A 57,671-nucleotide genomic window follows, 5' to 3' on the forward strand; every position below is an offset into this window, starting at 1 on the left:
CGCCATAGTCGTTTGTTATACGATTTTGAACAACGTCTCATACAATTCTTCTATTGTGTTCAAAATTGCGAATTTTGACTTTGACACAACCCTGATTGATGGCCTTTCATTTTTAGTACCTTCCGCATTTCCTTTTGTATGTTTCGCAATAGGAAAATCACTGATGTCAGGCAACTTTTTGTTTGGCTCACCACCAAAGAACAAGAATGGACCGAGCTCCATCGTTGTTTCATTAAAGTAAACCCAAACGACACAACCTGATGGTTTATTAGCTAAAGCGACATGGATTTTTTGACGTGCTGTGCTCGAACCAATATGAGAGGTTTTAAGTTGAACATGACGAAAAGCACCAAGGTCTTCCATGATTAGATCATAGCCTTGATTGTCTACCTCTGGTTTGGAAATTTCGATGGAACAACTGCCATTTTTCCATGACATTTTAAGTAGTTCGCTAATCAATGAGTGCTCGATTAGCTTCTCTCGAAAGGAAGAATTTAAGTAATGTTGTTCCATATTTTCCTCTTAATCGTATAACAGCTATATTAGACAGAATAATTCTGCATTTTGTCCCTGAAACAATTCTGTCTAGTAATCTAAACCGTTCAGGCCAAGTCTAATAACTCATTTAATAACATCATCTTACCTACTTATCTTTGCATCAAACATGACGAAAAGCAGAAATTTTTCATATAGTTTCGGCAAAATACAGAAAACTCCCCAATATGTGAGTAAGCCGCAGTTCAGGCAATGAAGGTTTTATCTTGAAAATCGCGTTCTCAAACAAAAACGCCGACACTCATGTCGGCGTTTACGCTATAGATATGGATGAGTGAGAGGTAGTCGGCTACTTCGCCAAGGCACTCAAAAACTCGGCTTCGAACTCTTCATCGGCTTCTCGAGTTAGGCATTCCACCAGCCAATCGATGCTTTGATGGTCAAGCTTACTGTTCACCACGAAGGCCTGCTTTACACCAGACTGACCCAACTTGGCAGAGCCGTAGTTCTTGAATGATTTATTGCCGTGGTAATGGAGTGATTTGATTGCCTCCGCGTTAGGTTCTGGTAATGCATCAAGGGTGTTGGCAAGCTGAATCACCAGTTCCATTGGGTTCTTAGATGATGAGATGCGATACAGAAAACCGCCCTCCACTCTTTGGCGTACCCAATAATCAAAGCCACTGCAATCCATCACCTTGTCGCTGACCAAGGCGGCTTCACTCCGATAACCACACGGTTCAACCATCACTGGGGTATGTTTAAACTCTGGCTGACCAGATGCGGCATCGGTATGAGGCAAGATCAAGTCACACGGTTTGCTGTCTTTGGCAGTCGGTGCATTCCAGTGGATAGGCATGAAGACTTGTTCGCGGCGCATCTCTTTGGTCACCACTAATCGTGCTTGGCATTCCCCTTGTGCGCTGCGCACTTTCACCACTGGATTAATAGTGGAGTGGTTGAAGGCATCTAGCCCAAATTCATCTAAGCCAAGCTCTGCAACGGTATCTGGATGCATAGCGACAAAGGGTTCTGGTGTGTGTTCTCCTAAACCTGCGGCCAAGCCCGTGCGGCTCATGGTGTGCCATTGGTCTCGGATTCGGCCTGTGTTCATGATAAGTGGGAATTCGACACTGGTATCAGCAATCGGCTTGTCGTGCTCAACTGCAATAAACTGCGCTTTTCCTGATTCAGTAAAGAACTCGCCAGTGGTGAACATACGCTGCTCAATGATCTCTGGTTGATACTCTAACACTGGCCATTGCTGCGGAGTGAGTTCGCCATAGCCTTTCTCATCCAGTTGCGTGAGTCCAATTAAACATAAATCACGTGCTTTGCCTGTTTCATTGTCGAGCGCGGTCATCTCGCAATACTCTTTGAAGATCTCACCTTCGTGGCGGAACTCGAATTGCTCTTTGAATCCCATTTTTTGTGCGACTTCTTTTAGAATCCACCAATCGGGTTTGGCTTCCCCTGGGCTTGGCAACACGCGGCGTTGACGTGAGATTCGGCGTTCAGAGTTGGTCACGGTGCCCGATTTCTCGCTCCACCCTTGCGCGGGCAGCACCACATCGGCCAAGCGAGTAGTTTCAGTATCGGCAATACAATCAGACACCACCACAAACGGGCACTTCTCTAATGCGGCTTTGATCTTTTCGCTGTCAGGCAGGCTCACAACTGGGTTAGTTGCCATGATCCACACCGCTTTGATTTTGCCTTCATTCATGGCATCAAACAGGTCAATCGCTTTTAAACCCGCATGTGTTGCTAGGTTGTCGGTCTGCCAAAATTCACTCACGGTTTGGTGTGATTGCGGGTCACCAAATTCAAAGTGCGCCGCTAAGGTATTGGCTAAACCGCCCACCTCACGTCCGCCCATCGCGTTCGGCTGGCCCGTTACAGAGAATGGCCCCATGCCCGGCTTGCCAATTTTCCCGGTGGCTAAATGGCAGTTAATAATGGCGTTTACCTTATCGCACCCTTGTGTCGATTGGTTCACGCCTTGAGAGTAAATGTTCAGCACCTTCTCGTTCGATGCAAACAAGCTGTAGAACTGTTTTAGCTGCTGCTCTGTTAACCCTGTAAGCTCAGGAACACTTTTGTCGCCCCAGCCTGATTCGGTATAACCTGACTCTGTATAACGGTAGTGAGTCGCAGATCGAATCGATTCAGTAAAGCCTTGGGTGTGGTTTTCTATGTAGTCTGCATCTAGCTTGTCGTTATCATCGAGGTAACCCAATAAACCATTGAACAATGCGACGTCTGAGCCTGATTCCAATGCCAAGTGAATGTCTGCGATTTCACAGGTGTCGGTATAACGCGGGTCGATGACGATAACTTTCAATTCAGGGTTGGCTTGTTTCGCGGCTCTTAATCTTTGGAAAAGTACCGGGTGACACCATGCTAAGTTGGAACCTGTAATCACGACGAGTTCGGCTTGCTCGAGATCTTCGTAGCACACCGGTACTGTGTCTGCGCCAAATGCTCGCTTATGCCCTACCACGGTTGAAGCCATACACAACCTAGAGTTACTGTCGATGTTGCCACTACCAATGAAGCCTTTCATCAGTTTATTGGCAACATAGTAGTCTTCGGTAAGCAGCTGACCAGATACATAGAACGCAACCGAATCGGCCCCATATTCTTCGATGGTTTGATTGAATTTGTCTGCGACCAACTGAGTGGCACTGTTCCAATCTAGCTCTTGTTTTTGCTCATTCTGAATATGAGCAGGCTGTGTAAGACGACCTAAAGGCGTGACGGTGTCGCCGAGCGCAATCCCTTTAGTGCATAGCTTTCCATAGTTTGATGGATGATCTTTATCACCACGCACTTCTAGTTTTCCTAACGATGTCGGTCTCGCTTCTATTCCACACCCTACACCACAATAAGCACAGGTCGATTTTATCCAGCCGCTGTTTGAATCGGTCATCCGTTTCTCACTCAATTATCCATAATTGTAATAACTAAAAATAAGCAAATAACACGCCACTTAATAGCAGCTGATGAATAGCAAATAATTTCATCTAAAAACAACAACTTAATAAAAACACAAATATCAACAACGAACCAAACAGAACTTAACCAAGATAGAAACTTAATTTTTGCACCATCTTGCAGAAAGTTGCACCACAAACGCTCATTTATATAAATATAACAAAAATTTTACATACCACTTTAGGGGTAATTACGTGCCACCTGCAATTTTTAAATCACTGAAATATATATATTAAATTTTATTTAAATGAACAAATCGCAATCTGGCATCCTCCTTGCTCCACTAAAAACCAAGACTTAGAAAAAACATTTTTGTTTTTCTTGATGATTATGAATTGAGTGGAATCTCAACCCGGTATTCATCTGCTAACGACTAGAAATTAGATGCTAGTGATGGTGACGCCGAGAATAAGGAATGGATTATGAGCAAGAAGAAAATCGTCGTTGTTGGTAACGGCATGGTAGGACACAAATTTATCGACAACATCCTGCAATCAGAGAGTGATGAGTTTGATGTGATTACTTTTAGTGAAGAACCAAGGCTAGCATACGACCGTGTTCAGCTAACGGCTTACTTTAATGGTAAAAGCGCTGATGACCTGTCATTGACCAGTGAAGAGTATTACCAAAGCAACGGCGTGAACTACTTGTTGAACCAGAAGGTTGCCAAGCTAGACACCGCCAATCAACAAGTCATCACTGAAAGTGGTCACGTTGAAAGTTACGACAAGCTAATCTTGGCGACGGGCTCTTTCCCTTTTGTTCCCCCTATTCCCGGTAACGACCAAGAACACTGTCACGTTTATCGCACCATCGAAGACTTAGACGCCATCGAGCTTTCAAGCAAAGGCAGCAAATCTGGCGTGGTGATTGGTGGTGGTCTGCTTGGCTTAGAGGCCGCAAACGCAGTCAAAAACCTTGGCTTAGAAACCCATGTGGTTGAATTTGCTCCACGCCTGATGGCCGTTCAGTTAGATGACGGTGGCGGCGCCCTACTGCGCAGAAAGGTTGAAGACCTTGGTGTGCAAGTTCATACCGAGAAAGCGACCTCTGAAATAGTCGACGGAGAAAACGCTCGCTACCGCATGAACTTCGCAGACGGCACCCACTTAGAAACCGATATGATCGTATTCTCTGCCGGTATTCGCCCTCAAGATGAGCTAGCAAGAAGCTCTGATGTCGAGATTGGCGAGCGTGGCGGTATTGTGATCAACAATCACTGTCAAACCAATATCGACAACGTTTACGCCATTGGAGAATGTGCGCTTTGGGATAACAAGATCTTCGGCTTAGTGGCTCCCGGTTATTCAATGGCGAAAATCGCGGCTTCGCATATTGTCTCTGACGGTACTGACGACGCTGCATTTACGGGCGCAGACATGAGCACCAAACTCAAACTGCTTGGCGTCGATGTGGCCAGTATTGGCGAAGTACACGGCAAGACGGAAGGCGCTCAATCGTATACCTACAACGATGAAATTGAACAAGTTTATAAGCGCCTGATCATCTCGGCAGACGGCACAAAGATTGTCGGTGCCGTATTGGTCGGTGATGCAGAAGCCTACGGTTCGCTACTGCAAATCAAGCAAAACGATATGCCCCTTCCTGAAAACCCATCGGTATTGATTTTACCTAACGTGGCCGATGATTCTGGCTCGGCAATGGGTGTTGAAGCTCTGCCAGACAGCGCAGTGATCTGTTCATGTTTTGATGTAACCAAAGGCGACATTAAAGAGGCGGTTTCTGCTGGCTGCACCACGATGGCTGCACTGAAAGAAACCACTAATGCTTCAACAGGTTGTGGCGGTTGTTCTGCCCTTGCGAAACAGGTTCTCGATAGCGAGCTAAGTAACCTAGGTGTAGAAGTCTCTAACGATATCTGTGAGCACTTTGCTTATTCTCGCCAAGAGCTTACCGACATCATCCGTGTCAACAAAATCAAGACCTTCGACGAGCTGTTAGATTCTCACGGCAACGGATTAGGCTGTACTGTGTGTAAACCGGCTGTCGGTTCGATTCTGGCTTCGTACTGGAACGATTACATCCTTGAAGATCAACATATCGAGCTGCAAGACACCAACGACATCTACCTTGGCAACATGCAAAAAGACGGCACTTACTCGGTGGTTCCGCGTATCGCTGGCGGTGAAATTACTCCAGATAAATTGATCGTGCTTGGTGAAGTCGCTAAAGAGTTCGACCTCTACACCAAAATCACGGGCGGTCAGCGTGTCGACTTGTTTGGCGCACAGCTTAACGAACTGCCTATCATCTGGAAAAAGCTGATTGATGCAGGTTTTGAAACTGGCCACGCCTACGGTAAATCGGTTCGTACCGTGAAATCTTGTGTAGGTAGCACTTGGTGTCGATACGGTGTCGACGACAGTGTTGGCTTAGCGATTCGACTTGAGAACCGCTACAAAGGCCTGCGTTCACCACACAAGATCAAGTTTGCGGTTTCAGGCTGTACTCGTGAATGTGCAGAAGCCCAATCAAAAGATTTTGGCATTATCGCCACCGACAAAGGTTGGAACCTCTACATCTGTGGTAACGGCGGTATGCGCCCTCGCCATGGTGACCTTTTCGCTACCGACCTTGATGAAACCACACTCCTTAAATACATCGACCGCGTTTTGATGTTCTACACACGTACCGCAGACCGCTTACAGCGTACATCGGTATGGATGGAGAACCTTGAAGGCGGCATCGAATACCTCAAGCAAGTCGTGATTGAAGACAAGCTCAACGTTGCTGAAGAACTTGAGGCCGATATCGCCCTCAACATCGAAAAATACCAGTGTGAGTGGAAAACCACCATCGAAAACCCTGAAAAGATGAAACGCTTCCAGCACTACATCAACAGCGAAGAAATGGACACTAGCCTGTCATTCATCAAAGAACGAGAGCAGCGTTTTCCTAAGCCGAGCTTGAGCTCTTCTTCCGATTCAAAACGCGATGAAAAGCTCGCTAAAGCAGACCAAATCGAAGTGACTGAGGTTTCATAAATTTCATCAGGTTCATCAGGTTCATCAATAAAAAAATAAAAACTCAATTTTAGACTAGGAGAAAGTCATGGAAAATTGGACAACCGTATGCAGCACCAGCGATCTAACCCCAAACGGGGGAATTTGCGCCAAAGTAGACGATAACCAAGTGGCTATTTTTTACTGCAAGCGCAGCGACACGCTTTATGGGCTCTCTAATTACGACCCTATCGGCAAGGCGAATGTGATGTCACGTGGTATAATTGGTTCATTAAGCGGAGAACCTTACGTGGCCTCACCCTTATACAAGCAGCATTACCACTTAGAAACTGGCGAATGTCTTGAACAGCCTGAGCTCAAGCTCGTGAAATTTGAAGTTCGCAAACAAGGAGAACAAGTTCAAGTTCTCGCACCACTTGCTATCGCCAGTTAACTAAACCGCCGACACCATCATGCAAACGCTTATTAGCGTGCGCAATTTCGGCACAGGGTTTATGCACATTAAAAGCGTTCTAAGTTCGGAAGTAACGCAGGTGCACAAACCGGGTAATTTTCCAGATTTAAAGGATTTAAAGGATTTAAACCATGGATAACACTAAATTTTCGCTGCTTTCATTTACGGGTAAGATGAAAACCTTACACCTAAGTTGGATGGCCTTTTTTATCACCTTTGTTGTGTGGTTCAACTTTGCCCCACTACTGCAAATGGTGAAAACCTCACTTGGTCTTTCTACTGAAGAGATCAAAACACTGCTTATTCTCAACGTTGCATTGACCATTCCGGCGCGTGTCGCCATTGGTATGTTAACCGACCGATACGGCCCAAGATTGGTCTACTCTTCGCTACTCGCGGTCTGTTCAATCCCTTGTTTTATGTTTGCTATGGCAGACTCTTTTATTCAAGCGGCGATTGCTCGTTTCCTATTAGGCTTCATCGGTGCAGGCTTCGTTGTCGGTATTCGTCTAGTGTCTGAGTGGTTCCCACACAATGAACTGGGTACGGCAGAAGGTATTTACGGCGGCTGGGGTAACTTCGGTTCAGCAGCGGCAGCATTCACGCTTCCAACTCTGGCTTTAGCGTTTGGTGGTGAAGACGGCTGGCGTTATGCGGTCGGTATTACCGGCGTAATGAGCTTAGCGTTCTCGTTTATCTTCTACAAAAACGTGTCAGATACACCAAAAGGTTCGACTTACTTCAAGCCTGCTCAAGTAACAGCAATGGAAGTGACATCAAAGGGTGACTTTTTCTTCCTACTTATTATGAAGATCCCTATGTATGCCGCTTTAGCGCTACTGACTTGGAAGCTATCACCAAGCAACATCAACATGCTGTCTGACATGGCGGTTTACTCTGTGTATGCAGGTTTGGCTGCGCTTTACGTGTACGAAGTGTCGCAAGTTTGGAAAGTAAACAAGAACGTATTTAAAGAAGAAGTACCAGAGATTCACCAATACAAGTTCAAGCAAGTTGCGGTACTTAACGTATTGTACTTCGCGACATTTGGTTCTGAACTGGCTGTGGTTTCTATGCTGCCACTGTTCTTCTCTGAAACCTTTGAATTAACACCGGTTCTTGCAGGTATGGTTGCATCGGCTTATGCCTTTATGAACCTAATGTCTCGCCCAGGTGGTGGTTGGATTTCAGATAAATTCGGTCGTAAACCAACACTGCTTATTCTAACGATTGGCCTTGCGGTGGGTTACTTCGCAATGGGTCAAGTCGACAGCACATGGCCTGTATGGCTAGCAGTTGTCGCGGCGATGGCGTGTTCTTTCTTCGTGCAAGCGGGTGAAGGTGCGGTATTCGCAACGGTTCCTCTAATCAAGCGTCGTATGACAGGTCAAATTGCTGGTATGACGGGTGCTTACGGCAACGTGGGTGCGGTAGTTTACCTAACTGTGTTGTCATTCGTGAGCTACCAAACCTTCTTCTTAGTGATTGCTGCAACAGCGGTACTTGGCTTTGTGACTCTGCTGTTCATGGAAGAGCCTAACGGTCAAATCGCCGAAGTAAACGACGACGGCAGTGTCACGCTGATTAATGTTTCAAGCTAGGGTCTGTACTAAGAAGCATTGATATTATTGAATCGGGAGAGGCACCTTAGCGGATACATCAATGCTAGGTGCTTCGTTCAAAGGCTCTAAGTTCACTAGGGCTTTTGTTCTTCCTAGGATGTTCTGTCAAGGAAGCGGGAAGAAGAGCAGTTAAGAAGAAGACAAGTTATGACAATTTCATTCAGCCAAGGGCAAGTCATCACGCCAGAATCCAACAACCAGTTAACGCTTAAGTTTGGTGGTTATTCGAATCAAGGCGTACGTGATGAAAACCAAGATGCCATCATTGTAAAACACCCTAAAACTCGCGCAGAGCAAGAGTTGAAAGGCAGTGTTGCCTGCATTGCAGACGGAGCAAGTTGTAGTGAACACGGCCAGAAAGCCAGTCACACCAGCGTGATGCAGTTTATCGACGACTATTACGCAACCCCCCAAAGCTGGAGCATTCAACGTTCGGCGCAAAAGGTCTTAACGTCCCTCAATTCTTGGCTCTTCAACACGTCTGTTTCTAATATTCATCCCGCACAACAAGTGAACCACAATGCCCTCGTTTCGACGTTCAGCAGCGTGATATTAAAATCAAACACCGCACATATATTCCACGTTGGCGACAGCCGCATTTACTTACTCAGAGATGGAGAATTACGCCAACTGACCCGCGACCACACCCGTAAAAATATGGGACAGAAGCATTATCTTACACGCGCCTTAGGCATGGACAACCAACTCAACGTTGACTATCAAACCCTGCCTATCAAGAAAAACGACTGCTTTATCCTGACATCTGATGGCGTGCACGAGTTTGTATCTCCCAACACCTTCAAAGAACACATCGATAAACCCGGAGCGGATTTCGAATACGCAGCGCAAACCATCTGTAACACCGCTTTAAGCCACAATAGCTCAGACAACGTGAGCTGCTTGATTGTGCAAGTCAGCCATCTGCCTAAACCTTCGCTGATTGAATTCCATGAGAAGCTGGCTAAACGGGCAATCCCACCCGCTTTAAAGCTCGGGCAAAGTATCGACAACTTCATGGTACTTGAGGTGTTGTATGCAGGTTCAAGAAGCCATGTGTATCGTGTGATGCAGAAAGAGACACAAACCGAGTTCGTGCTGAAAGTCCCTTCCGTTCAATATCACGATAGCCCTTCGCAACTCAGAGCTTTCTTTAATGAACAATGGGCGGGGATCTTGTTAAAAAACAAGAGAGTAATGAAGGTTTACCCGACGCCAGAGAACTCGCAATTCTTATACCAAATCTGCGAATGGGTAGAAGGTATCACCCTAAGACAATGGATGTACGACAACCCAAAACCGTCACTCAATGAAGTGCGCGACATATTAGAAAAGATCACTCAAGGCATTCGAGTATTACAACGTGCAGACATGGTGCACCGAGACTTAAAGCCCGAGAACATCATGATTCAACGTGATGGTGAGGTAAAAATCATCGACCTTGGTGCGGTATTAGTGAGAGGCCTTGAAGAGGGAGAGCTCACTGACAAGGACGACACACCATTAGGCGCGGTCAATTACATTGCACCCGAGACCATCAAGCACAACAGCGCGACCACCAGCTCTGATCTGTTCTCTATCGCTGTAATCGGCTATGAGATGCTAACCGGTGAATTACCCTACTCTGAAATGACCGTACAATCGCTTAAGCAATCTCGTCACCATCAATGGGAATACCAACCCATCACACAGAAACGAGCTGACTTACCAAGCTGGGTGGATTTGGTATTACAAAAAGCCTGCGCGGAATCACCAAGCGAACGTCATCAAGTGTTGGGGGATTTTGTAGCAGACCTTTACACACCAAACCAAAGCTTGGTGAAAAGCAAAGCCAAGCAACCTTTGATAAACCGAAACCCAATCCAGTTTTGGAAAGTGTTGGCTTTGTTGCTCGGCATTGTTGCCATTGTGGAAATGGGCTTATTGCTGAGTTCAAATTAATTACAGGTTCGAGCTAAGTGCCCAAGTCCAACCTAGCTTGTGTAAACTAACTGGAATTAGCCTCGTTTTACTAAGCTTCTTGGTACTAACTCGATACCCGCTTGGTAACGTTTAGCAGACGCGTTCAAAGCAAGTGCAAAGGCGCTGTCTGCAATCACTTCGAATTGCTGTGGCAATGAATGAACTTTAAAAGGTAAGAAGTCCAATAAACGGTTATCACCAAAGGTTGCCAGTTTCACTTGCTTGATCAGCTCTGGCTTTTCAACCATCACATCCAATACACCTTCTAGCAAAGTGTAAGACATAGTGACAATCGCATCGGGCACTGTGCCTTTGGCAATCCAACCCTCAAAAATCTCACGTCCTGATTCTCGGTCAAAGTGCTCGCCATAACCGACAACCATCGGCTTGTTTTCTGCTAGCCTTGTTTGTTGAGTATGTGCTTTATTCGCCGCTTCAAAACCCAGCTGACGTTCACGTGAAATGTTCAGGTCAGGTAACGCACCGATCAAGCCAACACTATGAATGCTGTCATCGAGAATCGAGTGGGTCAGTTCAAATGCAGCCTCGAAATCTTCACTGATCACGCAAGCAAAGTGCTCATCGTCTAACGGACGGTCAATCGCAATTACTGGGGTACCTGAGTTTTGCAGTTTCAAGTAGAACTCGTTGGCGTCTGGCATTGAGCTCGCCACCAGCAAAGCATCAATACGACGACTGACCAAAGCTTCAGCGACCTTTCGCTCGGTTTCAGCGTCATCATCTGAACAGCCAATCAAAATCTGATAGCCCACTTTACGTGAGTTCTGCTCTATCAGTTTTGCTAAACGCGCATAACTGCTGTTTTCCAAGTCAGGAATAATCAAACCAAATGAACGGCTATTACCAGCGCGCAACGACGAAGCAGCATGGTCTGGTCGGTAGTTATACTCTTCCACGACTGCCATTACTTTCTGCTGAGTCTTTTCACTGATTCTGTATTTCTGCGCCTTGCCATTAATAACATAGCTGGCTGTCGTTTTCGACACACCGGCTAGTTTGGCAATCTCATCTAGTGTCATATGGGTGACCTGTATTTTGTGCGTAGGATCATATAACCAATCTTCTGATCCTTGGATTAGTTGAATTATATGCTGAATCGATTCAGTATAAAAGCTGAAAGGATTCAGCAAAATCTGAAAAGTGACTTCAATCATCCTTTTGAATGGATTGAGCGTCATTTGTCGTGATTCAGCTTCTTGTTGTTAACGAAACTGAAATTACGACACGCAGCAAAACTATTTTGAAAACCAAAATCGGCTTTGCTGAATTTTTTCACACTGAATGCTGAACCGATTCAGCTAATATAAAACAAAGAGTTAAGCAACAAGTTAAGCTCCATGAATCTTGCTCTAGACTGAATCGTAGCGATACACAAATTCTCAAGCGATACGCTAAAGAGGCACCATGCTTAAATTATCAAAATCTGACATCACTCTAGGCCAAACTGCCGAAGACAAATTCAAAGCAATCCAAAACATTGCTGGCGACCTGACAGCTAAAGGTTTAGTTGACTCTGGTTACGTTGAAGGAATGCTGAACCGTGAAAACCAGAACTCTACGTTCCTAGGTAACGGCATCGCGATTCCTCACGGAACGACGGATACTCGTGGCCTAGTAAAAGAGACAGGCGTTGCAGTACACCACTTCCCTGAAGGTATTAATTGGGCAGACGGCAACCGTGTTTACGTTGCGATTGGTATTGCAGCTAAATCAGACGAGCACTTGGGCATTCTTAAGCAACTAACGAAAGTGCTAGCGGCTGACGGTGTTGAAGAGAAATTAAAGCAAGCGAAATCAGAAGACGAAATCATCGCCCTACTTAACGGCGAAGTTCAACTAGAAGCCGACCTAGACGCTTCTTTAGTTCAGCTACTGTTCCCTGCGAGCGACATGATTCAAATGTCTGCAGTTGCGGGTGGCCTACTTAAGAACACAGGTTGCACAGACAACGCATTCGTTGCTGACCTAGTAACAAAAACACCAACTCACCTAGGCCAAGGCCTGTGGTTGTTGGGCAGCGACAAAGGCGTAACACGCACTGGCGTATCTTTCGTTTCAACAGCGAACCATTGTGAATACGAAGGCACACCAGTTAAAGCATTGGTGGCATTCGCAGCTTGCAACAGCGCGCACCAATCTATTCTGGCAAACCTAAGCAAGATGGTTTTCGAAGGTAAACAGCAACAACTGTTAACCGCTGACGCAGCGCAAGTGATTGGTCTTCTGAAAGGTGAAGCGGTTTCTACAGCTTCTCAAGACGATGACAACTGCGCAGTATTCAAAATCAAAAACGCACACGGCCTACACGCTCGTCCGGGTGCAATGCTAGTCGCTGAAGCGAAGAAGTTTGAATCAACAATCCGCGTGTCAAACCTAGATGGCGACGGAAAAGAAGTGAACGCGAAGAGCTTGATGAAAGTGATCGCTCTTGGCGTTAAACACGGCCACCAACTTCAGTTTGTTGCTGAAGGTGATGACGCAGCACAAGCACTTGAATCGATTGGCAAAGCTATCGCTTCAGGCCTTGGCGAAGGTTAAGGAGTCGATATGTCTGATAAACAAATCAAAGCCGTTACTGTAACGCTTAACCCTGCTCTAGACCTGACAGGCGCTATCGACGCACTAAATGTAGGTTCAGTTAGCCTAGTAAACAAAGGCTCTCTGCATGCAGCGGGCAAAGGCGTAAACGTCGCAAAAGTTCTTTCAGAGCTTGGCGCGAAAGTGACCGTAACAGGTTTCCTTGGTCGCAATAACGAAGAAGCGTTCTGCCAACTGTTTGAACAGATGGGCGCAGCTGACCGCTTCATCCGTGTTGATGGCGCGACTCGTATCAACGTGAAGTTGGTTGAGAACTCAGGCCAAGTAAGCGACATCAACTTCCCAGGTGTGCCTGTTGATACTGACTCGATTAAAGCGTTCGAAGAAACCCTATTAGAACTTGCTGAAACGCACGATTACTTCGTAATTGCAGGCAGCTTGCCACAAGGTATCTCTCCTGAGCTTTGCGCTTCTTGGGTTCAACGCTTACACGATTTAGGTAAGAAGGTGCTATTTGATAGCAGCCGTGACGCACTTAAAGCCGGTATCAATGCACAACCATGGTTAATCAAACCAAACGATGAAGAGCTGTCTCAGCTGTTCAATGCAGAGCTGACAACTCGTGACCAATGCCAACACGCGGGCCAAGCCCTAAGTGAAAAAGGCATCGAGAATATCGTGGTATCACTTGGCGCTGAAGGCGTGATGTGGCTTAACCAAGGTGAATGGTTACATGCTCAACCACCGCGCATGCAAGTAGTAAGCACGGTAGGCGCAGGTGACACATTGGTTGCTGGTCTATGTTGGGGTCAAATGCAACAGATGCCAAAACCAGAACTTATTAAATTCGCAACCGCCCTATCTGCTCTAGCAGTTTCACAGGTAGGCGTGGGCATCACCAGCCAACAAGAGCTGGATTCAGTACTACAAAATATCCAATTACAGGCGCTTAGTGCTCCAACTAGCCAGTTAGACACAAGCAAATAGGACAAAAGGTTTATTATGAATATTACCATTATCACAGCTTGCCCAAGTGGCGTAGCAAACAGCATCATCGCCGCGGGCTTGTTAGAGCAAGCGACAAAAGCACTAGGTTGGAACGCTGCTATTGAATGTCAATCAAGCGTGTTACCTGATTCAACTGTATCGCAAGACGCTATCGACAGCAGCGACGTTGTAGTTATCGCAGCTAACAAAAATGTTGATAAAGCACGTTTTGTTGGTAAGAAAGTGTACCAAGCGGCTATCTCTGAATGCACAGCTGATGCAAAAGCATTCCTAGAGAAAGCGGTAGCAGAAGGAACGGTATTAGACGCTTCTCAAGTTGAGACTACAGTGGAAGTTACTGGTACTTCTCCAGCGACAGGCAGCAAAAAGATCGTAGCGATTACCGCTTGCCCAACGGGTGTTGCACACACCTTTATGGCCGCTGAAGCGCTTGAAGCTGAAGGCAAACGCCTAGGCCACCAAATTAAAGTGGAAACTCGCGGCTCTGTAGGTGCAAAAAACCAACTGACAGACCAAGAAATCGCAGACGCTGATCTAGTTATCATCGCAGCAGATATCGATGTTCCTCTGGATCGTTTTAACGGCAAAGCGCTATACAAAACCACAACAAGCCCTGCTTTGAAGAAAACAAAGCAAGAGATGGAAAAAGCATTCGCAGAAGCTAAACCATACCAACACACTGCTTCTTCAAATTCAGCGCCTGCTGACGAGAAGAAAGGCGTGTACAAGCACCTAATGACAGGTGTTTCACACATGCTTCCTGTGGTGGTTGCGGGTGGTTTGATCATTGCACTCTCTTTCGTATTCGGTATCGAAGCGTTTAAAGAAGAAGGCACGTTAGCAGCAGCACTGATGACTATCGGTGGTGGTTCTGCATTCGCACTGATGATTCCTGTTCTTGCTGGTTTCATTGCATTCTCGATTGCTGACCGTCCAGGTCTGGCTCCAGGTCTAATCGGCGGTATGCTGGCTAGCTCAACGGGCGCAGGTTTCCTAGGTGGTATCGCAGCAGGTTTCATTGCCGGTTACACAGCGAAATTCATTGCCGACAAAGTTCAACTTCCACAATCCATGGAAGCCCTCAAGCCAATCCTGATCATTCCGTTTATCGCGAGTTTGTTCACTGGTCTTGTGATGGTTTACATCGTAGGTGGTCCTGTTTCTGGCGTAATGAGCGCAATGACAGACTTCCTAAACAACATGGGTACTTCTAATGCGATTCTTCTAGGTGTGATTCTAGGCGCAATGATGTGTTTCGACCTTGGTGGTCCGGTAAACAAAGCCGCTTACACATTCGGTGTTGGTCTACTGGCTTCGCAAACTTACGCACCAATGGCGGCTATCATGGCAGCAGGTATGGTTCCAGCTCTAGGTATGGGCCTTGCGACTTTCCTAGTGAAAGACAAGTTTGAAGCAGGCGAGCGTGAAGCAGGTAAAGCATCATTCGTTCTTGGCCTATGTTTCATCTCTGAAGGTGCAATCCCATTCGCAGCGAAAGATCCAATGCGTGTTATCCCAGCTTGTATGGCAGGTGGCGCACTAACTGGCGCTCTATCAATGATGTTTGGTGCTCAGCTAATGGCTCCACACGGCGGTCTATTCGTACTACTGATTCCTGGTGCTATCTCTCCAGTTCTAATGTACCTATTGGCGATTGCAGCAGGTACAGCGGTAACAGGCTTTGGTTACGCGGCTCTTAAAAAGATGAGTGACTCTAAGGTAACTGCAGAGGCTTAATCCCCCTACTCTGGTTAACGGTTCAGCCCGATAACCAGAGGCTCTTGATAACCGGTTTCTTGGTAAAACGGCTCCTTAAAACAAAGGCTCCTCATTTGAGGAGCCTTTTTATTGTTCATGTATTTTCCGGTCGGAATGAGTTAAGTGCAATATTGGTATATTTGATTAGCTAGTAAGCGTTTCTTCAAAGACACCCAATTCACGACCAAGCCAGATCGCTCGTACTGTGTGATCCAAAGTTTCTTCACCGCCAGTTACAGGGTGAATAAGCACCGACATATCACCGCGTTCTTGCTCAAGCCATTCAACAATACCCGACTCTTTGTTCGCAAAGTGAATCTCAAACATTGGCATCTTATGTGGACCAACCAAACGCTGTATTAATGGGAAAACCTCTAATACATCTTTACGTTCCGCTAAAATTTTCTGACGCAGTGTTTCTGCTTGCTCTGCAAATCGCAGAGGGAAATAGATATGACCGTGGTACATGGCACCATCCTTTAGAATTATGATGTCGCAAGTTTATACCTAAACCGCCTTTAATAGCCAAACCTAAATAGGTGAGCTTGCTTTCGGAAGGATCAATTTGAAATGGGAAAACTAGAGTTTGTTACTCGAACGAATCGAAAACAAACTCTAGTGATATTGACTATTTCTTTAAATCACTACGGGCGTAGTTTTAAAACACGGTCGATGTCTTCTGCGGAATGGCGTTCTGGTACTTGCTCCCACTCTTCGCCAAACGAACGGTTAACAACTCGCCCTCGTTGGAAACCTTCGCGCGCTTCAAGTTGCTTCGCCCAACGAACGACATTAGTGTAAGACTCAACTTGTAGAAACTCGGCCGCATCGTAAATTTTGCCTAGCACAAGGTTGCCATACCAAGGCCAAATCGCGATATCAGCGATGCTTAACTCGTCACCCGCCACAAATGTGTTATTTGCGAGCTGTTTGTCTAACACATCTAGTTGACGCTTAGCTTCCATTGCGAAGCGGTTAATTGGGTACTCTTGCTTTTCATCCGCGTAAGCGTAGAAGTGGCCGAAACCACCGCCTAGGAATGGTGCCGAGCCTTGTGCCCAGAACAACCAGTTAATGGTTTGCGTTCTTGCTGCCCCTTCTTTTGGTAAGAAGTGACCAAATTTTTCTGCTAGATGCATCAAGATAGATGCCGATTCGAATACATTCACGTCTTCGTCACCAGACTTGTCGACAAGTGCTGGTATTTTGGAGTTTGGATTCACGCCAACAAAGCCAGAAGAGAACTGATCAGCCTCACCGATGTTGATCAAGTACGCATCATATTCAGCTTCTTTAACACCCGCCGCTAACAACTCTTCCAGCAAGATAGTGACTTTTTGACCGTTAGGTGTGCCAAGAGAATACAATTGAAAAGCATGGTCACCAACAGGAAGCTCTTTATCAAAGCGAGCTCCAGATTCAGGACTATTGATGTTTGCCCACTTGTTACCACCAGCAGTATCGTTAACCCAAACTTTTGGCGGAGTGTATTGTTCTGACATGATATTTCCTTATTAATATAGGGTCTCACAAACTGATATTAGGTCACATGCCTGCGGTTAAAACCCCTGAATACGATTTATTTTCAAACTGTTAAGCATGGCTTATTCCAGAAAGACATAACCCGCTTAAGCGTTAGTGTGTAGAAGGTAAGTCTGTATTCAAACTTCAATCTAATATCGATAAGTCCACTGCATCATTTAGCAATGATTTTACGAACGACATACCGACAGCTTCAAGAAAGCTGTGATAAAATCGGGGTATTACAATTGATAAGGATTTGGCAATGTCTTCTGATTTCACAGGTTCGAGTGCAGCGTATGCTCGCCAAGAGAAAGGCTACCGCGAAAAAGCACTAAAACTGTACCCTTGGGTTTGTGGTAAATGTGCGCGCGAATTTGTTTACTCAAACCTCCGAGAGCTTACCGTTCACCACGTGGATCACGACCATACAAACAACCCTGAAGATGGCAGCAACTGGGAGCTACTGTGCCTGTACTGTCACGATCATGAGCATTCAAAATACACTGACCATGAGCGTTATGGTGTGGATGCAAAAGCGAGTTTAGATGATCATCAGTCAGCGACACACAACCCGTTCGCCGATCTCGCTAAGATGATGAAGAAATAACACACCTTCAGAGTAGTCTTTGGTAGATGGTAACTACTAGATAATAGATACATAACAAGTAACCCCAGTATGTCACCATACTGGGGTTTCTTTTATCTGCCGTCATAACCAAATAATAGAGTTCAGGTAGGCAGGATCAAAAAAGCCTTCCGAAGAAGGCTTTTTAAGAATCAAATCGAATTATGCTGCCGCTTGCTTGCGAGACTCTTCTACCTTCTTAGCGCGCTGTTTTAGCGTCAATTTATCGCGGTATGCAAACCAAACGTAAGACACAACCACTAAGAAGAACAGGTATGACAATGAGAAAATGAACGGCGATTGAATGATATCGTTCGAGATACCCCAAGAAACACCGATAACAGTCACTGCAATTTTCGCAAAAAAGCCACACATCAATAGCACTAATGCCAACTGTGGGAAACGCGTACTGCGGAATGCAAGCCAGTAACAACTACCAACTGCTAGAGCCGCAACATAGAAGCCGAATAGGAAAGAGTGAATATGGTCAGCTGCCGCTACACCACCAGAAATTGACATCAATAAAATTAAAAACAGTTTCATAATACTCGCCTCACCATAAGTTGGAAACGCATCCTTTCAAATTTGGAATCTCAGTTTGCATACTATTTTCCCACTTTTTACGGACAACACAACCCCTCCAATCGAACAAAATGTAAGCAAAAGTACTAACAAAAATCACCCTTAACAATTGCTTAACATTCTGTTTTTAATAAAACTCCGTTACTCCTTGTCTCATATGAGCAAAGCGCTGTTACGATTTATTTTGTTACACAAATTTAACCTTGGAAATTAATTAAAATTATTTGTAACTCTGTGATATCCGCACGCAATACGCGTCTATTCAAAAACCATCACCTCAAAATCCCTGAAATAATAAGAAGACAGAGCGAAAAAGAACAAAATAGAGAGGTGTTAAAAACATTTCAAAAACCAATGAAAAACAACTTATTAACAAATTGAATTTAATTTACCAAAAATGGAAAAAGAGATTCCAATCACATTTTAATTGGTTATAATCCGCGCTCTTTTGCGCTATCTGTTGATAAACGCAAACTAATTTTGAAGAAACAATCACAATAACCCGTCTTTAGTTAAGTGGCTCTCCACTAACCGATGACAAAACTGAGAATAAAAATGAGCAAGATTGATAAAGCAACACGTATCCTGCTAGCAGGCTTCTGTATCAACCTTTGTCTTGGCATCCTGTATGCTTGGAGTGTATTTAACAAAGCGCTAGTAACTGAAGCTGGTTGGAGTGCTGCTGAAGCATCTTCACCTTACGCTATTGCAACTATCACATTCTCTGTTTGTCTTCTTGTTGCGGGCATCCTACAAGACCGTATGGGTCCACGTAAGATCCTTATCCTAGGTACAGCGCTTACAGGCCTAGGTATGATTGCTTCTGGTTTCGCTACAACGCCTATGATGCTGAACATCACGTTCGGTATTATAACAGGTGCAGGTATCGGCTTCGGTTACGCATGTCTGTCTCCATCAGCAATGAAGTGGTTCCACTCTTCTAAGAAAGGTATGGTTAACGGTCTTATCGCAGCAGGCTTCGGTCTTGCGGCTATTTACCTAGCACCAGTAACTTCTGCGCTAATCGACAGCATGGGTATCCAAACTAGCTTTATGATTCTTGGTGTTGGTGTACTTGCAATCGCAGTACCTCTAGCAGCAACAATCAACAACCCACCAGCGGATTACACGCCAGCTGAGCCTAAAGTAAAAGCAGGCCAAGCTCCTAAAGCGGTTAAGAAGACTGAAGACCTAACTTGGAAAGTAATGCTGAAGACTCCTCAGTTCTACTCTCTATGGATCATGTACGCATTCGCTGCATCTGTTGGTCTAATGATCATCGGTAACATCACTACAATTGCTAGCGTTCAAGCTAACCTGCCAAACGCAGTTTACCTAGCGTCTATCCTTGCAGTATTCAACTCAGGCGGCCGTGTTGCTGCGGGTATGCTTGCAGATAAAATCGGTGGCGTACGTACTCTACTTCTAGCGTTCATCCTTCAAGGCGCGAACATGGCTCTATTCGCTACGTTCAACTCTGAATTCACGCTAATCATTGGTACGGCTATCGCAGCGGTTGGTTACGGTACGCTTCTAGCAGTATTCCCAACACTAACTGCTGAGTTCTACGGCCTGAAAAACTACGGTACTAACTACGGCGTGCTTTACACGGCATGGGGTATCGGCGGCGCTATCGGTGCAGCAGTTGTTGGCTTCTCAATGTCAAACGGCGAAGGTTACGGCCTAGCTTACACAATCTCTGCAGTTATGATGGCAGTGTGTATTGTTCTAGCAATCATCACTAAACCAATCTCTGAAGCTAAAGTTGCTGAACTAAAAGCATCACAAGCTTAATCAACAGAAAAGATTGAATTTGTTACTGAAGAGCTTAACCTTAGGGTTAGGCTCTTTTTGTATCAAGCGACTTCTCCATTGACGACCGAAACCACTCTTCAGCTCTCCCCCACTTATTATCTCGACAACTTCAATCGACTGGTTGAACACGCTCAAACGCTCTACCCCGATCTTCTGAGTGATGATGAATGTCGTTGGTTGTCCGCATACAAACGTCTTTCTGTTTCAAGCCAATGCCTAATGGTTCGTTTGCTTTCTCGTAAAGGCCGTTGGTTTCGCAGCGATAAACTCAACTATGTTGAGATCCCAGATCTAAAGACCGTACTGCAAGAGCTAAACAGCTCAGGCTTCATTGGGTTGAGTCATCCCGAAGAACAGCATGACCTCGCCATTAGTGAGGTCGAGCTCGGGTTTCACTTGCTCACCAAACCAGAGCTGTTGAGTGTATTCCCCGCCCTTAAGAGCCATAGAAATGCCAAGAAAGACGAGCTGTTGTTACGGCTTGATCAGCAACCTTTTGATCAATTTCAAAACCTCTCTTTCGACTGTATTTACGTCATCGAATCTCAAGTGATTGATGTATTACTGTTGCTGTTCTTTGCCAACACCTATCAAGACTTAAGTCAGTTCGTGTTAAGCGACCTTGGGCTAAACACCTTTGAGAACTACCCATTAAGCAAGCAACACCGCTTCTTCACCTCTAGGGATCAGCTCAATCAATTAATCCAGATGCGCGATATTCAACGCTTGTATTCAGAAGGTGACCGCAAAGATGGCGAGTTTCTGGAACTGCTTTTAAATGCGATTCCTGAAGAATCAGAACACAGAAGTATTGCCAGAAAACGATCGCGTTTGATCAATGATATTGCTCGCGATCTTGAAAGGCTTAATCTAAACGACCAAGCTATCTTTTGGTTCAGACAATCTACACTTCCTCCGAGCAGAGAACGACTTGCACGCATCTATGATAAGCAAGGTACGCTAGACTTAATGTGTGACATTGTCACGCAAATGAAAGCTACTCCATCGGATGTGTCAGAGTTGGAAGTCGCTATTAAGCTTGAAGACCGGCTGCTACGGAAACAGGGGCACAAAGTTTCACGAACCATAAAGCCGAGCTGCAAAGAGTTAAAACTGGAATTAGACCTCAGCCAAACTCGAGTCGAGCTTGCGGTAAAGCAGCATTTTGAGAACCAAGGTTGGGACGTCTATTTTTCAGAAAACAGTTTTCTGTGTGGCTTGTTTGGTTTGGCTTTCTGGGATGTCATTTTCGCAGACGTTGAAGGCGCCTTTATCAATCGTTACCAACATCGACCATTGGATCTGTACCATTCAGATTTCGTAGACAAGCGAGCCGAACAGATTGAAGCCGTGTTTCAGACGATATCCAAACATGGGCTGAACCATTTGCTCAATACTTACGATGAAAAGCAAGGTATCGCGAACCCCTTTGTTCATTGGAATTATTTTCCTAAAGCACTCATCGAACACGGCATGGCTTCAATTCCAAATGCCTTGGTTGTAGACCTCTTCAAAGTGATATTGAGTGACTTAAAGCTATTTAGAACTGGGATGCCGGATTTGATTGCGTTCAAGGGCGATGAGTTTCATTGGATTGAAGTCAAAGGCCCTGGCGATAAACTGCAAGACAACCAGTGGCGCTGGATCAAAGAGTTTGAGCGATTGTCTGTCCCCTTCTCTGTTTGTTACGTCAATCAATGAGTCTTAGCTCTTAACTCTTAACTCTTAACTCTTAACTCTTAACTCTTAACTGCTAGCTTTTAGCTCTTGGGACTTAAATCTAGCTAAGTCTAAACACCAATTTCTGAGCACTAGCGAGTGACGCGCATCGACAAGTCACTCGTCCCATCAAGATCTTGTCTACAAAATTGTTAGAACATGAGCATTTTCAATCATTTTCGATATAATTATAGAAAATGCCTAATATTTAAATACGTATGAATTTGAAAAAACTCTTCATTTTAGCTTTTGTTAGCGTCTTCTCAGGTTGTGCCGTCTACGCGGGTTTAAACTTCGACGAACTGTTTGGTGAACAACAAGTACGCGATCGCCAAGCACCTATTCTTTCAGCTCAAGCGCAGCACTTCATTGACGAAGTAAAGCCCATCATTGATAACCGATGCGTGGTTTGTCACGCTTGTTATGATGCCCCTTGCCAACTCAAAATGTCTTCAGTGGAAGGTATAGACCGAGGCGCGAGCAAAGCACTCGTTTATCAAGGCACCCGCTTAACGGCATCAGCCCCTACTCGCTTGTTTGAAGATGCGTTAACCACACAAGAGTGGCGCGATGCGGATTTTCATCCTGTCCTCAATGAGCGCATGCAGAATTCAACGGCTAACCTCGATGCTGGTCTTGTTTCTCGTATGTTGATCCAGAAAGAGAATCACCCTCTGCCCGATCAAACCCAGCTTGAAGGTTTCGACTTTTCAATCGATCGCGACCAACAGTGCCCAACGATTGAAGAGTACGCTCAATACGAGAGAGATTACCCAACTTGGGGAATGCCTTATGGGATGCCGAACTTAGATAAAACCGAATACGCGACTTTAATGAGTTGGTTAGAAAATGGCGCGTTAATGAACGACCACATTCCGCTGAATGATGCAGAACAAGAGCTCGTTAATGTCTACGAAAGCTTTTTAAACAAGAGCGACAATAAAAGTCAACTTTCAGCACGTTATATCTACGAGCACCTGTTTTTGTCTCACGTCTATTTTTCTGATTTAGCTCAACCAACGCGTTTCTTTACTGTTGTTCGCTCTGCAACACCACCAGGTGAAGCGGTACAACGCATCACGACTCGTCGCCCTTATGACGATCCAAAAGTAGACCGTGTTTACTACCGTCTGATTCCAGAACAAGGCACTATCGTCGACAAAACGCACATGCCTTTCGCACTTAATAAAGAGCGTCTACAAAAGTGGAATACCTGGTTTGTCGACGTAAATTACGAAGTAAAACAACTGCCTAGTTACGACATCGATGTTTCAGCAAACCCAATGACATCATTTGAAGCGCTGCCAGTAAACTCGCGCTTCAACTTCATGTTAGATAACGCGCAAAACACCATCATGGCCTACATCAAAGGACCTGTGTGTCGTGGTCAACTTGCCTTGAACGTAATTAACGACCGTTTTTGGGTTTTCTTCATCGACCCAGAGAAAGCCGATGTTCCTGAAATCAACGCCTTCTACGCAAGTCAAAAGAAAAATTTAAAGCTACCTAGCGAACTAAAAAGTAACACCGTACCTGTGACCAACTGGGTAAGATACGCAAAGCAACAAGCGCAATACCTAAACGCGAAATCAGACTTCACTAACCAATGGTTCGAGAGTGGCGTCCACCTAGACACTGGCATCATTTGGGATGGCGATGGCATCAACCCGAATGCTGCTCTCACCGTCTTTAGGCACTTCGATAGCGCCTCTGTTGTACAAGGGTTAGTTGGCACGCAACCTAAGACTGCGTGGATTCTTGATTATGCTCTTCTAGAGCGTATTCATTATCTTCTCGTTGCAGGCTTCGATGTTTACGGCAACTTTGGCCACCAGCTGATTACACGCATGTTCATGGACTTCTTGCGTCTTGAAGGTGAGAGTAACTTCTTAAGCCTTCTTCCTAAAGACGTTCGTCACATTGAACACTCTAGTTGGTACCAGAACCAAAGCGCACAACTGAGTGACTATTTGCAGCGAAACATTGCACCTTTTGATCAGCCGACCAGCGTGGTTTACAAAACGGCCGATCCGAAACACGAACTGCTTGATATGATCAAAGATAAGCTCGCACCTGTTCTCGATAATCGCTTTGAGATTGTTGAAACAGGTTTTGGTAGGAAGAATGAAGCACTGCTTAACCAAGTGAATTTGATAAAGGGCGAAGGCCTGCGTCATGTGCCTCAATTAGTGATGATCATGATTGAAGGCGAAAACGGCGAAGAGCAACTGTTCACCATGATTCACAATAACGCGCACAGCAACATTTCTAGCTTGTTTAATGAAGAAGGTAACCGTGATTACGCCAATGATGACCTTACCCTCGTACGAGGCGTTGTCGGTAGCTACCCTGCGGCTTACCTATCATTAACCGAGAGCGAGATTCCTACTCTGGTTAAAACGCTGCAAAACTTAAGCACAGAAGAAGACTACGTGGCGCTGCTAGATAAGTTTGCGGTACGACGCAGTTCTAGCGAGTTCTGGCCATTCAGTGATCGCGTGCATCGTTGGTATCAACAAGACCAACCGATCGAGTTCGGATTGTTGGATTACAACCGCTTCGAGAACCGTTAGTTTTCACTCATAAAGCATAAAAGCAAAAATCCTCTGTCTTGGCAGAGGATTTTTTGTTTATGGGGAAAAGTATCGTAAATGCTATTGAGAAGCGAGAAGTGCTCTTAAGAAGCGAAAAGTGCTCTAGATTGAATCCGATGCTTCCGGTTGGTGTAGCTCATCAAAAAACGCACGCGCGGCGGGGGAAAGGGAATCTACAGGTTGCTTCAACACCACATAAAACTGACTCTTAAGGCTCCACTTCTCGGGCTGAAGCGGAATCAAGGCTTGGTCATAATGGCCACGGTCGATTAAATGAGACGGTAAAAAACTCAGGTGTGTGCCCGCCAAGGTTAAAATTACACCCGACTCGACATGCCAGCCATCAAAAGGCTTTACGGAATCGTACTGCTCAATATTCAGTAATCGGAACATCTCATCTTTGGCATAGCCGCCCATGTTGATACGACAGCCATTCAATGAGAAACCCCTGTCCATGATCTTCTCGGCCAGATCTTTGCGCGCATACAGATAACTGTGCTCTTCAAACAGTGGGTATTTATGTTGAAACGCTGATTTTTGATGTGACCCTAGAACCACTATCATCATATCAATCTGGTTCTTTGCTAGCTTCTCATTCAACTGGGTGAAATCGCCGACATCAACACTCACCTCTACACTGTTACTGCGTTGATAAAACGTCTCGATCGCTTTGGGAAGTGGGTTATAAGGCAAAGTGACGGTGTTATCCAAACATCCAATTCGCACATGCCCAGAGAGTTCCGTCTGTACACCTCGTAACTTATAAGCGAAGTCGGTTAAGGTCGATTTTAGTTGGTTCGCATATTTATACACTTGCTCACCTTCATGAGTCAGCTTAAAACCACGTCGACCACGTTGGCATAATGTTAATTCTAAGCTTTTTTCCAAGGCAATAAGCTGATTACTCAGCACTGGTTGACTAATCCCAGTGCTTGCGACCGCCTGATTGATGCCTCCTTGTTCAACAATTTCACAAAAAAGCTCTAATCTACGTAGGTCTCTTTTATCTAACTTATTGTTTGGATTCACTTTGCCACTCACATTTGTTTTTTGTTATGTTTACATCTGATTATATTCATTTATTAACAATAAATACATCAGTATGCTTTATTCACACTTATGGAATAACAATGCATGGATGGCACTATGGCGGCAGAAGCTTACGTGAATAAACCCGAAGCAACACACAGCCACAAAAAGATAGATGACTTCGAGTTGGAACCCGTTCCCGAGAAGGCCAAACGATCTTGGTGGGTCATCAGCCTTATTTGGTTGGCAATCGGCATCGACATTTCGGGACTGTTTCTCGGCTCGATTCTAAGCAGCGGTATTGGTTTTGAAGACGCACTGCTTGCCACGTTTATTGGTTCAGGCTTATTGGCGATCATCGCGATGCTGTGTGCCAACATTGGCTTTCAAGCTGGGGTGTCTACCCCGCTGGTGAGCAGCGCGGTATTTGGCCGTAACGGCGGTAAAATTCTTGGCTTCATCAACGGCATCTCATTAGTCGGCTGGTTCGCATTCCAGGCTGATTTCTTCGCTTTCATCATGGTCGATGCACTGGCGAAATACGACATCATAATTTCACACCTCACCGCTCTTATTGGCGGCAGTGTGTTAATGATGATGACGGCTATCTATGGCGTTCGTGCTTTAGGCAAACTCAGTACCTATTCTGTTCCATTGATGGTGACGTTGATTACCATCGGTTTGTTTATGGCTGCTGATTATCAAGGTGGCGCAGCGCCATCGATTGAAGATCCTTTGACGCTTGGCCAAGCCATCTCTTTTGTTATGTCTATCTGGATTCTAGCTGCGGTTGCTGCACCTGATATTGCTCGCTACGCCAAAACACGCCGTGATGCGATTTTAGGAGCGGGTATCGGTTTCCTCGTCGGCAACAGCGCCATCATTCTTATCGCATTGATCTTGACCAAAATGACCGGCACCGACGACCTAGTCGAAGTCTTCTTCACCCTAGGTTTAGGCATGGCGGCCATTATAGTACTGGTATTCGCACAATGGACCACCAACAGTAGCAACCTAACCTCTGGCGGCTTATGCATGTCGATGGTTCTACCTAAGATTCCGCGCCCTGTTCTGGTTGTGATCATGACCATCGTCGGCATTGGTATCGCTCAACTCGGCATGGTGAACAAGTTTACCGACTTCTTAATGCTACTCAGCGTAACCATTGCGCCTGCTGCGGGTGTCTACATCGTTCAATATTATGTTTTAGATTCGACAAAAATGAGCTTTGAGAACATCCAACAAGTTCCAGCTTGGATGTTTAAAGGCTTGGCTTCTTGGGCATTTGGTACTGCATTCAGCGCTTGTACTGCACCAGAGTTTTTCAACCTGTTTTCGTTCACCAGCATCTCGGCGTTAGACGGCATTCTTGCCGCTGGTGTGATTTACCTCGCCCTAATGAAGCTTTCTCCTTCAAGTGATAAGGAATAGTAGTTGTGATTATTACTGAACAAATGATTGATGATATCGCGCTGGGTGCGACGGTATTAGGTACTGGCGGCGGCGGTGACCCATACAGCGGTGCCTTGATGGCGAAAGTAGCCATTGCAACGGCAAAGCACCCTGTACGCATGATTCCTTTAGAAGACGTGCAAGACGATTGGATGACAGTGCCCTCTTCAATGATTGGCGCACCAACAGTCGCAGTAGAGAAACTCAATTCGAAAGATCAAATGTTGATTGCTTTCGAAGCGATGGAAAAAGCGCTCGGCACTGAAGTAGCGGCAACGTTTCCTATCGAAGTAGGCGGCTTCAATTCATTGATTCCAATTCTCGTTGCAGCACAAAAGAACATTCCTGTGATCGATTGTGATGCGATGGGACGTGCGTTCCCAGAAGCTCAGATGGTGACCTTCTTTCTTGATGGTCTCCCTTCGGCACCAAACACATTGGCCGATGAGCGTGGCAATGTCGTCACGCTTTATCCGATAGACGGAATTTGGTCTGAAAAGTTTGCGAGGCCAATTACCGAGCAGATGGGCGGCTCTGCAGCAATGTGCGATTACCCAATGAACGGTAAGAACCTAAAACGCAGCGCACTGCCTGCAACACTGACCCAAGCAATGAAGATTGGTGAAGCGATTAGACTGGCGAACGACAACAATAAAAGTGGCACACAGGCCGTATTAGACATTGTCGGCGGCCATACCATCATCAGTGGCAAGATTGTTGATATTCAACGTGAAACCGATGGTGGTTTTGCAACAGGTGGTGTCGTGATTGAAAAGCTGGCTCAGTTTGAAGATACCGGCGTCGATAACGTGTTTGTGCAGTTCCAAAACGAATTACTTCTCGCGCACAAAGGTACAAGCCGCGCAGACATGAGCCAAGATAACCTGCTGGCATCAACACCGGATCTTATTTCGATCTTGGATCATGAAACGGGTAAGCCAATCACAACCGAACAACTTCGTTACGGGCAGCGCATCGACCTTATCGCTTACCCTTGCGACCCCAAATGGCGCACTGACAAAGGTATTGAAGTCGCGGGCCCGGGTTACTTTGGCTACACCGTCGAGTATCAAACCATTGAACAACTAAAGTCTGCATTGAAGAGGTAGTCGCATGACAAACATTACGCTTGATTACTGCCGTTTGGGCATTGACGTAGGTGGCACCAATACCGACGGTGTGCTGCTCGACGCAGACTTAAATGTGATTGCCAAAGTAAAAACCGCAACCACACATGATGTTTCAACAGGGATCGACAACGCGATTTCTGCGCTATTAAACCAAGCAAACATTGATGGTCAGCAAGTGAAACACGCGATGCTTGGCACGACTCAATGCACCAACGCAATCGTTGAACGAAAAGGCTTAGACAGAGTCGGCATGATTCGCTTAGCGCTTCCCAGTGGTGATAGCGTCCCGCCCCTTTGTGGTTGGAGTGAAGCGTGGCAAAACCTGCTTGGTCAGCACTTCTACCAAGCACACGGCGGCTATGAATATGACGGCCAGTTGATTGCCGACATTCAAGAGTCTGAGATCCGCGAGCTTTGCCAGAAAATGAAAGGCCAAGTGGATTCCATTGCTATCTGCGGAGTGTTCTCTCCCGTCAACGGCGACCAGGAGCTTCAAGCAGCAGAATGGATTCAACAAGAACTTCCGGGCGTGAACCTATCGTTATCCCATAAAGTGGGCAGTTTAGGGCTTTTAGAGCGTGAGAACGCCACTATCCTCAATGCGGCTCTGCAAGGGACAGCAAAACGATTCGTTGACGGCTTTTGCAGTGCACTCATCAATCATGAAATCCACACCACGCCTTATTTCGGTCAGAACGACGGAACACTGATGTCACAGCAGTTCGCATTGATGTACCCGATTCTTACCGTGGCTTGTGGGCCAACAAACTCGATTCGTGGAGCGAGTCACTTAACTAAGTTAAAAGACGCGATTGTGGTCGATGTGGGCGGCACTACGTCTGATATCGGCGTACTGACTCACGGCTACCCAAGAGAATCGAGCTTAGCAGTAGAAATCGGTGAAGTGAGAACCAACTTCCGTATGCCTGATATTTTGGCGTTAGCCATTGGTGGTGGTACCAAGGTTCGCTTTGAACAGCAGCGTATAGAGCTAGGCCCAGAAAGTGTTGGCCATACCTTGACGCAAACGGCGCGTAGCTTTGGTGGTGATGAACTTACGCTCACCGATATTGCACTCAAAACAGGACAAATGCAGTGGCAGGCAGAACATCAACTGAGTGATGAGATTGGTGTTTCAGCCGAACAAGCAAGCAAGATTTATCAACAAATGGTCACGGATGTTGAAGAAGCCATCGATAAGATGAAGACCTCTGCGGCGAGTGTACCCGTAATCATGGTTGGTGGTGGTAGTGCCCTATTCCCAGATCATTTTGAAGGTGTGAGCCAAGTGGTTCGTCCTGAGCACTTTGAAGTGGCTAATGCGATTGGTGTTGCGTTGGGTGAAATATCAGGTCAATTCGATAAGATCGTACCGATTGACCCAGCATCACGTGAAGAGACCTTAAAGGGCTTGGAAGCACAATCAAAGCAACTGGCGATTGAAGCTGGCGCATGCAGCGATAATGTCGCGATCATTGAACGCAGCGAGATTCCATTAAGCTACCTACAAGGCAATATGGTTCACGTTAAGATCAAAGCTGCTGGACATATCAAGATGGCTTAGAGCCGTTCCTTGAAAGCCTTACTTAGATTCTTATTCGACAATAAAAAAGCAGGTCACTTCTTCATATTAAAACGGAGAAATAGCCTGCTTTTTGTTTTCTGTTCTTATTTTGGGGCTTTCCGCCCAATAGCCACTCTATAGTTGCTCTCGGAGCGCTGCTAACGAGTCTTTCACCAATTCAGGTAATGAGTCTGCATTATCGCGATATTGAAGTAATGGATCCTCGCTCGCTTCAATGCTCTGGCATAAAGCAAACAGTGCAGATAATCCTAGGCTGCCGGCAGACCCTTTCAGTTTATGAGCTAAAGACTTAATTTCACGAGCGTTGTCAGCGGCACTTGCCACAATCAGTTCATCGAGAGTGACTTGGCTGCTTTGGTCAAACAACCCAACAATCTGCACTATTTTTTCTCGACCGAGAATGGCCAAGTCGTCTTTGATAATCTTAGGGTTAATCATCTGCACAATCGGTTCTCCTTGATTATGTTCCGCGTCTTGGTTTGCTCGTTGTGTCGAGCTTGCAAATGCCAATGCTGATAAGTCTAGCTCGGTTTCCTGAGGTTTAGAGTTTAGCTGACAGCAAACAGCATCTGACGGATCCGGCTGAGGCAGCAACAGCGTGTGACCGTCCAACTGCTCAACAATCAATTCCGATAATGCTTCCTTCTCTAACGGCTTAGGTAAGAATCCATCAAAGCCAGACGACAAATAGCTTTCCACTTCTTCGTTAAACACATGAGCCGATACTGCGATCATTGGGGGTACTTTTCGAATTACGTCTTCTTCACTTTTATGCTGAAGCGCATCGTCTTTGAGTTGTTGAATTAACTCGACGCCATCGCAGTCGGGTAAGTTAATGTCCACCAGCGCAATATCGAACTCTTGCTCACTGAATATGGCTCTCGCTTCTTGTCCGGTTGTCGCAATCACAACCTCGTGCCCCAAGTTATGCAAGAAGCCTTCAGCAACGATGCAGTTTACGGGGTTATCTTCAATCAGAAATACTTTAGCTCGAATACACGCTTCAATGACCGGTACTTTCGTTTCTATCTTCTCACCGGCTTCAAGTGGCAGTGAGAACCAAAACTGGCTACCCTCGCCTTCTTCAGAATGAACGCCAATATCCCCGTTCATTGCCAACATGATGCTTTTACTGATCGCTAATCCAAGCCCTGTGCCGCCGGTTTTGTTGCGACCGCTATCGGTTTGGGTAAAGGCATCAAACAGACAAGCTTGTTCGCTAGCATCAATACCGACACCTGTATCTGACACTTCAAACATCACTCGATTTTCATCTTCGATATCTAAGCTGATAAAGATATCGACCGAGCCACTTTCCGTAAACTTAATCGCGTTACCGACCAAATTATTCAAGATTTGGCTGATTCGCGTTACGTCACCACGCCAATAGCGTTGCACATCACTTTCAATATGGAAATCAAAGTTCAGCTTCTTCTCAGCGGCACGCCCTTCCATCAATTGGTAGGTATCTTGAACCATCTGATGAAGATCAAACGAAGCAGTGCGGATTTCTAAATGCCCTGCTTCAATCTTTGAGTAATCCAACACGTCATTCAAAATCGCGAGTAGGTTCTTACCGCTGCGGTTAATGATGTCTGCATAGCCGGATTGCAGCGGGTCTAACCCGGTATCTTTGAGCAATCTTGCAGTACCTAATACACCGTTCATCGGCGTTCGTATTTCATGACTCATCGTCGCAAGGAAAGCGGATTTTGCGCGGCTTGCTTGTTCTGCGGCGTTACGAGCCTTAGCGTGGTTCCCTACCTCGATGTTCAGCTTCTCATTGGTCTTTTGCAGCTGGTAGGTTCGGTCTGTGACCAACTCTTCTAAGTGTTCTTTGTGCTCTTCAAGTTCGCGTTTCGCCTTTGCTTCACCCACCGCAACCACTTGTAGCGCCTGCGCGGTGTTTCTGGCAGTGATGATCGCCTCGCCCATATGAGCCAGCTCATCATTCCCCTTTACCGAGATATCAATATTCAGGCGACCTTGTGCGATAGACATCAAGGCCGATGAGTATTCAGTAAGACGTTTAACAACCGAGATATACACCACTCGCCACACGATAAATGCAACGATAACCAAACCAATAACCGAAATCACAGACAGTGACCATTGAGCCAAATTCAACGTGCTGGTCAGCTCATCAACCGCTTTTTTGGTACTGCGGTTTGAATCATCAACCAGTTGGTTAACCGTTGTATTCAACTGAGAGAACAGCTCCAACGTATTTTGCATCAGAAACTCTGACTTTTTGGTGTTCTCATATTGTTCTAATGAAATATCGAACACGACTTGGCGTTTTCTGAGCTCTTCTAGAAGCTGAGACATCTGCGCTGAACGAGTAGGATCTTCGACCGCTTTAACGCGGCGCGCCATGATTCTTAGGTTGGATTCAAATTCTGATTGGATTTGATGAATACGCTCTACGTTGGTAACGGTTTGCGTTTCTTCAATTTGGTTAAGCATTTTGAACGCCAGCAAATGCAATTCGTGTAGGCGCTCAGACAAATCAAGGTCAACCTCTACAAGCGCATCTAAGGCTTGGTAGGCTTTATCCGTTTCTTTGGTTTCTAGCAGGTCATAGATATGCGTGACGTTAGCAACCGCAATGGTAGCCGTGTTCAAAACTTGGGTTCGCGTCAACTGCTCTAGCTCTTCGGCCAATAGGCGCATCTCTTCGACACGAGACGACAACTCTTTGCTTAACCAAAGCTTACGCTCAACCGACACACCCAACTCAGCCAGTGTGTTAATAACGCTTTGAACATTGTTTTCGAGTTTATTGAGGAGCTGAGAATCGAAACTGTCGACACCAAGCTCTTTGATATGTTGAAGAAGCGACTCAAGTTGGTCAAACAGTACGGTGCCAGCCTCTTTTCTTTCAGCTTCGTTTCTCGCATTAGAAAGTGTTTGTACTGACGAAATAATACGGTTACTCAACTCAGAAACCTGGCGAGCTTCGATCATGGCAGGAAGCGCCGAATCAACGACGTTTCTTTCCGTTTTTGCTACAAAGCTAAAACCAGAAACACCGATCAATGCAGACAATAGAACCAACAGTGCCATCACTAAGAATGAGGCCAGCAGCTTGCGTCCAATACTCGCTGAAGCTAACAACATAAACTCTAAACCTTAAAACGTTCTTCTTTACCCATGCAGAATACGCTATATTTTGCAGTGTTTCTTATCTAAAACCAATAAAACGGCAATTCATGCTATCTAGACCTTTCGCTTCAATAATTCTTCTCTCACTACTGGCCTCAGTGACTACTGTCGCAGGTGCTAGTGAGCCTTTGAGCCCAATAAAACCCGCCAATGCCACATCACAAAAAGAGAAAATCTGTGCCATTTATCCGCACCTCAAAGACTCATACTGGTTGTCTGTGAACTATGGAATGATCTCTGAAGCAGAAAAGCAGCAAGTTGAGCTAAGAGTATTGGAAGCTGGCGGTTACCCCAACGTGGCCAAACAAGCCTCGCAACTGGTGCTTTGCACGCAATGGGGAGCCGATGCCATTATTTTAGGTACGGTTTCACCCGATGCGTATCATGACAATCTCAGCGATTGGGTTGGCTCGACGCCTGTGTTTGCTACGGTAAATGAGTTAACCGTCAATGAAGAACAACAGAAGGTATTAAAAGGTACGGTCGGTGTCGATTGGTACCAAATGGGATACCAAGTCGGAGATTTTTTGTCGAAACGACACCCGAAAGGATCAGGCGAAACACCTATCGCCCTGTTACTTGGCCCGCAAGCTAGTGGCGGCACTAAGCCTGTAGCACTGGGGTTTTATGATGCGATCAAGTCGAGTGATATCAAAATTGCGATCAGCTATTGGGCAGATAACGATAAAGAATTGCAAAGAAACCTAGTACAACAGGTGATCGAAGAACCTGATATCCAATATATAGTCGGAAGTGCCGTCGCGATTGAAGCAGCGATCAGTGAACTACGCGCGGCCGATAAAACCGAAGAGATTGGGTTAATTTCAAGTTACTTAAGTCACGGAACCTACCGTGGTTTACTTCGTAACAAGGTACTTTTTGCGCCAACAGATAAAATGGTTGAGCAAGGTCGCTTGTCGGTAAAACAAGCCACGAGTTACTTACGCGGTCAACCTTACGAGCAACACAGCGCACCGATTATCGAAGCGCTGACACCTGCAACTCTCAAAGATCAAATTATCGCCGACTCATTGTCACCTTCTGAGTTTCGTCCGGTATTCAGTGTGAATCCTTAGTGCTATATTGGCTGAAGAACTCAAAACAATAAAAACGAAACAACAATTTAGGGAACATTCATGCAAAAAACGACGCGCACTATGCCAACACACAAGCATATCGCTTTGGTCGCTCATGACCACTTCAAACCTGAGCTACTAAGATGGGTCAAAGAGAACAAAGAAAAACTACAAAAGCACTTCCTTTACGCAACGGGCACGACTGGTTCTTTACTAAGTAAAGAGACAGACTTAGCAATCAAGAGCATGATCAGCGGCCCTATGGGCGGTGACCAACAACTTGGCGCGCTTATCTCTGAAGGCAAGATCGATATGCTGATTTTCTTCTGGGATCCACTTAATGCTGTACCACATGACCCAGACGTAAAAGCACTGCTTCGTATCGCAAGTGTTTGGAACATTCCTGTGGCCACTAACCGCGCTACCGCTAATTTCTTGTTTAACTCTTCACTGCTTGAAGAAGAAGTAATCATCGAGATCCCAGACTACGAAGCGTACCTAGCTGAGCGCACGTAATCGCACGTTAAATGTGCTCTCTACTGAACAGACTAAAAAGCCTGCATTTTATCGCAGGCTTTTTTATGTCTCGTTTTCAGACATTAAACAGTTCAATCATAAAACAGTGCGAGAGTCTCTCTATTTATCGCTCCACACTGCCATCTCGTTGCCACTTGGCTCTCTGAAATGGAAACGTCTGCCGCCGGGAAAGCTAAAGATCTCACGGTTTATCTGACCACCAGTATCAATTACATCGCGCTCGGTTTGCTCAAGATCTTGGCTATAAAAAACCATCAGCGCCGCGCCATTATCCGTATTCGACGCCAGATCCGCCAAATAGAAGCCGCCCATTAAGCCTTTGCCTTCAAACGCAGAATACTCAGGGCCATAGTCTTCAAAGCTCCAACCAAACACTTGACTGAAAAATGCCTTAGTTGCGGCGATGTCTTTCGCAGCAAATTCAATGTAGTTAATAGAGCCGTGTTCCATAGCAAATTCCTTATGCTTTATGCGTCTGCCTTGTGATATTAGGGCAGGGATTGAAGATCTAATCTTAGACAATCAAGTCAAGTAACATCACTTTTTACGAACAACTGGGTAATCAGAACCATGCAGCTCCTGCACAAAGCCAGAGCCGTCGCCACTGTGCGTGATCCATACTTTCTCTTTTGCCCGCGTCATTGCTACATAGAATAAACGACGCTCTTCAGCATAAGGGAACGCGTCTGATGATTCAGTCAATGCGCCATCAATATGCAGCTGTTTCTTCTTGGTCGGGAACTGTCCTTCGTCAACACAAAGAATAATGACAAAGTCCGCCTCTTTACCTTTACTGCCGTGGCAAGTCATGAACTTGATATCAATGGAAGTGAAGATCTTCTTCCAGTCTTCCAACAACTCTGGCTTGTGGTAATGATTACGTCCAAGTAGCAGCACCGATTTATTGGTTTTGCCTTTGGATTGACGGTTCAGTTGATCAAGAATCTTCTCAACTTCTTTACTTGGCGCACTGTACACCGCCTTCTGCTTCTGTTGCTTGAAGCTGTTCAGTTCTTTCGGAATCTGAATTGGGTTTTCTTGTACAAAGCGATTAGCCACCGCACCTAACTGATTGTTAAAGCGGTAAGTCGTATCTAGGTGATGAATGGTCGAACTTTCAAAACGATCCTTAAAGCCCGTGGTCAAATCCACATCCGCACCTGCAAACTGGTAAATCGACTGCCAGTCATCGCCTACTGCAAAAATAGAGGCTTGATGCTCGGCTTTAGACTGATTACACAGTGCTTCAACCAAGGCAAGACGATCAGGTGAGATATCTTGGTATTCATCGATCATGATGAACTTCCAAGGTGAGATAAACTTGCCCTTCTCGACATACTGAGTCGCTCGGCTGATCATGATTGAGAAGTCGATATGATTCTGTTCTTTCAGCTCCTTTTGCCACGCGGTTACACATGGCCAACACAGTGAAAGCTCGCTGTTGAGGCGCGCATAGTCTCGATGATCAATCAGCTGTTGCTGTACTTCTTTTTTGGTTAAACCCGACGCATTCAACTGTTCAAGCTGCTTTTCAAGCCAACCGATCAATTTGAGGTTTGAAACGTGGCTACCAAGCTCATCGTCACCGGTTAAATAAGCGATTGGCCATTTAGACAAATGCTTTTGCCAACGTTTAAAGTTGGTCGGTGTCATCCAGTGCTTCTTCAACCAATCAATGCACCATGCTTGGCGTTGGTTGTCATCGAGCGCTAAAGGAGAAATAACCACACGTTCGGGTTCAACTTGATTCAGTATCTTTAAACCCAACTGGTGGAAAGTGCTGACTTGCACCTTCTCTGCTGATAAACCAATTTTGCTGTCGAGACGTTGCTTCATCTCTTCTGCCGCTTCACGACCAAAAGCGAGCAATAGCAACTCTTCAGCTTGAGCTTGATGGCTTTGCAGTAAATACGCGACGCGAGCCGTTAGAACACTGGTTTTACCCGAGCCTGCACCCGCTAAAATAAGGTTGTGATCATCATTCATCAACACCGCATATTGCTGCGATAAGTTCAGTGGTGACGACTCACATTGCGCAAACAACACTTCCCAGTTTTTTCGCTCGGTCTCTAGCCATTGCTGGTTTCTTTCAGCTTGCTTGATTTCCGTTTCAGATAACCATGGCTGCATTCTTGCGATGCGGTTTGGCATGCGTTGTGCGGCCTCTTCTAGCGTCATTGTCATACTCTCTAAGCCTGAGTTGACCATATCAACCCAAGTGTTGACCTTAGAATGCGGTAGAAAGGCTGGTAATTGCTCAAGACGTGTTAATTCAGCTTCCCACTGAGGTACGTGTTCAGCCAATTGTTCACATTGAGTGTCGTGCCACTTCTGATAAGCACTAACTGACGCGCGTGCAAATTGACGGCATTGATCCCAAGGTAAGCCTTGTACTAACCAACTGCGCTGTGTTCCATCTTGTTGATTAGCAAAAAATTGTAGCGATCCCCAGAACAATCCGCGCTTTATCGCGATCTTGCCACTCCAAATAGTAAATGGGATACGCTCTTCACTGCCTACTGAAGATAACAGCAAGCGTGGACCATCAAGTTCAACCTGATGATATTCATTTTGAATAAAAAACTGTGCAGTCTTGTTAGCGCTTAGCTGCATTGGAGTGTGCTCTTAATTGGGAATATTGAATTTATATCATGATGCAATGAGAATTAATAATATCTCATATCTTATCGACGCTTTCATGACCACCTACGGGCAATTATGGATAAGTATCAAATTCTTGTGCTTGATTTCTGTTAGGATTATGGTTTTTAGTGTGTCAAGTGAGCGACTGTGGACTTTTCAGCCAAATTACGCCTCTATTGGGCGAATAAAACCATAAATTACAGCGTATTAATTCTCATCACTCTACTCGGCGTGGTGGTGCCTGCTTGGTATTATGGACAAAACACACTGATCACGCCTTTGATCTTAGGCGTTATTGCTGCGGCTCTTGCGGAAAGTGATGACAGCTTTACCGGGCGCTTGAAAGCACTCACGCTGACCTTTATCTGTTTCGCCGTTGCGGCTTTCTCTATTGAGCTTCTCTTCGATACGCCTTGGCTGTTCGCGATAGGGCTTTTTGTTTCAACCTTCTCTTTTATCATTCTCGGGGCAATTGGCCCTAAATACGCGAGTATCGCATTTGGCTCTCTCTTAGTTGCCATCTATACCATGCTTGGTGCACACGAGAGCACCAACCTTTGGTTTCAACCGCTTCTACTGTTAACTGGCGCCGCTTGGTACTACTTCATGTCGATGATTTGGCAGATAGTGTGGCCAATGCAACCTGTGCAGCAAAACCTAGCCACGGTATTCGATCAAATCGGTAATTACATCGATTCAAAAGCGGAACTCTTCTACCCCGTTTCAGACTTGATTCCCCAGCCACACCGAATCATTGAAGCCAAACTCAACGCGAGTACCGTTAACGCACTCAACATGTGTAAGGCGACGCTACTTAACCGCTCTAAGCGCGGACACATTGACGGCCCTAGTGACCGATTTCTTAACACCTACTTTATCGCACAAGATATTCATGAACGCGTAAGCTCAAGCCATTATCGTTATCAAGAGCTAGCAAAACACTTTGAACGCTCTGACGTGTTGTTTCGATTTAAGTATCTACTGGAAGCGCAGGCAACAGCTTGTAAAGAAGTAGCGAGCTCATTGAAAGTTGGCGCTGAATACCAGCATGGTGACAAGTCTGTATTAGCACTTGATGAGCTGATGTCTTCGCTCAATCATCTGCACCAACAGAATAATCCTAAATGGAAATCACTGCTGAACCAGTTGGATTACTTATTCAATAACCTAGCAACCGTTGAAAAACAGCTCTCGAATATCAGCAACCCAGATGCAGAGAAGATTGAAGAAGGTGTATTGGACGATACCAACCCTCATACTTTGACGGCAATGTGGCACAAGATCAAAGCTAACTTGCACACCGATTCTATGCTATTCCGCCACGCGATTCGCATGGCGATCACTTTGACGCTGGGCTACGGGATTATCCAGGGTTTTGATATCGAACGAGGTTATTGGATTCTACTGACGACACTGTTTGTGTGTCAGCCAAACTACAGTGCAACCCGTCAAAAACTGACGGCGCGTGTCATTGGCACGGTCGCAGGCTTATTGATCGGAGTACCGTTACTGACTTTCTTCCCGTCGCAAGAGAGCCAATTAGTGTTCATTGTGATCAGTGGCGTGATGTTCTTTGCGTTTCGAATCAATAACTACGGGTTTGCGACCGGCTTTATCACACTGCTTGTGCTCTTCTGCTTTAACCAATTAGGTGAAGGCTACGCGGTAGTATTGCCAAGGTTAGCGGATACCTTTATTGGTTGTGCTCTCGCCGTGCTTGCTGTCATTTATGTGTTACCTGATTGGCAGTCGAAGCGACTGCACAAAGTGATGGCGAATGCGCTCGATTCCAATAAGAACTATCTCGCTCAGATCATCGGCCAATACCGTGTCGGTAAGAAAGATAGCCTAAACTATCGTATCGCTCGTCGTAGCGCTCATAATAATGACGCAAACCTGACTGCCGCCATCAGTAGCATGTTGGTTGAACCGGGTAAGTACCGTACCTCTGAAGATGAGAGCTTCCGATTCTTAACACTCAATCATGCTCTGCTTAGCTATATCTCGGCTCTGGGTGCTCACAGAACGCGTATTGATGATGAAGCGACACACAAACTGGTGCTAGATGCGCACAGAGTAATCCACCAGCATCTCGACGCTCTAAATGATCAGCTCTATTCTCATAAAGAGCATTGTGAAGTGAAAAACGCTTATGACCCGGAGCTGGATAAACGTTTGAGTGAATGGCGAGAAGAAGATGAGAATTCTGTCAAAATGGTTCTACAACAGCTCCATTTGATCTATCGCATGCTTCCAGAACTGCATACCTTAGCGACCAAGTTTGCAGTTAAGGTTAAGATCGACAAGTCGTTTGAAACAGAAGCTTCTTGAGCAACAAACAAAATACCGTAAAAACAAAAAGATAACGCCAATTGCTTATCTTTTGATCATCACAAATATTTATACATTGCTTTACCCATACCCCTAATTGGGTAGAGAAATTACTTACCTACCCTTGTGCCACAAGGGTTGAAGGCGTTTTTACATTGTAGGAATTTTCTGACTTTGATTGACCAAGCCTTAACTTTTCCTAACATTTCTCGGACAAAAAACGACCATAGGAATTTATAGTTGTCTTAGTTTCAAGAAACTTCAAACATCATTTAAAATTCACTTAATCTTGTTTGATTTCCTGAATCAGTAGGCTATGCTCTAAAGAGCATATGAATTTGAACAAAGGTCACACTATGAATACACAGCAATTTGAAGCATTTAAGCAGCAAATACAGCTTCTTAGCCCACAACAATTAAAAGCACTTCAGGGTGAGATCGACGGCAACCTCGAAACAGAGAAGCCTTCTTTGCTTACTGATGAAGAGTTAAACGCGCTAAATGACCTGTTCAGTTAATAGACAGACATCACTATTTTAGCTTAAGTTCACATTTTTACCGTAAATTTCATCTGTTCATCATTGCGCTCAAAATATCGTCCGCCTAGACTCATTCCATACGTCAATAAAAGGTTCTGATATGTCGATATCTGGTATTCAATCTGGTTACGCCATTATTCAGCAATCCACCAACATGGCTGAAGAAGCCGCAATCGAGCTCAACCAAGCCTCCAAACACGCTCTAGAATCCGACGACACTTTCGAAGCTAGCGATCTCAGCTTTAATCAAATAGAGCCTGAACAAGCCATTTCCTTTAAAGACAAAGAACCTGAACCTGCTTCATCTTCAACCGATTCCTTGATTAAACTGACACAAAGCGCAAGTTATAACCGCGTTGGTGCAAGTGTGGTTGATCGTCAAAACGAAGTCATCGGTAGCCTTCTCGACATTCATATCTAAATTTCGCTCAAATACAGCCTATATTTCGCGAAACTTCGCTGCTTTTTGCTTCAACAACCACACAAACTGTAACTCATTATATCAGGCGCTTGTTTCTGGTTTATTACTCGGTAGAATCAGCGCAAACCAATTTGCTGCACAAACTTTACTTCATACTATTTATGCCAAAACTAAATCTGCATCGCCGTGACTATGTTTCTATTTTAGGAGGCGACATCTCCGCAGACGAATTAGAAAAAAAGCTTCAGCCTCATTTTGAAAAGCCAGTAAATAAGCTGACACCTAGCCCCTACCTGACAGAAAAGAATCTCACACGTCGCTGGACAGCGCTCGATAATGCAGATTCACAGCAAGAACTGCTCGACCCTCATACACAAAGTCAGTTCCAAGCTTATGAGAAAAACATTGAGCACTTTATTGGCACCGTTAAAGTCCCTGTGGGAATATCTGGCCCTTTAAGAGTCAATGGCCTATTTGCTACGGGCGATTACCTCGTACCACTCGCGACCACAGAAGCTGCGCTTGTCGCGTCTTATAACCGTGGTTCTAAGCTGATTACGGCTTGTGGTGGCGCAAGTGCTATGTTGCTCAATGAAGGCGTAACACGTACTCCTGGCTTTGCATTTCAAGGATTAGTTGAAGCCGGACAGTTTGTGGCTTGGGCTGTGACTCAGTATGACCAGTTCAAGATCTTGGCAGAATCAACAACATCACACGGCAAGCTGACCGACATTAATATCAACATCGAAGGTAACCATGTTTACTTGGTGTTCGAATTTCTAACCGGAGACGCTTCTGGTCAGAATATGGTGACCATCGCAACCAATGCCGTGTTTGAGTACATCATCGAAAATACGCCAGTTAAGCCTGACCACGCTTTCCTTGATGGCAACTTGTCAGGCGATAAGAAAGCCAATACCCAAACCTTGCGCAGCGTTCGTGGCAAAAAGGTAACTGCTGAGGTTAATATCCCTGCAGAGCTTGTCGCGAAGTACCTACACACGACACCAGAGAAGATGGTCCAGTTTGGCCAAATGACCACAGTCGGTGGCGCTTTGAGTGGTACTATCGGTATCAATGCCCATTATGCGAATGCGTTGGCGGCACTCTATATCGCTTGTGGCCAAGACGCGGCCTGTGTCGCAGAGTCAGCGATTGGTATGACGCGTATGGAACTCAACAAAGAAGGCGGTTTATACGCGAGCGTCACACTGCCTAACTTAATGGTTGGGACTGTCGGCGGTGGTACCGGCTTGCCAAGTCAAAAAGCCTGTTTAGATTTACTTGGGCTGCATGGTAACGGTAAATCACAAGCACTCGCTGAAGTTTGTGCTGTACTGTGTTTAGCGGGTGAACTATCGATTGTGGGCGCATTTTGCGCAGGCCACTTTTCAAGAGCGCACCATAAGCTAGCTCGTAAATAACCTTTATCCAATTTGGCTTGTTCGGTTTTGTCGTTCATGCAAAATCACAAGCCAACCTGAATGCGTGAGTCATAAATGGATTACTTACACTTATCTAGGGTGAGCCTTAAGCACCTCACTGCGCTGCATATTATGCTGAACACTCACAGCGTCACTCAGACCTCAGAGCAACTCTGTGTCAGCCCTTCGAGTGTAAGCAAAACCCTGTCTCAGTTGCGTGACATCCTGAATGATGAGCTTTTCTATCGAGATGGTACCAAGCTTATCCCGACTCCCTTTGCTCTGAAGATAGCGCCCACTGTTCACGCAATTCTTTCAAGCATGAATGGACTGCTTCATCAAAAGAGTTTTACCCCTCAAGAGTACCAAGGCAGTTTTTCACTTTCGATGCGTGAAAGTACTTTCGAAGTATTTGCCTCAAAGATAAGTAAAATTACCACTGAGCTCGCGCCAAGCGCGAAGCTCAACATCTATTCGAAACAACAGCTCGGCTTCGATGCTTTACTCAGTGGCAAGGTCAATTTGATCTTGTTGCCTCATGATATATCTCAGCCGCCGACCGATAACAAAGAGCTGGTTTGGGAAACAATTCTTCCAGACGAAATGGTTTGTTTGATGGGCGCAGATCACCCTCTTGCTCAACAAGAACTGACAATTGAAGGCTACTTAGATTACAAGCACATTGGGATTTTAGATAACGAACTGTCTCAGCCTTACTTTGAGCAAAACTTAGTTCAATGTCATAAGCCAAGAGAGATGGCGATATCGGTCGCGGACTTCGGCGCTGCGGCTGTGTTGTGTCACCACACGCCTTTCCTGTTCACTTGCTCTAAACAGTGGGCTGAGCGTGCTAAGCAAGCTCAGGGCTTAGTGAGCAAGCCCTTGCCTTTTGATTACGGTAAGGTGGCGTATAGCTTAGTGTGGAACAAGCCCAACATGAATGATCAAGCGATCAAGTGGTTGTGTGACCTGTTTTTAGAAGCTTAATATTTTTAGAGACTTAGTATCTTTAGAAAGTTAACGTTCTTAGAAGCCTGATTGACTGCCTAAGAAATCTAAAGACTAGGTATAAACCTCAGGAGTTTGCATCGGTCTTTGAACTATGGTGTAGAGCTTATCGTGAAAGCTCTGCATCTGTTTTTCGGTGCATTTCGGCCAATCTAACGCGTCGCCAATGACACCATGATGCTGAAACGCATTGAGTCGAATTCGAACATCACTTGGTAGAGTCTTCAAGTAACGCCCCACTTGTTCAATTTCGTCCTCAAGATCGCTTTTATTTGGGATATGTAGCAACCTAACTTCGTGCAGTTTTCCTTTATCTGCTAAGTAGTTAATGGTTTCAAACACCCTATGATTACCTCTACCCACTAACCATTGATGTGTTTCCGATTGCCATGATTTTAGGTCAATCATCGCGCCATCAAGATAAGGCAACACCTTGTCCCACCCTTGAAGTGACAGCGAACCATTACTATCAATAAAACACGTGAGATGCGCTAACTGTGGATCACGTTTAATCGCTTGAAACAGCTCTATGATAAACGGCAACTGCATGGTCGCTTCACCGCCAGAAACGGTAATGCCACTCAAGAAAAACTGATTATGCCTGACAAGCTCCAGAACCTCTGAGACCGTCATTGTGGTAATTTTCGGGCTCGACTTATGGTCGCAGATATCGACGCACTGATCGCAGTTGGTACACGCGACCGGATCCCACTTCACCTTACCATCTACAGAGCTTAATGCGCCGCTTGGACACCCACTTATGCAGTCTCCACAATGGTTACAGTGATTAATAGTGTGTGGGTTATGGCAGGTTATACAATCGAAATTGCACCCTTGTAGAAACAGCACTAGGCGATTTCCCGGTCCATCAACACAAGAAAAGGTCAGCACACGGCTGACCTTCGCTTGTTTTTCTGTCTTATTATTTTTAACCCTAGCCATTTGAGTTGTTAGATCAGAAATTTTCATAATTCACATTGTTCGTATTCGAAACGCACCATACACATAACGCACGCACGTTAAAGCTATTCGTATGTCGGCGACATCTCTAAACTCGCCACGCGTGGTTTACGCTCTAATATGCCCGTGTTCTTCGCAGCTTCGGCACCTAAAAAGGTGGTATTGGTGCGTGAGCCTTGCTCGTCATATTTGGCAATGTCAGATAGCTTAATCATGTAACCCGTGACACGAACCAAATCATTTGATGCAACGTTAGCCGTGAACTCTCGGTAACCCGCTTGAATCGCGCCTTTACACAGGTTAAACATCGCTTCAGGGTTAGATTTCACTGTTTCGTCGATGGTCAGAATGTCACTGATGCCCGAGGTGTAGAACTTATGGTGACCCGCGGTTGCACGAACGTAAGAGACAGGATCCGGTTCGGTACCATAAGGAATACGGACACCCGGCGTCACATCTTCATCTAAGCTAATACCGCCTTGAGCATGCAGCAGAGCTTTACCTTCTAATCCATATTTCACTTCAGAGCGTTCAACGATCTCAGCCAGCTTTTCAGAGATACGATGACCAAGCTGATTCGCCAGTTCATCGTGACCATAACGCCCTGCTTGACCTTCTTTCTCCAACAAGATGTTGACTGCTTCCGCCATGCCGTAAATACCAAACATTGGCGCAAAGCGATCCTCTTCGATCAAACCTTCTTTGGTTAAGAAGCCTTCGAAGAAGTTAGACTCTTCATGCAAGAAGCGGCTTCGAACGTTCATCAACTCAACCATGATGCCACTGTAGTTCGGCAATACTTGTTGTAAGAAATCAGCACTGTCCTCAGACTTCAACGCCACTTGCTTAAGGTTCATACGCACCAAGGTGTTTGAACCACCCGCTAACGGCAGAGAGTTGTAGCAGCTCACAATACCAAAACGCTTATCGCCGTAAGCCTCGGCATGCGCTGGATAGTTTGCAATATGTGGTTTACTGCATTCACAGATGTTGCTCGCCGCATGACGAAGTAGATCATCAGGTGTCACGGCTGGGTCGTACATAAAGGTTAAGTTTGGCGCGATCTGCTTCAATTCAGCGTCTACACGTAAAATCGTACGGCAGATAATGTTGTCTGTCGGGCCGATATTCACATGCATAAAGGCGTCTGGCAGTGTGCGATCCAACATGATCCAGAACAGCTTAATCTTTTGGTATACCTGCTCTTCTGTTAAGTCGCCCACGAAAGGCATCAACACATCATCCAACTGACCTAGGTAAACCGGAATTGAAGTGACAGACGGAACATGGTGGTAAAGGATGGTAAGCATGTTCAATGCTTCATCGAAGTTGGTTGCCGCGCTAAGCTCTAAATACTCTGAGCCTTGATGTAAGTATTTAGAATAATCTGGAAGTACATAGCGCGGCTTAAATGGGGCGTGCCCTTCAAACATGTCACACAGCACACCTTGTTGTAAGGCTTGCTCTACTTCTTTGCTTACCGGCATATACGGTAAGCTGGCTTCAGCTTCTAAGGCAAGATAGCTCGACTTCTGTTTTGGTGACAGGTTGGCATCTGAAATGATATTGCTAAAGCGTTGTTGTTGCTCTGAAAGTGGTGAAGAAGTAGATGACGCAGATTGGTGGCTCATGATTAAACCCTTAGTGTTGTTATGGGCTTATTTTATATCTCACCGTTATATTTCCACTAATGAAATGTATGCAAGACTACATTTCCAAAATGGAAATAAATAATTTGTAAATTAGCGGTGTTGAGTTTTCTATGAGCGAGATGAGAAATAGAGAAATAGAGAAACCAGAGTTAGTAGTGAAGAAATGAGAAAGCGCTAATTCGTTCTGTTTAAAACGATAGCGCCAAAAAGAGAAAACCCACATAACTGACGTTAGAGTCGTTAATGTGGGTTTAGTAGTTTAAATGAGCATTCTGAATGCTAGCTCAAGGCATACACACGATTACAGATCTGGAAGCGCTTGTTTACGTCCAACACCCATTAATACCTTTAACTCTCCTTGTGGAGTGTCAATCGAGAACGGTGTAGAGACTTCAACTACTGCAAAGCCCGCTGCACTCAATACATTTTCTGAGCGCTGTTGGCTTACACCGTAGTCTTCACTGTCGCTTTCCAAGTACCAATCCCAGTGTACAAACGTACCGTCGTTTTCAAGCAGCGTGTAAATCAGACTGACTGTGTCTTGTAGGTTCGGGATAAAACCACACACCGAAGAGGCTACCACTAGGTCAAACTGGTTTCTGAATGCTGGATGCTGCGCTGCAAGTCCGCGCGATAAAATATCAACTACCGGTTCAACGTTAGGTAACTCTTTCTTATCTAACTCTTCAATCATCCCTTCAGAGATATCAAGTGCGATGATCTCTTTTGCTAAAGGAGATATTTTCTGGCTGAGTAGTCCTGTACCACAACCAAAATCAAGGACACGGGTTCCGTTTAAATCAACGAGCTGTGTTAACTGGTCAAATACGGATTGTGCGAATACTGCGGTTGCGGGATCTTTATCCCAATCAACGGCGTATTCGTCCCATTGTTTCGCCATCATGGCCTCCATCTTTACTTCTTGTAGGTTCGGAACTTCCCCAGAGTAAACCAAATTAGTCAATTCGTCATAGAGTTATCATGCAAAGATGGACTATTTCTAAGATAGTCAGCACAATATTCAGATAATATGCACCGACCCCCGCTCAATATGGAAATGAAATGAACCTTTCTCAAGTCCAAGCCTTTTGTTCCGTTGCTGATTTAGGATCAGTTTCTGAAGCTGCACGCCAGTTAGAATGCAACCGAACCAAACTCAGCATGTCGATTAAAGCCTTGGAAAAAGAGTTAGATGTCGAGCTGTTCGTCCGCAGCGGAAACCACGTTGAGCTTTCAGAAGCGGGTAAAGCGATTTACAAAGATTGCGAAGGCATGTTGGTGACAGCCGCGCGTATTAAACAAACCTGCTTGCATGTTTCGGGCGAATTCAACGCAGAAATTTGGATAGCACGAGATGACTCCCTACCCGATGAAATGTGGCAGGACTTATCTCACGCCTTAAATAACAAGTACCCTTCTACCTCATTCAACTTCGTTCTCGCATCGAGCGGTGACTTAGCTAACCTAGTTGAAACTCAGCAAGTCGACTTCGCATTTGGTGTCGATTACGAACGCGTCGATGACCCAAGAATTATCTACAACCCGCTTGGTAAGATTCGAATGATGTCTGTATGTAAGAAAGGACATGATTTGAGTGCGATGCGACGAGTGTCTGATGAAGTACTGAGAAATTCGATGCAAGCAACCATGGTTTATCTTAATGAAAAGGATAATCCTGAGCTTGAGCCCTTCTCGCGTCGTTACATTGGCTTCTCTAGCTTCGACTTTATGTTGGATACGATTCTACGTGAAGAAGCATGGGGCGTAATGCCTGAGCCATTGATTCGCCATTTACTGCGTGAACAAGAGCTTGCCGTGATAAAACACACCTACGGTTTAACACAAGAAGACTACTGTATGTTTACCGCGGCTGGCATGGCAGAGCACCCAGGAATGAATTGGTTGGCCGACCAGCTTAGTGATTATTTGTTTGATTTCTAGCTCGCGCTTATTGCTTATCGTCGATAACAAAGGGAAAAACCACAAACAGCACTACTCCTAAAAGACCATCACGTGATCCACTAAATAGCGTCCGTCTTCTTCAACCAATACCATTTCAGCGACAAACTCACCTTTGGCGATGGTGTAAGCTTGTTTCCACACAAAGGCGATGGAGTCTGAACGTCTAAATAAAGCAACTTGCTCACGCTCAGCAAAAAAGCCATTACTGTGCTGATAATGGTGACACACCTTTTCTAAATATTCTGGCGTAACAATGTCTTTCATCCTTTGAGTAAAATCTCGACAGTGCTGTTCATGATCAACCTTAGTTGAACCATCCATCAGATTATCCATGATCGGGTTAGCAATCGCCCACAACTCATTATCACTGATATCGTCAAACTTCATATTGATTCACTCCTTGTCCATCGCAGTCGCAGTCAAATCTAGAAGACCAATAAGACCTTAGCGACTAATGTGTTTTATTAATCATAAACGATCCTATTTCAGTTGCACACCATCACCAAAAAACACTCAACGTCAACTTTATTGACACCACACCCTGATCTTAAGTCACTGAATTTTATTGATTTACATGTTCAAATTAAATAAGACATATAAACATCATCAGATAAAGTTTGTAAAGTTAGCTCATTATTAGAACAATGAAGTTATCAAAAACATCTGGAAAATATTATGTGTGACAGGAAAAGCCAAAACGAAAATCGAGTACTATTGTTCTCAGCCCTTTTAGCATCAGGCTTCGCAATTGGCGGATTGGTGTTGGGTCTTCTCGTTGGCTCTCTGGTCATAGTGTTTGACGGTGTCTATTCTCTTATCAGCTTACTGTTAACTTTATTGTCACTAGCTGCTTCAAAATACATTAACCGCCCTTCAGATAGAGAGTTCCCGTTCGGTCGAGCTATCATCGAGCCGATTGTGATTGCGATTAAAGCCGTTGTGATTCTGCTTGTGGTTGGTTATTCACTTTACTCTGCGATTGGTGCCCTAATGACGGGTGGTCGTGAAGTTGATGCTTCTATTGCAACTCTGTTTGGTATTTTCAACGTGTTGGGTTGTGGTTACGCTTGGTGGTACATCGCGAATAAGAGCAAACGTATTTCTTCAGGTCTGATTCAGGCTGAATCTAAGCAGTGGCAGATGGATACGCTACTGAGTGTAGCGGTAACAGCGGGTTTCGTAGCGGCTTGGTTAATTACTTTTTCTCCGCTTGCAGAATACGCAGTCTATGCCGACCCAATGATGATGTTGCTGATGTCTTTCTACTTCATCAAAGTGCCTTTCGACATGTTACGTGAGGCGATGCGCGAACTGCTTATGATGTCGGCAAACAAAGATATTTGTGATGCGGTAGATAAGAACGTTGTCGCGGTAGACAAAGAAGCGGAGCAAGATTTGGAGCTGATGGGTGTGACTAAGGTTGGTCCAGAATTACGAATCAATGTTGATATTCATACCAACGACCAACAAGCGATTGCGGTCGATGATATTGAACGTACGCGCCGCCAACTTAAGCGACGCTTATCGAAGATGCCTTATGAGCTTCAATTGAATCTCAATATCGCGAGTTAAGAGTCGAGAGTTAAGAACCAAGAGCTAACCAATCAACCTCTCGCTGACTAAGACTCTGATTGAACCTTTTTAGAAGCCGACGCCGTAACCGTCGGCTTTTTGTCTCTGGTTACCCACCAGCAAGCTAAAGAGCCAATCGTCACCATACAAACGCCTTGCCAAAACGTCATGCTCAGTGACAAACCCAAAATCATAGAAGACAGTAAGGTCGCAAAAATAGGCGTGAAATAAGACATGGTCGCTAGGAAGACCATATTGCCGCCAAGTATCGCGGTATTCCAAAGTGCGTAACCTGCGCCCATACACACACCGGCTAACACTAAGTCAATTGCAGCACTGGTTGTCATCACCATGCCGGTTTCGTTACTCAATGCGTATTTGATCCACAAGGTGATTGCAGTCGCGATAAAGAACAGCACGATCGCATTCTGTCCTTTCGCCACTTTCTGAGTGTAATTACAGTAGACCGCCCAAATAATCGCGCCGAAAAACGCCATTGAATAGGTTTTAGGGTTGGTGGCAATATTGGCAGCGATTTGATCAACAGAAAGCCCCTGATCGCCACTGATACTCCAAGCCACACCAAAGAAGGCTAAGAAAATACTTGGGTAAACCAACCAGTTAATCTTTTTATCGCTGAGCAATACCGCGAACAACACCGTCAATGCAGGCCATAAGTAGTTGATAACGGCCATTTCCAAGGCTTGATGTCGGTTGTTTGCCATCCCTAAAGCCAGAGCTAAGAAGATCTCATAACAAACGAACAGAGCACCACCAATCAACAGGTATGACTTAGAAAACCGCGACAGCTTAGGTAACCCCATAACACAGACCAACAACAGTGAGCTCACTGTATAAAGACTGGCGGCGCCACCAATTGGGCCCAGTTGTTCTGATACGCTACGAGACAGCGCGATTAAGCAGCTCCAAAGTAAAATGGCAGCAATGCCGTAGCAGCTATGGCGATGAGATTTCAGCACGCCTCTTCCTTATTTTTATTGTAATGGGGTAATCAAAGCGAGCTTAAAGCAAAGGTAGGCTTAAACGCCACTATCGATAAGTTGCAGTAAGTAAAAATAAGTAGCCGAGCACATAACTGTACTCGGCTATCAATCATTCACTCAAAAATCTAAAAGCAATTAGCAATTATGCTAGTAAAAGAGCTTGCAGGTCAGCCAGAGACTTAACCTGATAATGAGGGTTAATTCCGGCTGGCGTTGCCTTTTCTTGACTATTTAACCAACAGGTTTCAATACCAAAATCTAATCCGCCTAGAATATCGGAATGTGGGTTATCTCCGACCATCAATACTCGTTGCTTAGATGGTAACCCGATCAGCTTATGGGCATATTCAAAAATTTGTGCATCCGGTTTGGCTACCCCAACCTCTTCAGAAATTATCACGTGCTCAAAGTAATCCGTCATTCCTGTACGCTCTAAACGAATTGACTGCAGCTCTGTAAAACCGTTAGTGATGATGCCCATGTTCACTTTGCCTTTTAAAGACTCCATCAACTCTTGTGCACCCGGTAATAAAGAGCAGATATCCGCCATCGCTGTTAAGAATGCACTGTTTAAAGCAGCGGTTGTTGTCTCTAATTTCTCAGCCCAGCTTTCGAAGCGCGTGTGTTTCAGTTGATCAGCCGTAATGCGACCATCTTGATAGTCTACCCATAGTGGTAGGTTAACTTCTTGATAAAAGGAATAATCCTGTTCGTTGAAGTCCACACCAAAACGAGAAAACATCAGCTTCATTCCCTGATAAGCATCAAAATGGAACAAGGTTTCATCTGCATCAAAGAATATCCAGTCGTACTTCATTTTATTTCCTATTAATCACGCTGTTGAGCTGCGTTTATCTTTAGTTGTTCATTGGCTCAAAGACCAGATGTTCATTCTACTACCAATTTTGTGAGCCTGAATATAGTTCTAATAATTTATAGAAAACAAGCCACAAGTCATGATGTATCGCAAATTTTGCCACATATTAAACCAATACCATACAATAAATACACTTAGGTACCGGGAGGTACTATGAAGCACTTTTTACCATCGTCTGTCATGCTTACCCCTTTTCTTGTCAAATACTATGACGAGGAGTCAGAAGACACCCTTGAGTCTGAAGAGTCGCAAGATCCTCAAATTGAGTGCAGTGATGACTCCGATAAAACGTCGACACCTGCCTAGCCAGATCAACTTTCAGTGAAAAACCTTAATTTTCATTGTTATAGAGCTCCATACTGTCTCTAATTTAGTCGATTTATCGCGATCTATTACTGACAATCAACACAGCCAAAAACCATGAAAACGATTGCTATATGAGCCCTATCACAACGACTAGCCACAAAGTGGTAGTTCGAATTCAAAGTTGTTCCAGATCAATGGTCGACCACTTGAATGCCGACAACATGTAGGAAATTAAAAATCATAATTAACGGAGTTTTCCAATGTCTACTGCATTTTACATCCCTACAATCAACTTCATGGGTACTGGCTGTCTGAAGGATGCTGCTGATAGTATTCAGTCTCAAGGCTTTAAAAAAGGTCTGATCGTTACTGATAAGATCCTGAATCAAATTGGCGTAGTTAAGCAGGTACAAGACCTTCTTAGCCAGCGTGGCGTAGACGCAGTTGTATTCGACGGCACTCAACCAAACCCAACCATCACTAACGTGAACGATGGTCTAGAATTGCTGACTGACAACGATTGTGATTTTGTTGTTTCTCTAGGTGGCGGTTCTCCACACGACTGTGCAAAAGGTATCGCTCTGGTTGCTTCTAACGGCGGCAAGATTGCAGATTACGAAGGTGTCGATCAATCTGAAAAACCGATGATGCCTCTTATCGCTATCAACACGACTGCGGGCACCGCTTCAGAAATGACACGTTTCTGCATCATCACTGATGAAGAGCGCCACATTAAGATGGCTATCGTTGATAAGCACACAACACCGCTTATTTCAGTAAACGATCCTGAACTAATGCTTGCTAAGCCTGCATCACTGACTGCTGCAACAGGTATGGATGCGCTAACACACGCAATCGAAGCTTACGTTTCTATCGCAGCGACACCAATTACAGACGCTGTAGCGATTAAAGCCATTGAACTTGTACAAGCTCACCTAAGAACGGCAGTAGCGCACGGCGAAGACATTGAAGCACGTGAACAAATGGCTTACGCACAGTTCATGGCGGGTATGGCGTTCAACAACGCGTCACTAGGTTATGTTCATGCGATGGCGCATCAGCTAGGCGGCTTCTACGATCTTCCACACGGTGTGTGTAATGCTATCTTGCTACCACACGTTCAACGCTACAACGCGCAAGTTTGTCCTGAGCGTCTACGTGATGTTGCAAAAGCAATGGGCGTTAACGTTGAAGGTATGTCACCAGAGCAAGGTGCAGAAGCTGCGATCGAAGCAATTGTTCAACTAGCAAATGACGTGAACATCCCAACAGGTATCGCGCAACTTGGTGCGAAGCTAGAAGATATCCCTACTCTGTCTGACAACGCACTGAAAGACGCATGTGGTTTTACTAATCCTAAACAAGCGACCCACGAAGAAATCTCTGCGATTTTCGAAGCGGCAATGTAATCTGCCATTAAGTCACTTATAAACTTATCGACAAACGGGCTCACCTACTGAGCCCGTTTTCTTTACCTGCCATATGTTATTCAAGTCTCTGTTTTGAATAGCCACTGATTAAGATAAATCTCTTTAAAAGTCGCATTGTCATAACTGCTTAGTTATAGTCAAACTATTGATACATAGAATGACAAACAGGTTCCATTGAGTCGTTGGATAGTTAACTCCTCATTATTAGCATCGCTCGTTTCCCACTCTGCCTTCGCGGAGGAACAGGATGAGTGTCACAGCCAACCGTTAGAAGACACGCGCGTCGAAAAAGCTTACCACTACCTAAACAGCAAGTTTTGTCAGCCCGCAATATGGTTCGATAACTTCTTTGTGGATGACCGTATTACCGAGGACGCCAGAGCCGGAACCTCTGTACGTTGGTATAATGATTTCATCTATTCTGAGGGCGGTGACGTGGATTATTCCACCAAGCTCAACGCACGCCTGCATTTACCCTTTGTCAGCAAAAGGCTCAAGCTAATCTACGAGTCTGTTGGCGATGAAGAATTCTTAGACTTCTTCCCACAAGATTCTGAAGAGTTAGAGAATGCACTTGGCCTTCGTTATGACGCCTATGCCAAGGGTTACAGTAGTTTCAATATCAAAGCGACATTACGCCCAAGAATAGAGGCTCGCTATCGTTTTACCTACCCGCTCACCACAGATGCAGTATTCAGGCTGACCCAACGTGTATATCAAGAAAAACAAGAGACTGGTGAGATCACCGACATCGACTTTGATCTTTCTTTAAGTGATGATTTCTTGGCTCGATGGTCAAGCTTTGCAGGATATAACGACGACCTTAAAGGTTGGAACTATGGTACAGGGCTAACCTTGTATCACTACCTTGCCCAAGACCAAGCACTTCAATATAGCGCCACGATTAATGCAACGGATGAGCCTCATAATCATTACGAATACGCTCAGGTTTCGGTTACCTACCGACAAAACGTATGGAAAGAGTGGCTGTTCTACGAACTCATCCCTCGTTATCAATGGGAACGAGAACCTCATGAGAAACACACCGAAGAAGCCAACATCACCCTTAGGCTTGAAGTCTTGTTCAACAATGTCTAGTGAGTGTTTGTGAGATTGGGGCATCGTTAGATAGAAAACGAGGCACAAAAAAGCACATCATGTGATGTGCTTTTTCAGTTCTATATAAGGCTTAAACTGTAGTCTTAACCCTTGTAGTTTCTTACTCGTGCCGCTTCTGCTTCACGCTTGTCGACAACGGTTTTACCGATTGGCGCCAATGAGATAACCGCGAGCTTAAGGTGCTGAATCGCAAACGGAATACCTATAATAGTAATGAAACACGCTACTGCTGACATGATGTGACCAATCGCCAACCAGATCCCCGCAAATAAGAACCAAATAACGTTACCAATCACACCTAGCGGGCTCGTGCCGATGTCCATTTCATTGGTTAGCTCATCACGCGAAATCGCTTCCTGACCAAATGGGAAGAATGAGAAGTTACCCATAACAAAACATGCTCTACCCCATGGAATACCAACGATGGTTAGGAATGCGAGCAGTCCGAAGAACCACCAAGCTAGTCCCATAAATACGCCACCGAACAGAAACCAAATGATGTTTCCTATTGTTTTCATTCTGTATTCTCCAAATCTTTGAATGCTATTTATTTAATATGCCGAGTAAGGCAATGATTGTTGTAATAGGTTCATTATTGTTGAACCTTTATGAACCGTTTATGAATCACTTACATTTTATGTGATTGATATACACCACGGTTCTCTAAATCTACATAGGGCTAAACCCATTTATTTGATACCATACACTTAGATTTTTAGTACCAAAAAGCTAAACAGACTCAACAACGAATTTAAGGCCGAATTTATGAATAACACTGAGCAACCTAAAAAGAAAATGAAAAACTGGGTGCCAATCGTCTTCTTCGGACTTCTCAGCACTGTTCCAGTGTTCATGTTCTTAGTTGATGTGTACATCAACCAGTATATGTAACAGAGCCGGACATCCTAGCTATATAAATGGATATAAGAACCCTTTCCTGTATCCATTTCAGTTCCAATTAGATCAGTTCTTCTTCAGCCAGCTCTTCGTTAATCAAATCAGCTCTTCGCTAATAAAATCTAGAATGTCTATCAGCTCATGATCAGGCAAATTTAGTAGGTTATCCCCTACATACCATTCAATCTTACATTGGTTTGGCAACTCACTGATCTCTGGGTTTCCTATCCAAATCTTGTGTTTCTTCGCTATGTTATCTCTCACAATAATGCCGTCTTCATAGCTCACAGGTAAATATAGGTGAAGCATGTTGACCTGCGGTTGCTGCGGATTAACGGTGAACTGAGGGTAATCTTGTAATATTTGATAAACCTGTTTGGTGCGTTCATACAGAGCTGGCATCAGTTCTAATCGCTCATCAAACTGCATCGCAGCAGATACCACATAAGGCGTTCGGTGATACACGTTACCACCTTGGCGCTTCATCCACGCCGATGCCTTCGCTACAAAAGCTTTATCGCCTAACAGTAGCGAACCACCAAGGCCATTGAGACCTTTATACAGCGAGACATAGGCGCTATCGAACCCCTTAGCAATCTCGCGGTATGGCTTTTGGTAATACGCGCCACACTCCCACAAGCGGGCACCATCCATATGAAGGTGAATCGATTGCTCTTTGCAGTACTGTTTAATCGCCTCAAGCTCTTCCCATTCGGGTAACTGCCCACCAATTTCTCGCATCGGCAGTTCATATAATGCGGCTGCGATTTCATCAGGCCATGCCTTTAAGTCATCGACATTCCAAGTGCGGAATACGTTACCGACAGGAAGAACACTAAAACGATTTTGAAGCTGATACCCTTGGCGTTCATGGCGCATAATATGACTCGATTCATGCATCGCCACTACTGGGTTTCTTTTCTCTTGGCACGCAATTTCTAATGCAGTCGGTTGATTCATGGTGCCCGTAATAACAAACACAGCCGCTTCATAACCGAGCAGATCTGCCACTTTCTTTTCAAAACTCTCAATAAACTCGCCATCACCGTAGCTATCGTGAGTAACATTATTTGTTTCACACCAGTGAGCCATCTGAGCGAATGTTTGTGCCGGAGTTGGTTCTAAGTGACCAGAAAGCAAAAAATCACATTGTTGACGCAAGTCCATGCTCATAGTTTTTCCTTTATTCATTATCGTTCTATGTAGGGTTATGGGATTATTTACGTTACCCACCAACGGTGACATAAAATGCCCATATTCGCTTTTACTATTCGTGAATAATTAGTTTTACTCAGTCATCGGCGGCTTGTGCCAGAAATACTCAAATTGACGGATGTTTTATATAATTAAGTACCTAAAAACACACGCATCTAGATAGATAAGTATGGGCTAATTCGTTGTTGTTCAACCATTCTTCTATTATTGTATATCTATAATTCCAATAAATATTATTCGTTAATGGACAAAGAGGGCTATATGTCGAAAAATCGAGTCTTGCTGCTATTCGCTCACCCTTCTCAACATCGTTCTGAAGCAAACAAACCGTTATTTGAGCAAGCAAAACGCGTTGACGGTGTCACGTGCGTCGACCTCTATGCCGAATATCCAACGTTCAAGATCAGCATCGATCGTGAGCAAAAACGCCTATTGGACCATGACATCATCATTTTTCAGTTCCCCTTATATTGGTACTCCACACCGGCAATTCTCAAAGAGTGGCAAGATCTCGTTCTAGAGTATGGCTTCGCCTATGGAACCGATGGCAACGAGTTACAAGGTAAGAGCTTACTGTGTTGCATCACTGCTGGCGGTAAAAAGGATGCTTACCAAAGTGATGGCTACAACCACTTCACTATTCGAGAACTGCTTCACCCAATTGAACAAACCGCGTCTTTATGTGGGATGAACTATCTTGCGCCTTTTGCGCTTTTTGGATCTCGTACCGCTTTAGAAGAAAACCGTATTCAACAACATGTCGATAGCTACAGAACGCTTTTACAGGCCTTGGTTGCAGGTGATATCAACATCAAAAGAGCCAACAAGGCAGAAAAGTTGAACCATATTGTGGAAGAATTGATGGCAGAGGTTAAATAATGACGGGATACTTTCTACAAGCATTTATCTATTTAATTGCAGCCGTGATTGCGGTCCCTATTGCCAAAAGACTTGGACTTGGATCAGTTCTCGGCTACTTAATCGCTGGCGTTGTGATTGGTCCCATCATTGGATTGGTTGGCGAAGAGACAACAACCATCCAGCACTTTGCCGAGTTCGGTGTAGTGATGATGCTGTTCTTAGTCGGGCTTGAACTTGAACCTAAGATGCTATGGGCGATGAGAAACCGATTGATGGGGCTTGGTGGCCTTCAAGTTGGTGGTACGACCGCTATCGTGATGGGAATTGCACAGTTCTTTGGTCAACCTTGGACGATTGCTTTAACTATCGGTTTGATCTTTGCGCTTTCATCGACAGCCATTGTTCTACAAACGTTCAATGAGAAAGGCCTGTCTAAAACGGAAGGCGGTAAAAACGCTTTCTCGGTACTTTTGTTCCAAGATATTGCCGTTATCCCAATGCTGGCGTTCATCCCTTTGTTGGCTCTTCCTGAATTGGTTGCTTTGGCAGAAAGTGCCGCCCAAACCGCTGCACACCATGATGAACTCAGTTTAGTTGCAGGTTTGCCAAGTTGGGCATACGGACTTGTTATTACGGCTTCAATTGCGATTGTGGTCGTCGGTGGACATTATCTAAGTCGGCCACTGTTTCGTTTTGTTGCGAGCTCTGGCTTACGCGAGATCTTCACTGCAACTGCACTGATGTTGGTGATTGGTATTGCCGCGCTAATGAGCCTTGTTGG

47 protein-coding genes (1 of these 47 running past the window's edge) are annotated in these 57,671 nt (G+C 45.1%); 29 read left to right on the forward strand and 18 right to left on the reverse strand.

What is annotated here, in order from left to right:
• Nucleotides 1–15: 15 nt before the first annotated feature.
• Nucleotides 16–513, reverse strand: coding sequence for a hypothetical protein (locus AB4249_RS11485; RefSeq protein WP_372103208.1), 498 nt, complete (start codon nt 511–513; stop codon nt 16–18).
• Nucleotides 514–844: 331 nt separating this feature from the next.
• Nucleotides 845–3,442, reverse strand: coding sequence for a molybdopterin oxidoreductase family protein (locus AB4249_RS11490; RefSeq protein WP_372103211.1), 2,598 nt, complete (start codon nt 3,440–3,442; stop codon nt 845–847).
• 472 nt (nt 3,443–3,914) lie between these two features.
• Between AB4249_RS11490 and nirB the strand changes: the two genes are divergently transcribed.
• The 4 genes from nirB (at nt 3,915) to AB4249_RS11510 (ending at nt 10,490) form a co-directional block, all read left to right on the forward strand.
• Nucleotides 3,915–6,497, forward strand: coding sequence for a nitrite reductase large subunit NirB (gene nirB, locus AB4249_RS11495; protein ID WP_372103214.1), 2,583 nt, complete (start codon nt 3,915–3,917; stop codon nt 6,495–6,497).
• A 67-nt stretch (nt 6,498–6,564) separates the two neighbouring features.
• Nucleotides 6,565–6,909, forward strand: a complete 345-nt coding sequence (gene nirD, locus AB4249_RS11500; protein WP_012600889.1) for a nitrite reductase small subunit NirD — start codon at nt 6,565–6,567, stop codon at nt 6,907–6,909.
• A gap of 152 nt (nt 6,910–7,061) precedes the next feature.
• Entirely contained in the window at nt 7,062–8,531 is a 1,470-nt protein-coding gene (locus AB4249_RS11505; RefSeq protein ID WP_017102036.1) for a NarK family nitrate/nitrite MFS transporter, read from the forward strand.
• A 168-nt stretch (nt 8,532–8,699) separates the two neighbouring features.
• Nucleotides 8,700–10,490 (forward strand): protein kinase domain-containing protein, encoded by a 1,791-nt coding sequence (locus tag AB4249_RS11510; protein ID WP_372103217.1) that lies wholly within the window; start codon nt 8,700–8,702, stop codon nt 10,488–10,490.
• 56 nt (nt 10,491–10,546) lie between these two features.
• Here the strand turns inward: AB4249_RS11510 and cra are convergent, their stop codons facing one another.
• Complete coding sequence (gene cra, locus AB4249_RS11515) at nt 10,547–11,551, reverse strand: catabolite repressor/activator (protein WP_372103220.1); 1,005 nt, start codon at nt 11,549–11,551, stop codon at nt 10,547–10,549.
• A 385-nt stretch (nt 11,552–11,936) separates the two neighbouring features.
• Here cra and fruB point away from each other — a divergent pair, with 385 nt between their 5' ends.
• The 3 genes from fruB to fruA are packed head-to-tail and all read left to right on the forward strand — an operon-like array spanning nt 11,937 to nt 15,815.
• The gene (gene fruB / locus AB4249_RS11520) at nt 11,937–13,070 is read left to right on the forward strand and encodes a fused PTS fructose transporter subunit IIA/HPr protein (protein WP_372103223.1); all 1,134 of its coding nucleotides are present in this window, start codon (nt 11,937–11,939) and stop codon (nt 13,068–13,070) included.
• Between the two features lie 9 nt (nt 13,071–13,079).
• Nucleotides 13,080–14,057, forward strand: a complete 978-nt coding sequence (gene pfkB / locus AB4249_RS11525) for a 1-phosphofructokinase (protein ID WP_136974407.1) — start codon at nt 13,080–13,082, stop codon at nt 14,055–14,057.
• Between the two features lie 15 nt (nt 14,058–14,072).
• On the forward strand, nt 14,073–15,815 hold the full coding sequence (fruA, locus tag AB4249_RS11530) for a PTS fructose transporter subunit IIBC (RefSeq protein WP_372103226.1): 1,743 nt from the start codon (nt 14,073–14,075) through the stop codon (nt 15,813–15,815).
• A gap of 165 nt (nt 15,816–15,980) precedes the next feature.
• Here fruA and AB4249_RS11535 read toward each other — a convergent pair whose 3' ends face one another.
• Together AB4249_RS11535 and yghU are read right to left on the reverse strand one after the other, a co-directional pair.
• Nucleotides 15,981–16,304, reverse strand: a complete 324-nt coding sequence (locus AB4249_RS11535) for a DOPA 4,5-dioxygenase family protein (protein WP_017060873.1) — start codon at nt 16,302–16,304, stop codon at nt 15,981–15,983.
• A 176-nt stretch (nt 16,305–16,480) separates the two neighbouring features.
• Nucleotides 16,481–17,338: a glutathione-dependent disulfide-bond oxidoreductase gene (yghU, locus tag AB4249_RS11540; protein ID WP_102428327.1), complete on the reverse strand. Its 858-nt coding sequence runs from the start codon at nt 17,336–17,338 to the stop codon at nt 16,481–16,483.
• A gap of 284 nt (nt 17,339–17,622) precedes the next feature.
• Between yghU and AB4249_RS11545 the strand changes: the two genes are divergently transcribed.
• The gene (locus AB4249_RS11545; protein ID WP_017060876.1) at nt 17,623–17,967 is read left to right on the forward strand and encodes a YajD family HNH nuclease; all 345 of its coding nucleotides are present in this window, start codon (nt 17,623–17,625) and stop codon (nt 17,965–17,967) included.
• A 180-nt stretch (nt 17,968–18,147) separates the two neighbouring features.
• On the opposite strand, the gene AB4249_RS11550 is transcribed toward AB4249_RS11545, so the two are convergent.
• Entirely contained in the window at nt 18,148–18,528 is a 381-nt protein-coding gene (locus AB4249_RS11550; protein WP_017064770.1) for a hypothetical protein, read from the reverse strand.
• Between the two features lie 594 nt (nt 18,529–19,122).
• Here AB4249_RS11550 and AB4249_RS11555 point away from each other — a divergent pair.
• From AB4249_RS11555 to AB4249_RS11565, 3 genes are all read left to right on the forward strand, one after another.
• Nucleotides 19,123–20,361: an OFA family MFS transporter gene (locus AB4249_RS11555; protein WP_017067032.1), complete on the forward strand. Its 1,239-nt coding sequence runs from the start codon at nt 19,123–19,125 to the stop codon at nt 20,359–20,361.
• Between the two features lie 57 nt (nt 20,362–20,418).
• Entirely contained in the window at nt 20,419–22,083 is a 1,665-nt protein-coding gene (locus tag AB4249_RS11560) for a VRR-NUC domain-containing protein (protein ID WP_372103230.1), read from the forward strand.
• A 236-nt stretch (nt 22,084–22,319) separates the two neighbouring features.
• Complete coding sequence (locus AB4249_RS11565) at nt 22,320–24,674, forward strand: fatty acid cis/trans isomerase (protein WP_372103233.1); 2,355 nt, start codon at nt 22,320–22,322, stop codon at nt 24,672–24,674.
• 123 nt (nt 24,675–24,797) lie between these two features.
• On the opposite strand, the gene AB4249_RS11570 is transcribed toward AB4249_RS11565, so the two are convergent.
• Nucleotides 24,798–25,736 (reverse strand): LysR family transcriptional regulator, encoded by a 939-nt coding sequence (locus AB4249_RS11570; protein ID WP_372103235.1) that lies wholly within the window; start codon nt 25,734–25,736, stop codon nt 24,798–24,800.
• A gap of 93 nt (nt 25,737–25,829) precedes the next feature.
• Between AB4249_RS11570 and AB4249_RS11575 the strand changes: the two genes are divergently transcribed.
• Genes AB4249_RS11575 through AB4249_RS11585 form a run of 3 tightly spaced genes read left to right on the forward strand, consistent with a single transcriptional unit; the run spans nt 25,830 to nt 29,870 of the window.
• The gene (locus AB4249_RS11575; protein WP_017064775.1) at nt 25,830–27,155 is read left to right on the forward strand and encodes a cytosine permease; all 1,326 of its coding nucleotides are present in this window, start codon (nt 25,830–25,832) and stop codon (nt 27,153–27,155) included.
• A 5-nt stretch (nt 27,156–27,160) separates the two neighbouring features.
• Nucleotides 27,161–28,285 carry a DUF917 domain-containing protein gene (locus tag AB4249_RS11580; protein ID WP_017064776.1) on the forward strand — a complete coding sequence of 375 codons (1,125 nt, stop codon included), beginning with the start codon at nt 27,161–27,163 and terminating at the stop codon, nt 28,283–28,285.
• Nucleotides 28,286–28,289: 4 nt separating this feature from the next.
• On the forward strand, nt 28,290–29,870 hold the full coding sequence (locus tag AB4249_RS11585; RefSeq protein WP_372103238.1) for a hydantoinase/oxoprolinase N-terminal domain-containing protein: 1,581 nt from the start codon (nt 28,290–28,292) through the stop codon (nt 29,868–29,870).
• A 135-nt stretch (nt 29,871–30,005) separates the two neighbouring features.
• Here AB4249_RS11585 and torS read toward each other — a convergent pair whose 3' ends face one another.
• Nucleotides 30,006–33,011, reverse strand: coding sequence for a TMAO reductase system sensor histidine kinase/response regulator TorS (gene torS, locus AB4249_RS11590; protein WP_372100270.1), 3,006 nt, complete (start codon nt 33,009–33,011; stop codon nt 30,006–30,008).
• A 92-nt stretch (nt 33,012–33,103) separates the two neighbouring features.
• Here torS and torT point away from each other — a divergent pair, with 92 nt between their 5' ends.
• Nucleotides 33,104–34,132, forward strand: a complete 1,029-nt coding sequence (gene torT, locus AB4249_RS11595; protein ID WP_029235253.1) for a TMAO reductase system periplasmic protein TorT — start codon at nt 33,104–33,106, stop codon at nt 34,130–34,132.
• A 60-nt stretch (nt 34,133–34,192) separates the two neighbouring features.
• A complete protein-coding gene (locus AB4249_RS11600) occupies nt 34,193–34,648 on the forward strand; it encodes a methylglyoxal synthase (protein WP_017060888.1) in 456 nt (151 codons plus the stop codon).
• Nucleotides 34,649–34,768: 120 nt separating this feature from the next.
• Here AB4249_RS11600 and AB4249_RS11605 read toward each other — a convergent pair whose 3' ends face one another.
• Nucleotides 34,769–35,119 carry a VOC family protein gene (locus tag AB4249_RS11605; RefSeq protein WP_017067023.1) on the reverse strand — a complete coding sequence of 117 codons (351 nt, stop codon included), beginning with the start codon at nt 35,117–35,119 and terminating at the stop codon, nt 34,769–34,771.
• An 87-nt stretch (nt 35,120–35,206) separates the two neighbouring features.
• Nucleotides 35,207–37,282, reverse strand: a complete 2,076-nt coding sequence (gene helD / locus AB4249_RS11610) for a DNA helicase IV (RefSeq protein WP_017067022.1) — start codon at nt 37,280–37,282, stop codon at nt 35,207–35,209.
• Between the two features lie 177 nt (nt 37,283–37,459).
• On the opposite strand from helD, the gene yccS reads away from it, so the two are divergent.
• From yccS to AB4249_RS11635, 5 genes are all read left to right on the forward strand, one after another.
• On the forward strand, nt 37,460–39,643 hold the full coding sequence (yccS, locus tag AB4249_RS11615) for a YccS family putative transporter (RefSeq protein WP_017067021.1): 2,184 nt from the start codon (nt 37,460–37,462) through the stop codon (nt 39,641–39,643).
• 332 nt (nt 39,644–39,975) lie between these two features.
• Nucleotides 39,976–40,161 carry a hypothetical protein gene (locus AB4249_RS11620; RefSeq protein ID WP_017064780.1) on the forward strand — a complete coding sequence of 62 codons (186 nt, stop codon included), beginning with the start codon at nt 39,976–39,978 and terminating at the stop codon, nt 40,159–40,161.
• Nucleotides 40,162–40,282: 121 nt separating this feature from the next.
• Complete coding sequence (locus tag AB4249_RS11625) at nt 40,283–40,603, forward strand: hypothetical protein (protein WP_102332914.1); 321 nt, start codon at nt 40,283–40,285, stop codon at nt 40,601–40,603.
• 161 nt (nt 40,604–40,764) lie between these two features.
• Nucleotides 40,765–42,027, forward strand: coding sequence for a hydroxymethylglutaryl-CoA reductase (locus AB4249_RS11630; protein WP_372058274.1), 1,263 nt, complete (start codon nt 40,765–40,767; stop codon nt 42,025–42,027).
• Nucleotides 42,028–42,102: 75 nt separating this feature from the next.
• A complete protein-coding gene (locus AB4249_RS11635) occupies nt 42,103–43,014 on the forward strand; it encodes a LysR family transcriptional regulator (protein WP_372103243.1) in 912 nt (303 codons plus the stop codon).
• Nucleotides 43,015–43,089: 75 nt separating this feature from the next.
• Here the strand turns inward: AB4249_RS11635 and AB4249_RS11640 are convergent, their stop codons facing one another.
• The 3 genes from AB4249_RS11640 to AB4249_RS11650 all read right to left on the reverse strand — a co-directional run bounded on the left by AB4249_RS11640 (nt 43,090) and on the right by AB4249_RS11650 (nt 46,548).
• Nucleotides 43,090–44,004, reverse strand: coding sequence for a YjjW family glycine radical enzyme activase (locus AB4249_RS11640; RefSeq protein WP_372103245.1), 915 nt, complete (start codon nt 44,002–44,004; stop codon nt 43,090–43,092).
• 56 nt (nt 44,005–44,060) lie between these two features.
• On the reverse strand, nt 44,061–45,626 hold the full coding sequence (locus AB4249_RS11645) for a YjjI family glycine radical enzyme (RefSeq protein ID WP_017060897.1): 1,566 nt from the start codon (nt 45,624–45,626) through the stop codon (nt 44,061–44,063).
• Between the two features lie 322 nt (nt 45,627–45,948).
• Entirely contained in the window at nt 45,949–46,548 is a 600-nt protein-coding gene (locus AB4249_RS11650) for a class I SAM-dependent methyltransferase (RefSeq protein WP_017064785.1), read from the reverse strand.
• Nucleotides 46,549–46,709: 161 nt separating this feature from the next.
• Between AB4249_RS11650 and AB4249_RS11655 the strand changes: the two genes are divergently transcribed.
• Nucleotides 46,710–47,588 carry a LysR family transcriptional regulator gene (locus tag AB4249_RS11655; RefSeq protein ID WP_016797108.1) on the forward strand — a complete coding sequence of 293 codons (879 nt, stop codon included), beginning with the start codon at nt 46,710–46,712 and terminating at the stop codon, nt 47,586–47,588.
• Nucleotides 47,589–47,645: 57 nt separating this feature from the next.
• Here the strand turns inward: AB4249_RS11655 and AB4249_RS11660 are convergent, their stop codons facing one another.
• The gene (locus AB4249_RS11660; RefSeq protein ID WP_017060899.1) at nt 47,646–47,996 is read right to left on the reverse strand and encodes a hypothetical protein; all 351 of its coding nucleotides are present in this window, start codon (nt 47,994–47,996) and stop codon (nt 47,646–47,648) included.
• 288 nt (nt 47,997–48,284) lie between these two features.
• Between AB4249_RS11660 and AB4249_RS11665 the strand changes: the two genes are divergently transcribed.
• Nucleotides 48,285–49,181 (forward strand): cation diffusion facilitator family transporter, encoded by an 897-nt coding sequence (locus tag AB4249_RS11665; RefSeq protein ID WP_017060900.1) that lies wholly within the window; start codon nt 48,285–48,287, stop codon nt 49,179–49,181.
• A gap of 47 nt (nt 49,182–49,228) precedes the next feature.
• Here AB4249_RS11665 and yddG read toward each other — a convergent pair whose 3' ends face one another.
• Both yddG and yjjG read right to left on the reverse strand, forming a co-directional pair.
• Nucleotides 49,229–50,161, reverse strand: coding sequence for an aromatic amino acid DMT transporter YddG (yddG, locus tag AB4249_RS11670; protein ID WP_017060901.1), 933 nt, complete (start codon nt 50,159–50,161; stop codon nt 49,229–49,231).
• Between the two features lie 166 nt (nt 50,162–50,327).
• Complete coding sequence (gene yjjG / locus AB4249_RS11675; protein ID WP_017060902.1) at nt 50,328–51,002, reverse strand: pyrimidine 5'-nucleotidase; 675 nt, start codon at nt 51,000–51,002, stop codon at nt 50,328–50,330.
• Nucleotides 51,003–51,215: 213 nt separating this feature from the next.
• Here yjjG and AB4249_RS11680 point away from each other — a divergent pair, with 213 nt between their 5' ends.
• The 3 genes from AB4249_RS11680 to AB4249_RS11690 all read left to right on the forward strand — a co-directional run bounded on the left by AB4249_RS11680 (nt 51,216) and on the right by AB4249_RS11690 (nt 53,896).
• A complete protein-coding gene (locus AB4249_RS11680; protein WP_372103248.1) occupies nt 51,216–51,368 on the forward strand; it encodes a hypothetical protein in 153 nt (50 codons plus the stop codon).
• 260 nt (nt 51,369–51,628) lie between these two features.
• A complete protein-coding gene (yiaY, locus tag AB4249_RS11685) occupies nt 51,629–52,777 on the forward strand; it encodes an L-threonine dehydrogenase (RefSeq protein ID WP_017069430.1) in 1,149 nt (382 codons plus the stop codon).
• Between the two features lie 195 nt (nt 52,778–52,972).
• Entirely contained in the window at nt 52,973–53,896 is a 924-nt protein-coding gene (locus AB4249_RS11690) for a hypothetical protein (RefSeq protein WP_029235256.1), read from the forward strand.
• Between the two features lie 104 nt (nt 53,897–54,000).
• Here the strand turns inward: AB4249_RS11690 and AB4249_RS11695 are convergent, their stop codons facing one another.
• A complete protein-coding gene (locus AB4249_RS11695) occupies nt 54,001–54,435 on the reverse strand; it encodes a YccF domain-containing protein (protein WP_004730224.1) in 435 nt (144 codons plus the stop codon).
• 247 nt (nt 54,436–54,682) lie between these two features.
• Between AB4249_RS11695 and AB4249_RS11700 the strand changes: the two genes are divergently transcribed.
• Nucleotides 54,683–54,808: a hypothetical protein gene (locus tag AB4249_RS11700; protein ID WP_017060906.1), complete on the forward strand. Its 126-nt coding sequence runs from the start codon at nt 54,683–54,685 to the stop codon at nt 54,806–54,808.
• Nucleotides 54,809–54,910: 102 nt separating this feature from the next.
• Here AB4249_RS11700 and AB4249_RS11705 read toward each other — a convergent pair whose 3' ends face one another.
• Complete coding sequence (locus AB4249_RS11705; protein ID WP_372103251.1) at nt 54,911–55,987, reverse strand: low specificity L-threonine aldolase; 1,077 nt, start codon at nt 55,985–55,987, stop codon at nt 54,911–54,913.
• A 303-nt stretch (nt 55,988–56,290) separates the two neighbouring features.
• Here AB4249_RS11705 and AB4249_RS11710 point away from each other — a divergent pair, with 303 nt between their 5' ends.
• Nucleotides 56,291–56,908 (forward strand): NAD(P)H-dependent oxidoreductase, encoded by a 618-nt coding sequence (locus tag AB4249_RS11710; RefSeq protein WP_372103254.1) that lies wholly within the window; start codon nt 56,291–56,293, stop codon nt 56,906–56,908.
• Nucleotides 56,908–57,671, forward strand: the beginning of a protein-coding gene (locus AB4249_RS11715) for a monovalent cation:proton antiporter-2 (CPA2) family protein (RefSeq protein WP_017067137.1). Its footprint extends 1,159 nt past the window's final position; 764 of the gene's 1,923 nt are visible here — the first part of the coding sequence; it begins with the start codon at nt 56,908–56,910; the stop codon falls past the right edge of the window. Before AB4249_RS11710 ends, AB4249_RS11715 begins: the two co-directional genes overlap by 1 nt.

The organism is Vibrio sp. 10N.261.55.F4 (assembly GCF_041470465.1).
Lineage (GTDB): Bacteria > Pseudomonadota > Gammaproteobacteria > Enterobacterales > Vibrionaceae > Vibrio > Vibrio crassostreae_C.

Coding starts and splice junctions, on each gene's coding strand:
- AB4249_RS11485 (WP_372103208.1), bottom strand. CDS start 513: ATGGAACAACATTACTTAAATTCTTCCTTTCGAGAGAAGCTAATCGAG.
- nirB (WP_372103214.1), top strand. CDS start 3,915: ATGAGCAAGAAGAAAATCGTCGTTGTTGGTAACGGCATGGTAGGACAC.
- nirD (WP_012600889.1), top strand. CDS start 6,565: ATGGAAAATTGGACAACCGTATGCAGCACCAGCGATCTAACCCCAAAC.
- AB4249_RS11505 (WP_017102036.1), top strand. CDS start 7,062: ATGGATAACACTAAATTTTCGCTGCTTTCATTTACGGGTAAGATGAAA.
- AB4249_RS11510 (WP_372103217.1), top strand. CDS start 8,700: ATGACAATTTCATTCAGCCAAGGGCAAGTCATCACGCCAGAATCCAAC.
- cra (WP_372103220.1), bottom strand. CDS start 11,551: ATGACACTAGATGAGATTGCCAAACTAGCCGGTGTGTCGAAAACGACA.
- fruB (WP_372103223.1), top strand. CDS start 11,937: ATGCTTAAATTATCAAAATCTGACATCACTCTAGGCCAAACTGCCGAA.
- pfkB (WP_136974407.1), top strand. CDS start 13,080: ATGTCTGATAAACAAATCAAAGCCGTTACTGTAACGCTTAACCCTGCT.
- fruA (WP_372103226.1), top strand. CDS start 14,073: ATGAATATTACCATTATCACAGCTTGCCCAAGTGGCGTAGCAAACAGC.
- AB4249_RS11535 (WP_017060873.1), bottom strand. CDS start 16,304: ATGTACCACGGTCATATCTATTTCCCTCTGCGATTTGCAGAGCAAGCA.
- yghU (WP_102428327.1), bottom strand. CDS start 17,338: ATGTCAGAACAATACACTCCGCCAAAAGTTTGGGTTAACGATACTGCT.
- AB4249_RS11545 (WP_017060876.1), top strand. CDS start 17,623: ATGTCTTCTGATTTCACAGGTTCGAGTGCAGCGTATGCTCGCCAAGAG.
- AB4249_RS11550 (WP_017064770.1), bottom strand. CDS start 18,528: ATGAAACTGTTTTTAATTTTATTGATGTCAATTTCTGGTGGTGTAGCG.
- AB4249_RS11555 (WP_017067032.1), top strand. CDS start 19,123: ATGAGCAAGATTGATAAAGCAACACGTATCCTGCTAGCAGGCTTCTGT.
- AB4249_RS11565 (WP_372103233.1), top strand. CDS start 22,320: ATGAATTTGAAAAAACTCTTCATTTTAGCTTTTGTTAGCGTCTTCTCA.
- AB4249_RS11575 (WP_017064775.1), top strand. CDS start 25,830: ATGGATGGCACTATGGCGGCAGAAGCTTACGTGAATAAACCCGAAGCA.
- AB4249_RS11585 (WP_372103238.1), top strand. CDS start 28,290: ATGACAAACATTACGCTTGATTACTGCCGTTTGGGCATTGACGTAGGT.
- torS (WP_372100270.1), bottom strand. CDS start 33,011: ATGTTGTTAGCTTCAGCGAGTATTGGACGCAAGCTGCTGGCCTCATTC.
- torT (WP_029235253.1), top strand. CDS start 33,104: ATGCTATCTAGACCTTTCGCTTCAATAATTCTTCTCTCACTACTGGCC.
- AB4249_RS11600 (WP_017060888.1), top strand. CDS start 34,193: ATGCAAAAAACGACGCGCACTATGCCAACACACAAGCATATCGCTTTG.
- AB4249_RS11605 (WP_017067023.1), bottom strand. CDS start 35,119: ATGGAACACGGCTCTATTAACTACATTGAATTTGCTGCGAAAGACATC.
- helD (WP_017067022.1), bottom strand. CDS start 37,282: ATGCAGCTAAGCGCTAACAAGACTGCACAGTTTTTTATTCAAAATGAA.
- AB4249_RS11620 (WP_017064780.1), top strand. CDS start 39,976: ATGAATTTGAACAAAGGTCACACTATGAATACACAGCAATTTGAAGCA.
- AB4249_RS11625 (WP_102332914.1), top strand. CDS start 40,283: ATGTCGATATCTGGTATTCAATCTGGTTACGCCATTATTCAGCAATCC.
- AB4249_RS11630 (WP_372058274.1), top strand. CDS start 40,765: ATGCCAAAACTAAATCTGCATCGCCGTGACTATGTTTCTATTTTAGGA.
- AB4249_RS11635 (WP_372103243.1), top strand. CDS start 42,103: ATGGATTACTTACACTTATCTAGGGTGAGCCTTAAGCACCTCACTGCG.
- AB4249_RS11640 (WP_372103245.1), bottom strand. CDS start 44,004: ATGAAAATTTCTGATCTAACAACTCAAATGGCTAGGGTTAAAAATAAT.
- AB4249_RS11645 (WP_017060897.1), bottom strand. CDS start 45,626: ATGAGCCACCAATCTGCGTCATCTACTTCTTCACCACTTTCAGAGCAA.
- AB4249_RS11650 (WP_017064785.1), bottom strand. CDS start 46,548: ATGGCGAAACAATGGGACGAATACGCCGTTGATTGGGATAAAGATCCC.
- AB4249_RS11655 (WP_016797108.1), top strand. CDS start 46,710: ATGAACCTTTCTCAAGTCCAAGCCTTTTGTTCCGTTGCTGATTTAGGA.
- AB4249_RS11660 (WP_017060899.1), bottom strand. CDS start 47,996: ATGAAGTTTGACGATATCAGTGATAATGAGTTGTGGGCGATTGCTAAC.
- AB4249_RS11665 (WP_017060900.1), top strand. CDS start 48,285: ATGTGTGACAGGAAAAGCCAAAACGAAAATCGAGTACTATTGTTCTCA.
- yjjG (WP_017060902.1), bottom strand. CDS start 51,002: ATGAAGTACGACTGGATATTCTTTGATGCAGATGAAACCTTGTTCCAT.
- AB4249_RS11680 (WP_372103248.1), top strand. CDS start 51,216: ATGAAGCACTTTTTACCATCGTCTGTCATGCTTACCCCTTTTCTTGTC.
- yiaY (WP_017069430.1), top strand. CDS start 51,629: ATGTCTACTGCATTTTACATCCCTACAATCAACTTCATGGGTACTGGC.
- AB4249_RS11695 (WP_004730224.1), bottom strand. CDS start 54,435: ATGAAAACAATAGGAAACATCATTTGGTTTCTGTTCGGTGGCGTATTT.
- AB4249_RS11700 (WP_017060906.1), top strand. CDS start 54,683: ATGAATAACACTGAGCAACCTAAAAAGAAAATGAAAAACTGGGTGCCA.
- AB4249_RS11705 (WP_372103251.1), bottom strand. CDS start 55,987: ATGAGCATGGACTTGCGTCAACAATGTGATTTTTTGCTTTCTGGTCAC.
- AB4249_RS11710 (WP_372103254.1), top strand. CDS start 56,291: ATGTCGAAAAATCGAGTCTTGCTGCTATTCGCTCACCCTTCTCAACAT.